The 52500-nt window shown below is 56.1% G+C and carries 64 protein-coding genes and 14 pseudogenes (1 of these 78 only partly in view); 39 read left to right on the forward strand and 39 right to left on the reverse strand.

Going from position 1 to position 52500, the window contains the following annotated elements:
• Both DEM27_RS21875 and DEM27_RS35085 read left to right on the forward strand, forming a co-directional pair.
• A partial coding sequence (locus DEM27_RS21875) for an IS66 family transposase (RefSeq protein ID WP_165823527.1) occupies positions 1–576 on the forward strand: 576 nt, incomplete at its 5' end.
• A 9-nt stretch (positions 577–585) separates the two neighbouring features.
• A pseudogene (locus tag DEM27_RS35085) lies at positions 586–769 on the forward strand (hypothetical protein); the annotation flags it as partial.
• On the opposite strand, the gene DEM27_RS34100 reads toward DEM27_RS35085, so the two are convergent.
• Positions 744–905, reverse strand: coding sequence for a hypothetical protein (locus tag DEM27_RS34100; RefSeq protein ID WP_165823526.1), 162 nt, complete (start codon positions 903–905; stop codon positions 744–746). The pseudogene DEM27_RS35085 and the gene DEM27_RS34100 overlap by 26 nt on opposite strands.
• Here DEM27_RS34100 and DEM27_RS21885 point away from each other — a divergent pair.
• Entirely contained in the window at positions 895–1194 is a 300-nt protein-coding gene (locus tag DEM27_RS21885; protein ID WP_109460394.1) for a BON domain-containing protein, read from the forward strand. The genes DEM27_RS34100 and DEM27_RS21885 overlap by 11 nt on opposite strands.
• Positions 1195–1205: 11 nt before the next feature.
• Positions 1206–1556, forward strand: a complete 351-nt coding sequence (locus tag DEM27_RS21890) for a hypothetical protein (protein ID WP_109460395.1) — start codon at positions 1206–1208, stop codon at positions 1554–1556.
• Between the two features lie 93 nt (positions 1557–1649).
• Here DEM27_RS21890 and amyA read toward each other — a convergent pair whose 3' ends face one another.
• From amyA to DEM27_RS21905, 3 genes are all read right to left on the reverse strand, one after another.
• Positions 1650–3131: an alpha-amylase gene (amyA, locus tag DEM27_RS21895; RefSeq protein WP_109460396.1), complete on the reverse strand. Its 1482-nt coding sequence runs from the start codon at positions 3129–3131 to the stop codon at positions 1650–1652.
• A gap of 126 nt (positions 3132–3257) precedes the next feature.
• Positions 3258–3491: a BA14K family protein gene (locus DEM27_RS34990; RefSeq protein WP_109460397.1), complete on the reverse strand. Its 234-nt coding sequence runs from the start codon at positions 3489–3491 to the stop codon at positions 3258–3260.
• On the reverse strand, positions 3457–3951 hold the full coding sequence (locus DEM27_RS21905) for a DUF4142 domain-containing protein (RefSeq protein WP_109460398.1): 495 nt from the start codon (positions 3949–3951) through the stop codon (positions 3457–3459). Before DEM27_RS21905 ends, DEM27_RS34990 begins: the two co-directional genes overlap by 35 nt.
• A 206-nt stretch (positions 3952–4157) precedes the next feature.
• Here DEM27_RS21905 and DEM27_RS21910 point away from each other — a divergent pair, with 206 nt between their 5' ends.
• Both DEM27_RS21910 and DEM27_RS21915 read left to right on the forward strand, forming a co-directional pair.
• Positions 4158–4532 (forward strand): response regulator, encoded by a 375-nt coding sequence (locus DEM27_RS21910; RefSeq protein WP_109460399.1) that lies wholly within the window; start codon positions 4158–4160, stop codon positions 4530–4532.
• Between the two features lie 24 nt (positions 4533–4556).
• On the forward strand, positions 4557–4751 hold the full coding sequence (locus DEM27_RS21915) for a hypothetical protein (RefSeq protein ID WP_109460400.1): 195 nt from the start codon (positions 4557–4559) through the stop codon (positions 4749–4751).
• Positions 4752–5076: 325 nt separating this feature from the next.
• Here the strand turns inward: DEM27_RS21915 and DEM27_RS21920 are convergent, their stop codons facing one another.
• Positions 5077–5700: a DUF72 domain-containing protein gene (locus DEM27_RS21920; RefSeq protein ID WP_109460401.1), complete on the reverse strand. Its 624-nt coding sequence runs from the start codon at positions 5698–5700 to the stop codon at positions 5077–5079.
• 342 nt (positions 5701–6042) lie between these two features.
• On the opposite strand from DEM27_RS21920, the gene DEM27_RS21925 reads away from it, so the two are divergent.
• From DEM27_RS21925 to DEM27_RS21960, 7 genes are all read left to right on the forward strand, one after another.
• Entirely contained in the window at positions 6043–6516 is a 474-nt protein-coding gene (locus tag DEM27_RS21925) for an Hsp20 family protein (RefSeq protein WP_109460402.1), read from the forward strand.
• A 74-nt stretch (positions 6517–6590) separates the two neighbouring features.
• A complete protein-coding gene (locus tag DEM27_RS21930) occupies positions 6591–6890 on the forward strand; it encodes a DUF982 domain-containing protein (protein WP_109460403.1) in 300 nt (99 codons plus the stop codon).
• A gap of 320 nt (positions 6891–7210) precedes the next feature.
• Positions 7211–8386, forward strand: a complete 1176-nt coding sequence (locus DEM27_RS21935) for a zinc-dependent alcohol dehydrogenase (RefSeq protein ID WP_109460404.1) — start codon at positions 7211–7213, stop codon at positions 8384–8386.
• Between the two features lie 126 nt (positions 8387–8512).
• Complete coding sequence (locus DEM27_RS21940) at positions 8513–9013, forward strand: YciE/YciF ferroxidase family protein (protein ID WP_109460405.1); 501 nt, start codon at positions 8513–8515, stop codon at positions 9011–9013.
• 68 nt (positions 9014–9081) lie between these two features.
• Positions 9082–11238: a catalase gene (gene katE, locus DEM27_RS21945; protein ID WP_109460406.1), complete on the forward strand. Its 2157-nt coding sequence runs from the start codon at positions 9082–9084 to the stop codon at positions 11236–11238.
• Between the two features lie 101 nt (positions 11239–11339).
• Positions 11340–11957, forward strand: a complete 618-nt coding sequence (locus DEM27_RS21950) for a flavodoxin family protein (RefSeq protein ID WP_109460407.1) — start codon at positions 11340–11342, stop codon at positions 11955–11957.
• A 484-nt stretch (positions 11958–12441) separates the two neighbouring features.
• Entirely contained in the window at positions 12442–12687 is a 246-nt protein-coding gene (locus DEM27_RS21960; RefSeq protein ID WP_109460409.1) for a hypothetical protein, read from the forward strand.
• Positions 12688–12787: 100 nt separating this feature from the next.
• Here DEM27_RS21960 and DEM27_RS33640 read toward each other — a convergent pair whose 3' ends face one another.
• Complete coding sequence (locus tag DEM27_RS33640; RefSeq protein WP_128755545.1) at positions 12788–13027, reverse strand: hypothetical protein; 240 nt, start codon at positions 13025–13027, stop codon at positions 12788–12790.
• A 98-nt stretch (positions 13028–13125) separates the two neighbouring features.
• Between DEM27_RS33640 and phrB the strand changes: the two are divergent.
• Positions 13126–13581: pseudogene (gene phrB, locus DEM27_RS21965) on the forward strand ((6-4)DNA photolyase); the annotation flags it as partial.
• A 1-nt stretch (position 13582) separates the two neighbouring features.
• On the opposite strand, the pseudogene DEM27_RS34710 reads toward phrB, so the two are convergent.
• The 6 genes and pseudogenes from DEM27_RS34710 to DEM27_RS35225 all read right to left on the reverse strand — a co-directional run.
• Positions 13583–13699 (reverse strand): annotated as a pseudogene (locus DEM27_RS34710) (pyridoxamine 5'-phosphate oxidase family protein); the annotation flags it as partial.
• A gap of 104 nt (positions 13700–13803) precedes the next feature.
• Positions 13804–17058 (reverse strand): DEAD/DEAH box helicase, encoded by a 3255-nt coding sequence (locus DEM27_RS21975; protein WP_245446049.1) that lies wholly within the window; start codon positions 17056–17058, stop codon positions 13804–13806.
• Positions 17059–17115: 57 nt separating this feature from the next.
• Positions 17116–17516 (reverse strand): annotated as a pseudogene (locus DEM27_RS21980) (DUF2177 family protein).
• A 77-nt stretch (positions 17517–17593) separates the two neighbouring features.
• A complete protein-coding gene (locus DEM27_RS21985; protein WP_109460410.1) occupies positions 17594–18664 on the reverse strand; it encodes a DNA topoisomerase IB in 1071 nt (356 codons plus the stop codon).
• A gap of 294 nt (positions 18665–18958) precedes the next feature.
• Positions 18959–19462: pseudogene (locus DEM27_RS34715) on the reverse strand (radical SAM protein); the annotation flags it as partial.
• Positions 19455–19826, reverse strand: a pseudogene (locus DEM27_RS35225) (ImuA family protein); the annotation flags it as partial. The pseudogenes DEM27_RS35225 and DEM27_RS34715, both read right to left, overlap by 8 nt.
• 261 nt (positions 19827–20087) lie before the next feature.
• Here DEM27_RS35225 and DEM27_RS33645 point away from each other — a divergent pair.
• Positions 20088–20306 carry a hypothetical protein gene (locus DEM27_RS33645; RefSeq protein ID WP_128755546.1) on the forward strand — a complete coding sequence of 73 codons (219 nt, stop codon included), beginning with the start codon at positions 20088–20090 and terminating at the stop codon, positions 20304–20306.
• Positions 20307–20341: 35 nt separating this feature from the next.
• Here DEM27_RS33645 and DEM27_RS22005 read toward each other — a convergent pair whose 3' ends face one another.
• The 3 genes from DEM27_RS22005 to DEM27_RS22015 form a co-directional block, all read right to left on the reverse strand.
• Entirely contained in the window at positions 20342–20785 is a 444-nt protein-coding gene (locus tag DEM27_RS22005; protein ID WP_109460412.1) for a PPC domain-containing DNA-binding protein, read from the reverse strand.
• Between the two features lie 28 nt (positions 20786–20813).
• Entirely contained in the window at positions 20814–21068 is a 255-nt protein-coding gene (locus DEM27_RS22010) for a hypothetical protein (RefSeq protein WP_109460413.1), read from the reverse strand.
• A 146-nt stretch (positions 21069–21214) separates the two neighbouring features.
• On the reverse strand, positions 21215–22636 hold the full coding sequence (locus tag DEM27_RS22015; RefSeq protein ID WP_109460414.1) for a dihydrolipoyl dehydrogenase: 1422 nt from the start codon (positions 22634–22636) through the stop codon (positions 21215–21217).
• 88 nt (positions 22637–22724) lie between these two features.
• On the opposite strand from DEM27_RS22015, the gene DEM27_RS22020 reads away from it, so the two are divergent.
• From DEM27_RS22020 to DEM27_RS35090, 5 genes and pseudogenes are all read left to right on the forward strand, one after another.
• A complete protein-coding gene (locus DEM27_RS22020; protein ID WP_109460415.1) occupies positions 22725–22937 on the forward strand; it encodes a hypothetical protein in 213 nt (70 codons plus the stop codon).
• Between the two features lie 25 nt (positions 22938–22962).
• Complete coding sequence (locus DEM27_RS22025) at positions 22963–23337, forward strand: thioredoxin domain-containing protein (protein WP_109460416.1); 375 nt, start codon at positions 22963–22965, stop codon at positions 23335–23337.
• Between the two features lie 316 nt (positions 23338–23653).
• Complete coding sequence (locus DEM27_RS22030; RefSeq protein ID WP_109460417.1) at positions 23654–23962, forward strand: hypothetical protein; 309 nt, start codon at positions 23654–23656, stop codon at positions 23960–23962.
• A gap of 60 nt (positions 23963–24022) precedes the next feature.
• Positions 24023–24632, forward strand: a pseudogene (locus DEM27_RS22035) (DNA polymerase ligase N-terminal domain-containing protein); the annotation flags it as partial.
• Positions 24633–24647: 15 nt separating this feature from the next.
• Positions 24648–24830 (forward strand): hypothetical protein, encoded by a 183-nt coding sequence (locus DEM27_RS35090; protein ID WP_337250479.1) that lies wholly within the window; start codon positions 24648–24650, stop codon positions 24828–24830.
• A gap of 2 nt (positions 24831–24832) precedes the next feature.
• Here DEM27_RS35090 and DEM27_RS22045 read toward each other — a convergent pair whose 3' ends face one another.
• Together DEM27_RS22045 and DEM27_RS22050 are read right to left on the reverse strand one after the other, a co-directional pair.
• Complete coding sequence (locus DEM27_RS22045; RefSeq protein WP_109460418.1) at positions 24833–25180, reverse strand: GFA family protein; 348 nt, start codon at positions 25178–25180, stop codon at positions 24833–24835.
• Positions 25181–25217: 37 nt separating this feature from the next.
• Entirely contained in the window at positions 25218–26171 is a 954-nt protein-coding gene (locus DEM27_RS22050) for an SDR family oxidoreductase (protein WP_109460419.1), read from the reverse strand.
• 168 nt (positions 26172–26339) lie between these two features.
• Here DEM27_RS22050 and DEM27_RS22055 point away from each other — a divergent pair.
• A pseudogene (locus DEM27_RS22055) lies at positions 26340–26513 on the forward strand (DUF2934 domain-containing protein); the annotation flags it as partial.
• 107 nt (positions 26514–26620) lie between these two features.
• On the opposite strand, the pseudogene DEM27_RS34720 reads toward DEM27_RS22055, so the two are convergent.
• The 3 genes and pseudogenes from DEM27_RS34720 to ku (DEM27_RS22065) form a co-directional block, all read right to left on the reverse strand.
• Positions 26621–26779 (reverse strand): annotated as a pseudogene (locus DEM27_RS34720) (hydrolase); the annotation flags it as partial.
• A gap of 367 nt (positions 26780–27146) precedes the next feature.
• Positions 27147–27968, reverse strand: coding sequence for a non-homologous end joining protein Ku (gene ku, locus DEM27_RS22060; RefSeq protein ID WP_109460420.1), 822 nt, complete (start codon positions 27966–27968; stop codon positions 27147–27149).
• A gap of 3 nt (positions 27969–27971) precedes the next feature.
• Entirely contained in the window at positions 27972–28859 is an 888-nt protein-coding gene (gene ku, locus DEM27_RS22065) for a non-homologous end joining protein Ku (protein ID WP_109460421.1), read from the reverse strand.
• Positions 28860–28983: 124 nt separating this feature from the next.
• On the opposite strand from ku (DEM27_RS22065), the pseudogene DEM27_RS34725 reads away from it, so the two are divergent.
• The 5 genes and pseudogenes from DEM27_RS34725 to DEM27_RS22090 all read left to right on the forward strand — a co-directional run bounded on the left by DEM27_RS34725 (position 28984) and on the right by DEM27_RS22090 (position 31893).
• Positions 28984–29293: pseudogene (locus DEM27_RS34725) on the forward strand (hypothetical protein).
• Between the two features lie 58 nt (positions 29294–29351).
• Positions 29352–29911: pseudogene (locus DEM27_RS22075) on the forward strand (DNA polymerase ligase N-terminal domain-containing protein); the annotation flags it as partial.
• Positions 29912–29967: 56 nt separating this feature from the next.
• Complete coding sequence (locus tag DEM27_RS22080; protein ID WP_109460422.1) at positions 29968–30159, forward strand: hypothetical protein; 192 nt, start codon at positions 29968–29970, stop codon at positions 30157–30159.
• Positions 30156–30977, forward strand: coding sequence for an SHOCT domain-containing protein (locus DEM27_RS22085; protein ID WP_109460423.1), 822 nt, complete (start codon positions 30156–30158; stop codon positions 30975–30977). Before DEM27_RS22080 ends, DEM27_RS22085 begins: the two co-directional genes overlap by 4 nt.
• A 55-nt stretch (positions 30978–31032) precedes the next feature.
• The gene (locus DEM27_RS22090) at positions 31033–31893 is read left to right on the forward strand and encodes a transglutaminase-like domain-containing protein (RefSeq protein WP_109460558.1); all 861 of its coding nucleotides are present in this window, start codon (positions 31033–31035) and stop codon (positions 31891–31893) included.
• 46 nt (positions 31894–31939) lie between these two features.
• Here the strand turns inward: DEM27_RS22090 and DEM27_RS22095 are convergent.
• A pseudogene (locus tag DEM27_RS22095) lies at positions 31940–32760 on the reverse strand (transglutaminase-like domain-containing protein).
• Here DEM27_RS22095 and DEM27_RS34730 point away from each other — a divergent pair.
• Positions 32687–33313 (forward strand): SLC5/6 family protein, encoded by a 627-nt coding sequence (locus DEM27_RS34730; RefSeq protein WP_245446051.1) that lies wholly within the window; start codon positions 32687–32689, stop codon positions 33311–33313. The pseudogene DEM27_RS22095 and the gene DEM27_RS34730 sit on opposite strands and share 74 nt — an antisense overlap.
• Positions 33262–33891, forward strand: a complete 630-nt coding sequence (locus DEM27_RS34735; RefSeq protein WP_245446027.1) for a sodium:solute symporter family transporter — start codon at positions 33262–33264, stop codon at positions 33889–33891. The genes DEM27_RS34730 and DEM27_RS34735 overlap by 52 nt, the downstream gene beginning before the upstream one ends.
• Positions 33892–34572: 681 nt before the next feature.
• Here the strand turns inward: DEM27_RS34735 and DEM27_RS22105 are convergent.
• The 4 genes and pseudogenes from DEM27_RS22105 to DEM27_RS22115 form a co-directional block, all read right to left on the reverse strand.
• Complete coding sequence (locus tag DEM27_RS22105) at positions 34573–35034, reverse strand: DUF421 domain-containing protein (RefSeq protein ID WP_245446029.1); 462 nt, start codon at positions 35032–35034, stop codon at positions 34573–34575.
• A gap of 198 nt (positions 35035–35232) precedes the next feature.
• Positions 35233–35405, reverse strand: a pseudogene (locus DEM27_RS35230) (KUP/HAK/KT family potassium transporter); the annotation flags it as partial.
• A gap of 288 nt (positions 35406–35693) precedes the next feature.
• A pseudogene (locus DEM27_RS22110) lies at positions 35694–35973 on the reverse strand (hypothetical protein).
• Positions 35973–36176: a hypothetical protein gene (locus DEM27_RS22115; protein WP_165823529.1), complete on the reverse strand. Its 204-nt coding sequence runs from the start codon at positions 36174–36176 to the stop codon at positions 35973–35975. The pseudogene DEM27_RS22110 and the gene DEM27_RS22115 overlap by 1 nt, the downstream one beginning before the upstream one ends.
• 478 nt (positions 36177–36654) lie before the next feature.
• Between DEM27_RS22115 and DEM27_RS22120 the strand changes: the two genes are divergently transcribed.
• From DEM27_RS22120 to DEM27_RS22135, 3 genes are all read left to right on the forward strand, one after another.
• Positions 36655–37101, forward strand: a complete 447-nt coding sequence (locus DEM27_RS22120) for a hypothetical protein (RefSeq protein WP_109460425.1) — start codon at positions 36655–36657, stop codon at positions 37099–37101.
• Positions 37102–37648: 547 nt separating this feature from the next.
• Positions 37649–37894 carry a hypothetical protein gene (locus DEM27_RS22130; protein ID WP_109460427.1) on the forward strand — a complete coding sequence of 82 codons (246 nt, stop codon included), beginning with the start codon at positions 37649–37651 and terminating at the stop codon, positions 37892–37894.
• 121 nt (positions 37895–38015) lie between these two features.
• Entirely contained in the window at positions 38016–38255 is a 240-nt protein-coding gene (locus DEM27_RS22135) for a DUF6894 family protein (RefSeq protein WP_109460428.1), read from the forward strand.
• A gap of 313 nt (positions 38256–38568) precedes the next feature.
• Here the strand turns inward: DEM27_RS22135 and DEM27_RS22140 are convergent, their stop codons facing one another.
• A complete protein-coding gene (locus DEM27_RS22140; RefSeq protein WP_128755547.1) occupies positions 38569–38790 on the reverse strand; it encodes a hypothetical protein in 222 nt (73 codons plus the stop codon).
• Positions 38791–39466: 676 nt separating this feature from the next.
• On the reverse strand, positions 39467–40234 hold the full coding sequence (locus tag DEM27_RS22145) for a bestrophin-like domain (RefSeq protein ID WP_474176025.1): 768 nt from the start codon (positions 40232–40234) through the stop codon (positions 39467–39469).
• Between the two features lie 266 nt (positions 40235–40500).
• Here DEM27_RS22145 and DEM27_RS22150 point away from each other — a divergent pair, with 266 nt between their 5' ends.
• From DEM27_RS22150 to DEM27_RS22160, 3 genes are all read left to right on the forward strand, one after another.
• Positions 40501–40920: a DUF4174 domain-containing protein gene (locus DEM27_RS22150; RefSeq protein ID WP_109460431.1), complete on the forward strand. Its 420-nt coding sequence runs from the start codon at positions 40501–40503 to the stop codon at positions 40918–40920.
• A gap of 128 nt (positions 40921–41048) precedes the next feature.
• On the forward strand, positions 41049–41402 hold the full coding sequence (locus DEM27_RS22155) for an ethanolamine utilization protein (RefSeq protein ID WP_109460432.1): 354 nt from the start codon (positions 41049–41051) through the stop codon (positions 41400–41402).
• Positions 41403–41426: 24 nt separating this feature from the next.
• Positions 41427–41687, forward strand: a complete 261-nt coding sequence (locus DEM27_RS22160) for a hypothetical protein (RefSeq protein ID WP_109460433.1) — start codon at positions 41427–41429, stop codon at positions 41685–41687.
• An 850-nt stretch (positions 41688–42537) separates the two neighbouring features.
• On the opposite strand, the gene DEM27_RS22170 is transcribed toward DEM27_RS22160, so the two are convergent.
• On the reverse strand, positions 42538–44244 hold the full coding sequence (locus DEM27_RS22170) for a hypothetical protein (protein ID WP_128755548.1): 1707 nt from the start codon (positions 44242–44244) through the stop codon (positions 42538–42540).
• A 584-nt stretch (positions 44245–44828) separates the two neighbouring features.
• Here DEM27_RS22170 and DEM27_RS22175 point away from each other — a divergent pair.
• Entirely contained in the window at positions 44829–45140 is a 312-nt protein-coding gene (locus tag DEM27_RS22175) for an excalibur calcium-binding domain-containing protein (protein WP_109460435.1), read from the forward strand.
• A gap of 175 nt (positions 45141–45315) precedes the next feature.
• A complete protein-coding gene (locus tag DEM27_RS33650) occupies positions 45316–45522 on the forward strand; it encodes a hypothetical protein (RefSeq protein ID WP_128755549.1) in 207 nt (68 codons plus the stop codon).
• A gap of 179 nt (positions 45523–45701) precedes the next feature.
• Here DEM27_RS33650 and DEM27_RS22180 read toward each other — a convergent pair whose 3' ends face one another.
• The 9 genes from DEM27_RS22180 to DEM27_RS22215 all read right to left on the reverse strand — a co-directional run bounded on the left by DEM27_RS22180 (position 45702) and on the right by DEM27_RS22215 (position 49402).
• Positions 45702–46199 (reverse strand): thermonuclease family protein, encoded by a 498-nt coding sequence (locus DEM27_RS22180; protein ID WP_109460436.1) that lies wholly within the window; start codon positions 46197–46199, stop codon positions 45702–45704.
• Between the two features lie 109 nt (positions 46200–46308).
• A complete protein-coding gene (locus DEM27_RS22185) occupies positions 46309–47067 on the reverse strand; it encodes an SOS response-associated peptidase (RefSeq protein ID WP_109460437.1) in 759 nt (252 codons plus the stop codon).
• On the reverse strand, positions 47060–47377 hold the full coding sequence (locus DEM27_RS22190; protein WP_109460438.1) for a hypothetical protein: 318 nt from the start codon (positions 47375–47377) through the stop codon (positions 47060–47062). The genes DEM27_RS22185 and DEM27_RS22190 overlap by 8 nt, the downstream gene beginning before the upstream one ends.
• A 20-nt stretch (positions 47378–47397) precedes the next feature.
• A complete protein-coding gene (locus DEM27_RS22195) occupies positions 47398–47736 on the reverse strand; it encodes a hypothetical protein (RefSeq protein WP_109460439.1) in 339 nt (112 codons plus the stop codon).
• A complete protein-coding gene (locus tag DEM27_RS22200; protein WP_109460561.1) occupies positions 47729–47938 on the reverse strand; it encodes a hypothetical protein in 210 nt (69 codons plus the stop codon). The genes DEM27_RS22195 and DEM27_RS22200 overlap by 8 nt, the downstream gene beginning before the upstream one ends.
• Positions 47938–48399: a hypothetical protein gene (locus DEM27_RS22205; RefSeq protein ID WP_109460440.1), complete on the reverse strand. Its 462-nt coding sequence runs from the start codon at positions 48397–48399 to the stop codon at positions 47938–47940. Before DEM27_RS22205 ends, DEM27_RS22200 begins: the two co-directional genes overlap by 1 nt.
• A gap of 117 nt (positions 48400–48516) precedes the next feature.
• The gene (locus DEM27_RS33655; protein ID WP_128755550.1) at positions 48517–48747 is read right to left on the reverse strand and encodes a hypothetical protein; all 231 of its coding nucleotides are present in this window, start codon (positions 48745–48747) and stop codon (positions 48517–48519) included.
• 61 nt (positions 48748–48808) lie between these two features.
• Entirely contained in the window at positions 48809–49003 is a 195-nt protein-coding gene (locus tag DEM27_RS22210) for a hypothetical protein (RefSeq protein ID WP_109460441.1), read from the reverse strand.
• A 24-nt stretch (positions 49004–49027) separates the two neighbouring features.
• Positions 49028–49402 carry a response regulator gene (locus DEM27_RS22215; protein ID WP_245446032.1) on the reverse strand — a complete coding sequence of 125 codons (375 nt, stop codon included), beginning with the start codon at positions 49400–49402 and terminating at the stop codon, positions 49028–49030.
• Positions 49403–49590: 188 nt separating this feature from the next.
• Between DEM27_RS22215 and DEM27_RS22220 the strand changes: the two genes are divergently transcribed.
• Together DEM27_RS22220 and ligD are read left to right on the forward strand one after the other, a co-directional pair.
• Complete coding sequence (locus DEM27_RS22220; protein WP_205908943.1) at positions 49591–49935, forward strand: hypothetical protein; 345 nt, start codon at positions 49591–49593, stop codon at positions 49933–49935.
• Between the two features lie 62 nt (positions 49936–49997).
• Positions 49998–51077, forward strand: a complete 1080-nt coding sequence (ligD, locus tag DEM27_RS22225; RefSeq protein ID WP_109460442.1) for a non-homologous end-joining DNA ligase — start codon at positions 49998–50000, stop codon at positions 51075–51077.
• Here ligD and DEM27_RS22230 read toward each other — a convergent pair.
• Positions 51043–51420: a DUF4112 domain-containing protein gene (locus tag DEM27_RS22230; protein WP_109460443.1), complete on the reverse strand. Its 378-nt coding sequence runs from the start codon at positions 51418–51420 to the stop codon at positions 51043–51045. The genes ligD and DEM27_RS22230 overlap by 35 nt on opposite strands.
• A gap of 278 nt (positions 51421–51698) precedes the next feature.
• On the opposite strand from DEM27_RS22230, the gene DEM27_RS22235 reads away from it, so the two are divergent.
• The gene (locus tag DEM27_RS22235; RefSeq protein ID WP_109460444.1) at positions 51699–51941 is read left to right on the forward strand and encodes a DUF6894 family protein; all 243 of its coding nucleotides are present in this window, start codon (positions 51699–51701) and stop codon (positions 51939–51941) included.
• A gap of 11 nt (positions 51942–51952) precedes the next feature.
• On the opposite strand, the gene DEM27_RS22240 is transcribed toward DEM27_RS22235, so the two are convergent.
• Positions 51953–52500, reverse strand: partial view of a Crp/Fnr family transcriptional regulator gene (locus tag DEM27_RS22240; RefSeq protein WP_109460445.1) — the 3' portion only. The gene runs 172 nt beyond the window's last position; 548 of the gene's 720 nt are visible here — the last part of the coding sequence; its start codon lies beyond the right edge, outside the window — the gene reads right to left on this strand; its stop codon occupies positions 51953–51955.

Raw genomic sequence — 52500 nt, forward strand, 5'->3', positions numbered from 1 at the left:
ACGATCCAACTCGCAGGCTGCTGGGCGCATCTGAGGCGCAAGTTTTACGACCTGCACATCACCGGGGTCTCGCAGGCCGCGACGGATACGGTCGTCGCCATGAGCGCGCTATGGAAGGTCGAGGATGAGGTCCGCGGCAGGGACGCCGATACCAGAGCGACGCTGCGACAGCAAAAGTCCGCAGTCATTGTCACCGGCCTCTTCGATCTGTGGGAAAGAGAGCTGCGCAAAATCTCCGGGAAGTCCAAGACCGCCGAAGCGATCCGCTATGCGCTCTCCCGGCGGGACGCGCTGGAGCAGTTCCTGGCGGACGGCCGTGTCGAAATCGACTCCAATATCGTCGAACGCGCGATCAGGCCTCAAACAATCACGAGAAAAAATAGTCTATTCGCCGGCAGCGAAGGTGGTGGACGCACCTGGGCGACATTGGCCACTCTCCTTCAGACCTGCAAAATGAACAGCGTCGATCCGCTCGCCTGGCTCTGCCAAACCTTGACCCGCATCGCTCAGGGCTGGCCCGCGTCTGAAATCGAAGCCCTCATGCCCTGGAATTTCAGGTCCGACGCCATCGGCTGACCGCTTACGATGATCCATGCCTATGACGGCAGCGAAGAGGGCATCACGACCTTCACCGACCGGGGCATCGAAAGTCTAAAGGAATTCCTCGCCGATATCCGCACCTGGGATGGCGGTGTCCGACAGTTCCTTGGACGAGCAATGCGATCCTGCAACGATCGAACGCATCATGGCAGACGAGCCGGAAGCATAAACCCCGCGGCCTTCGCCGGATGAATACGAAGGAGATAACCATGAATCAGATCATTTGGCTTGTCGGAGCCGTCGTTATCGTGCTCGCCATTCTGTCTTTCTTCGGACTTCGGTGAGAGCGCGACAATGGTATTCAAGCCCGCCACCTTTCACGAGCTTCCGCCAACCATTGAGGTCGAGAACCCCACGCAGGCGATGTTGGAAACGGCTGTCGCCGACGCGCTCGGCAGTGATAGCGCGCTGGACGCAACCGGCGTTTCAGTCGTCGCGAGGGGAGCCACTATCACTCTGAGTGGTTCGGTTTTGACCGACGAGGAGGTTGTAAGGGCAATTGAGGTCGCGTCCCGGATCGATGGGGTGAAGCGGGTCGATAATCGCCTCTCCGCGCAATCGCCCAACCTGGCTTGGCGCGGCGAGCTCAACTGAAGGGAACATCAATGAGAACGAACGGTTTCGATTCATATACGCAACTTCAAGACCACTTGGCGGACCTCGATGATGTTCTGACCCCAACGGAGCAAGAAAGCCGTGACGCTTCACGCGACCGCAATTATGAAAATCTTGTGCGACAGATAGCTTGGCTGAGAAAAGAGGTAGCCGACATGCGCACTGAGATATCGGCGGTGAAGCAGGACACACCTCCGGCCGATCGCACATGGTCACAGGTTGCAACGACCGTTGTGATAACCTTTATCGTATCTGAGATGGCAAGCCGTTTGCGGCTTGGGCTCGCAGGTGCTGTAGCTGCACCCATTGTTGCAGCTAAAATCGAAAAACAAATATGGTGAGAGTTGGCCCATGGGACCCCGCCCAGGCGCTAAGTTCCTAACGCGTTTAAACACTGGGGACTTGAATGCGGGTGGCCTTGAAGGGAGCGTGGCTTATGACTGGTTATGGACCCAGACGCTAACGCTTCCACCGTTCGTCGGGAAAGCGCCTTTACCATCGTTTCCGATCACTACCTGCGCTTCATGATGGCCAAGAAAATCGACAAAGACCCCGCCAGCATGAGCTTGCCCAAGATCGGCAACTTTTTCGCCGGGGTCACCATTTGACATCACCACCACGCAGCCGGGGACCTCACCCGTTCCGTGACGCACGAAACCAACACAGTGTGGATCATCAAAGAGATCGGTTTGCGGGCCGTTGGCGAAGCGCTTCCTGGCTTCTATCAGTTCCGGGAGGCATGCGATGGCTGGCACATCGACTGATCTATGCTCTCCATCCTTGCCATCGGTATACTGCGCACCATAGAGATCCGGATGAAAAACGCAGGGCACGCCCTGTTCCCTTAGCAGGACCAGCGCATAAGCCAGCGGCTTGAACCAGGGATCGACCGCGGCCTCCAGCGCCTGGAGCGGCTGTGTATCGTGGTTGTCAACAATAGTGACTGCATGGTCGGGATGTCCTGAGACGAGCGTTCCGTCGAAGATCGTCCTCATGTCAAAATCCTTGCCTGCTTTCGATGCTTCGTGAAAACGATGATGAAGCGCCACGTCGAACACGGTGAGCTGGTGATCCACCAGATCGAGATAGCTTTTAAGGGTGCTCATGTCCGGATGCCAATATTCAGCGACCACGAACAGGTCTTCCTTCACCGCCTGGCGCATATGGCCGACCCAGTCGCGAAAGAACCAAGCCGGAATGTGTTTGGCGGCGTCAAGGCGAAAGCCGTCGACACGAACCTGCTCCGACAACCACCGGCCCCAGTATTTTAGCTCCTCGCAGACGGCTTTGTTACGGAACTCGACGTCCGCTCCCATAAGATAATCAAAATTACCGAGCTCGTCATCGACCTCGTCATTCCATTCGCCTTCACCGTAGTCGTTAATCAGACGAAAGACGCCGCTTTCGTCCGGTTTTTCGATGACGTCGACGCCGCTGAAGCATTTGTGATCCCAAACAAATTTTGAATGCGCGCTAGCCCGGCCCGGAAAAGTGAAGCGTGTATAAGCAAGCGCCTCAAACGCCTCGTCTTCCATTTGGGTCCGGTCCTCGGGGTTGACCCGGCGGACGTGGACCGCTTCTTTTTCGTCGGCCCCCATTTTATGATTGAACACAACGTCATGAATCACGCCGATGCCATTTTCATTCAGCGCTTGGCACGCATGCTTGAGTGCGGACTTGTCACCGTACTTGGTCGCGATCGTTCCCTTCTGCTCGAACTCGCCGAGATCAAAGAGGTCATAAGTGTCATAACCCACAGAAAACCCGCCGGCGGCGCCTTTATAGGCCGGCGGTAGCCAGACATCCGTAATACCCATGCATGCAAGGCTCTCCGCTTTCTCTGCCACCTCCTTCCACAGTCCACCGCCGTCTTGCGTGTACCAATGAAAGAATTGCAGCAGCGTACGACCAGCCATGTTACCTCGCAGCGGATTGAATGAGCGCCGATAACGGCCGTTTGCGATTTCGGTTCCAGCGAATGGCTCCGATAAATGTTCGATCAACCGAGTGTCCAGGTTCTCTCGCCACGGCGAGTAGGCGAGCTAAGACGCGGGCCCGAGACATTCTTTCCGTTTGCCCGAAAACGGTTGATAGGTGTTGTCTTCAATTCGATAGGAGCGGTATCGCTCCATGCACCAGCTAGCGTGGGCATCGGCGTAGTATGTACCGGTGGCATCAGAAACCTGATCAGGGGTGACTACCGAGTTTCCGAAAATTTGGGCGCTTCCGAGGGTGCCTACGTCAATCCTTGGTAAGTCCGTGAATACGGACTTCATGAGTGTGAAGAGTTGGAAGAGTTTTGAAAGCGAAGGTCTTTAGCGGTCCGTCTTTTCCCTGCTTGGAATAAGCGGAAAACAAAGCAACAGCTTCCTCATGGGCGGCGACCTGGGACGACTGATAGGCTTGGTCAAATTCCGCCGGCGCCGTGGTCTTGAGAGCATCAATTTTCTCTTTGAATTCGGTGGGCATCTCCGTTGGGACGGCCACCCCTTCTTGCTTGGCCGCTTCCGCCAGCTCGCTGCCGGCTCTGCCATGGTCCTTAAGCATACTCTCAGCAAACTGTTTGGTCTCAGGGTGCAGCGCTTTTTCGTTTGCCAGCGTGGCTGCCTCGATTTCGAACTGGTTTGACGCGCTGGCTTTCGCAACGAATTCGTTCGGCGACATTTCGGCCGCGGATGCGATCGAGAGAGATCCAAGTGCTACGAACAGGGACAAAGCAGTAAGGGGACGTCTCATGTGATGCTCCAGTGCCGTTGGAAATGGTTCGTCGCTGTCAAACTAGCATAGCGCCACCAAGTTCCTGGAACGCTGAAGACTTGATGCGGAGATTTGCATTTGAGTTGGCAGAGCACCGTTTTGCGCCAAAGCCCTCACTGGCTAACAGCTTTTCCCGCACTACATGCTGAAATCTGACAGCTTATTGTTTTTGGCAGGAAGCGCATATGAGTTTAGATGAGCGACCGGCGGTCGTTATGGTCGTTGAAGATGAGGCGCTAATTCGTATGGACGCTGTATACGTTCTGGAAGCCGAGGGGCATACGGTGCTCGAAGCGGAAAGCGCAGATGCGGCTCTGGAAATTCTGCACCATCAATCCGATGTCGACTTAATCGTCACTGATGTGAGAATGCCAGGCTCAATGGACGGCCTTGGCTTAGCGAGGATTGTGACTGAGCGTTGGCCGAACGTTCGGATCGTAGTCACGTCAGGGTTTGTAAGCCCGTCTGCTTTCGAGCTTCCAGAGAAAGCAAAGTTTTTTCCCAAGCCCTACAGATTGGAACAGCTTGTGAAGTCGGTGAATGACCTTTTGGCCGCGTAATCTACAAACGATAAGGAAATTTGAATGGCAGATGAAACGACTTCCAGCGTCATTCATATTGCTGATTTAGATAAGCTTCACGAAGAGATCTGCGCGGAAAAAGGGCTGGGTTTGAATTCAGAGGCCGCCAAGGCGCTTCATGTTTTGTTGCTGCAGATGCATTCACAAGGTGTGCATGAGAAAACCAAGCTTGAGGAGGCGGGCAGACACTTCCCTTAAGGTAGCGGTTTTGCCGGAAGTCCACGAACGTTTAAATGCTTCTTTTTCGTACTTTTTTCAGTAGCCACGGTGCGTCTGCGCGAGCATTTAGCTTTGGGCCATTCATGGCTCGTCGGTCTGGATGCTGATGATTTGTCGCGATATTCTCGGTAAATACCTATTACGGCGCATAAGCCTATGGGTGAGTAAATGGCTGGGAGCTGCCCAGGTGGACTTATATTCATTCAGCAGCTGAGTTGTACACTGTGGAACATGGTCAATGCGAAGCCTGCATCGTTAGCGCGTTTTCAATCGCGGCGCCCGAGGCTGTATTGTCAAAGATGCATCAGCCGTCCGGAGCCAACAGGTCTAAGAACGCCTTGATCTCGTCTTCTGTATAGCTCGAATAGTAGATCTTCGGATTGCCATGCAGACGCACATATTTCGGAGGCGTGTCAAAATCCTCCGCTGGCCATACAGGTGAAGGATCGGCAAGAACCCGATCGATCGCATAGCGCTTCAATAGATCCAGCGCTTCGTCCGCTGCCCAGCTCCCGTGTCGCGCCTCAATGACAATTTGGTCCTTATCGGCACGTCGCATTGCCTTGAAAGTACTTTCGAGTTCATCACCATCGAAGCCCAATGACGGTGGCAGCTGAAAGAGCAGCGGGCCGCGTTTTTCCCCGAGCGGTGCGATATCTCCAAGGAAAGTGTCGAGCGGCTCGGCAATATCTTTCATCGCTCGGACGTGGGTGATCTGCTTGGGAACGTTTACCGAGAATCTAAATCCGTCAGGTACGGAATCGGCCCAGCGTGCAAACGTTGATGTCTTGTGGCGGCGGTAGAAGGTCGAATTGATCTCAACGCCGTCTAACACCGACGCGTATCGGGTCAGGCCACTTCCTTGCTGTGCAAATCGGTCGGCGACCGTTTTCGGGATTGACCAGGCGGCGGTACCAATAATCGGCATTCGTCATCTCCCAATTTATGCTCGCAAGCGAAACGAGGGGGCAATATTTGAGTTCCGCGCCCCGATTGGCATGTACTCGTACCTCATCTGCTACTCAATGCTTACAGGACGCATTCAGGCGAGCGCTACAGCTTACCGGCTTAATGTCATAAGCGGCTTAGTGAGATCCGGCCGGGACATTCGACCAGCTGCCATTACGGCCAAAAATTTTTCGCTAAGGATCTTGAACTCAAAAAACGTCAAAACCAAATCGGTTATTGCCAGCCGCTACAGCAGGGCTTGGCATTGCTAGGAGCACCGCTGGTGCTTCCGTACCCATGTTGCTTCAAGGAGGATATGGCAATGGCAACATCTTACGACTATACCCCACTGTTTCGCTCAAGCGTCGGCTTCGACCGTGTTTTCAGTCTTCTTGAAAACGCGCAAAGCGCCCGCTCTATCAGCGATTGGCCGCCTTACGATATCGTCAAAACCGGTGACGACGCTTACCGCATTTCGATTGCGGTGGCAGGTTTCGCGCAGGACGACCTCGGAGTTACCTTCCAATCCAACCTTCTCACGGTCACCGGCAAGAAGCAGGAGGTGGCGAATGAAGGTTACCTGCATCGCGGCATTGCCGGGCGCCCGTTCGAACATCGGTTCGAGCTTGCCGATCATGTCCGGGTGAGCAAAGCGGATCTCCACAACGGTATGCTGACGATCGATCTCGTGCGCGAGATCCCCGAGGCCCTGAAACCACGAAAAATTTCAATCTCAGGCTATTCTACGTTCGCCCCTTCAACTCCGGCACAGATCGAAGCTCAAAAGGCGGCGTGATAGCGGACGGTTGCAGAAAAGGGCGCCGTTGTGGACGGCGCCCGTTGGCATTCCGGGTGGGAAAGGAGCGACAAATGAAACCCGATATGTTCAAAGAACCTGTGACAATTCTTGTTGGTATCGGCTTCCCCGCTAAGGTCAGATCGGTAATGGACGCCTATCGTCACCTCTCGGAATGGCCGCCGTCGGTTAGCGATTCTGCTCATTCGATAGCACTCAATGCCTGCAGGGCGGCATTGCAGGGCGAGATTGAAGTGGAGACTGCGCGAGGGATGTTCGCCGCTTTTGCCGAAAGACACGACCTTTTGGCGCCGGACCTCGATGCGGTCGTTGCCACCCGCCATAGCCGCGACAGAGATCCGCACGTCCGTTGAGGCGCTGGAGCAACTTACCCTACCGATGGCCATCCAGCAGATGGCCATCCTCATCTCCGCGCGAAAACCAATTGCATCGCCGCACTAAAACGACAGACCGATGGGAGATTTCGCACGGGAGCCTTCATTGGCGCGGCGATCGAAGCCGCCATGCTGGATCAAGTCAGATCTCCGAGATTTGGGTTAGAAGCCTTACCGCCTTTGGAACTTTCCTCCTCCAACGAGGCATGGCCGGTGCGCTCGCTCTTTATAGCTGCAGCCACCAAGATCCTCGCCGAACGTACTGCGGCAACACTCTAATCCATTGAAGGACATATCCGATGAAAGCACTATGCTGGCATGGCAAGGGCGACATCCGTTGCGACAGCGTTCCGGATCCGCAAATTGAGGATGGCCGCGACGTTATCATCAAAATGACGGCATGTGCCATTTGTGGCTCGGATCTGCATCTGATGGACGGTTATATCCCCTTTATGGAAAAGGGCGATGTGCTCGGGCACGAGTTCATGGGAGAGGTGGTCGAAGTTGGACGCGATAATAAAAAGCTGAAAGTCGGCGACAGGGTAGTTGTACCGTTCACCATCTGCTGCGGTGAATGCCAGCAATGCCTGAAAGGCAACTGGTCCGTTTGCGAGCGTACCAACCGGAATGCAGATAATGCAATCAAAGCATTCGGTTATCAGACTGCCGGCCAGTTTGGCTATTCGCACCTGACCGGCGCCTACGCAGGCGGCCAGGCAGAGTTCGTCCGCGTCCCGTATGCGGACGTCTCGCCCATTGTAATTCCCAATGGTATGACCGACGAACAGGCGTTGTTTCTGGGCGATATCTTCCCGACAGGCTGGAAGGCGGCCGCAAATTGCGAGATCGAACCGACGGATATCGTCGCCATTTGGGGCTGCGGGCCGGTTGGTCAGTTCTGCGTCACGAGTGCCTTTATGCAAGGTGCAGCCCGCGTCATCGCTATCGACAATGTTCCTGAGCGGCTTGCCCTGGCGCAACAAGCCGGAGCGGAAATCATCAACTTTGACGATGAAGACGCCACCATTCCGGACCGGATCAAGGAAATGACCGGTGGTCATGGCGCCGACAAATGCATCGACGCGGTCGGTTCTGAATCCCACGCCACCGCCTCTTTCGACGCCATCATTGACAAGGTCAAAGCCGCTACGCTGCTTGGAACCGACCGACCGCATGCGCTGCGTGCCGCGATCATGGCGTGCCGACCTGGCGGAATCGTTTCGGTTCCGGGCGTCTACGGCGGTTTTCTGGACAAGATTCCCTTCGGCGCCGCAATGAACAAGGGCCTGACCATCCGTACAGGACAAACACATGTGAACCGGTATTCACTCGATCTTCTCCGCCGCATCGAAGAAGGCGAGATCGATCCGAGCTGTATCATCACCCATCGCGCGAAACTTGAGGATGGCCCTGCCCTCTACGAGACCTTCAGAGACAAGAAGGACAACTGCATCAAGGTCGTGCTGACGGCGTAATAGGGTCCCCTCAGACCCTGCCGCTCAGCGTCTGAGCTGACGATAACAGAAACGTTATCAGCGTGGGAACCTTCGATGGAAAAGCAAGTTGAATAGCGCGTCACTAATAACAGGGAGAATTCTCCAATGCCGACAGCCAAGACCCTCGACGACCTGTTCCTTGACACCCTCAAGGATATCTATTTTGCAGAAAAGCAGATCCTGAAGGCTCTGCCCAAGATGGCTCGAGCCGCCCAGTCTGAGGAAGGGAAAGCCGGTTTCCTCCAGCATCGGGACGAAACCCAAGGTCAGATCGAACGTATCGAACAGGTCTTCGAGATTCTGGGCAAGCCCGCCCGTGGCAAGACTTGCGAGGCCATCCAGGGCATCATCGCGGAAGGTGAAGAGATCATGGAGGAGTTCAAAGGCTCTCCCGCGCTCGACGCCGGTCTCATCTCCTCCGCGCAGGCGGTCGAACACTACGAGATCGCGCGTTACGGCACGCTGATCGAATGGGCCGGTCAACTCGGTCTTAAAGATGCAGTCCCGCTCCTCCAGGCCAACCTTGACGAGGAAAAGGCCACGGATGAAAAGCTGACCGGGCTGGCCAAGGCGTCTGCGAACGCAAAAGGCAAGAAAGCAGCTTAAAGTCTCGAGATTTTGACCAGGGCTGCCCATCGGGCGGCCCTTTCTCTATTTGTCGTGAGGAGATCTCCATGGCCCGAAAGCCATCCACCAACCCCAAAAAGACATCCGCTGCCTCCGATATGGTCACCATCCACGACCAGCAGCTTCACCGCGGTGAAGGCGGAGAGTTGCACCAGTTCGCTGAAGACGGCCATGATACATTGACAACGGCCCAAGGTGCCCCGCTCGCAGATGACCAGAATACACTACGAGTCGGAGCGCGCGGTCCTGCGCTGATCGACGACTTTCACTTCCGAGAAAAGATCTTCCATTTCGACCACGAACGCATCCCCGAACGGGTCGTTCACGCCCGCGGATACGGCGCGCATGGCTTTTTCGAGACCTATGAACCCCTGTCGGACATCACACGAGCAGATATTTTCCAGCGTGCCGGCGAGAAGACGCCGGTTTTCGTCCGCTTCTCTACGGTCGCAGGTAATAAGGGTTCCTTCGACTTGGCACGTGACGTTCGTGGTTTTGCCGTCAAGCTCTACACCAAGGAAGGGAACTGGGATCTTGTCGGCAACAACATTCCAGTGTTTTTCATCCAGGATCCCATCAAATTTCCCGATGTCGTACATGCAGCCAAACAGGAGCCGGACCGGGCATTCCCTCAGGCACAGACCGCTCACGACACTTTTTGGGACTTCATCAGCCTGACGCCGGAAAGCATGCACATGGTCATGTGGATCATGTCTGACCGCACCATCCCCCGATCCTTCCGCTTCATGGAAGGCTTTGGCGTGCATACCTTCCGGTTCGTCAACGCTGATGACAAATCCACGTTTGTCAAATTCCACTGGAAACCAAAGCTCGGCCTTCAATCCGTAGCGTGGAACGAAGCGGTGAAGATCAACGGAGCCGACCCGGATTATCATCGCCGTGATCTTTGGCAGTCCATCCAGTCGGGCAACTTTCCCGAATGGGAGCTGTGTGTTCAGCTTTTCGACCAAGACTTTGCCGACAACTTTGATTTCGACATCCTCGACCCCACCAAGATCATTCCTGAAGAGATCCTGCCCGTGCGCCCGATCGGCCGTCTGGTGCTCGACCGTATGCCGGATAACTTCTTCGCGGAAACCGAGCAGGTGGCGTTCATGACTCAAAACGTCCCGCCAGGCATCGACTTCAGTAACGATCCTTTGTTGCAGGGCCGGAATTTCTCCTATCTGGACACGCAATTGAAGCGGCTGGGCGGCCCTAACTTCACGCACCTTCCTATCAATGCGCCGAAGTGTCCTTTCCATAACTTCCAGCAGGATGGCCACATGGCCATGCGTAATCCGGTCGGGCGGGTGAACTACCAGCCGAACTCTTTTGGAGAAGGTCCCCGTGAGTCTCCTACCCGGGGTTTCCGGCATTTTCCGTCCGATGAACAGGGGCCGAAGGTGCGGCTGCGCCCCGAAAGCTTTGCCGATCACTACAGCCAGGCCCGTCAATTTTACATCAGCCAGACGCCACCCGAACAACGGCATATCGCAATGGCGTTGACGTTTGAGTTGAGCAAGGTTGAAACCCTGGTTATCCGCGAACGGATGATCTCTCACCTTCTCAACATCGACGAGACATTGGCGACAACCGTGGCTCAAAAGCTTGGGCTTCAATCAATGCCCGCCCCAGCCGACGCCGCTATGCCAACCCGTCAGGACCTGGAGCCATCGCCGGCGCTCAGCATTGTCGAACGGGGGCCCAAACGTTTTGAGGGTCGGAAGCTCGGTATCCTGGTCACCGATGGCGTGGATGCCAAACTCTTGAAAGTCCTCACGGCCGCGATCGAAAAGGAGAAGGCGGTCGTTGAGCTGATCGCACCTAAGGTTGGCGGTATCGTTGCATCAGATGGCAAGCGCATCGTCGCGCACCATATGATCGACGGTGGACCTTCTGTTCTGTTCGACGCTGTGGCGCTTCTTACATCACCAGAAGGCATCGAAGATCTTGTCAACGAAGCAGCCGCGCGTGATTTCGTGGCTGACGCGTTCCAGCACTGTAAGTTCATAGGATATGACCGGTCCGCCGCGCCTCTTCTGGCTAAGGCGGGCGTTGCCGATGCGCTTGACGAAGGCACGATTGCACTGCCAGGTGAAGAGGGCATTGCAGCGTTCGTAGCGGAATTGGGAAAACTGCGCGTCTGGGCTCGCGAGCCCTCAATCAAACTCGGCAAAGCGTCACCTCCGTCACAGAAATAACTCTGGTGGCGCGTCTTCGGACGCGCCCCAATCCGCATTGGGAACTACCGTCGCGCCGGGTGCGTTAGGCAAGCAATCTCAATAACATCGAGGAACACCCAGTGGCTCTCAAAGCTCTCGCATTCAACGGCACACTCAAAACCAGCAAGGCGCAGGAAAAGTCGTCAACCGACCGTATGCTCGGTCTCATTGCCAACGAGCTCAAAACGTTTGATGTCAGCATGGAGACTGTCCGGCTGGCTGATTACAACATCAAGCCAGGTGTGACGTCCGATGAAGGAGAAGGTGACGACTGGCCGGCCCTTCGAGAAAGGCTGCTCGCTGCCGACATTCTCATTCTTGGTACGCCCATTTGGCTTGGCCAGCCTAGCAGTGTAGCCAAGCGTGCGCTGGAACGAATGGACGCCTTTCTTGAGGAAACCGACGATCAGGGCCGGATGGTCTCTTGCGGTATTGTGGCGGCGGTCGCCGTCGTTGGGAATGAGGATGGGGCCCATCACGTTTCGGCCGAGATCTACCAGGCACTGAACGACGTCGGGTTCACCATCCCGGCAAATGCCGTCGCCTACTGGGTGGGTGAAGCCATGGGCTCGACAAATTTTGTCGATCTTGAGGAAGTACCCGATGTGGTCACGAAGGCGGTTCAAATGCTCGCGCGTAACACAGCGCACCTAGCGGGGCTGCTCAAGCAGAGTCAATATCCTGGCGAGACTACCTAGAGAAGCAGGGGCAGTTGGGTAATGTTCGATTTGCCGTTCCTGATCACGAAAAGAACCTGCTGCGCGTGAGACGCGGCGTCGAATAGGTCTCGCTCGGCCAACGCCAGATATCCGAACCTCACGATATCATGATTTCGATAGGATGGAATGCAATCATGTTTCGAGCCTGCGGCAAGCCACGCCTTTCCCATCGTCAACGCCATACAAGCTTCGCGGATGATGAACGTCGCTTAGTGCGAAAATAACGCCGCGGTCGACCCCACATCGAACCCGTGCCAACGTGACGGGGAAATTGAGGTGCAACGGGTTCGTTCATCGGAGCCCTTGGTAAATTGTCACAGGGATCGAAACTACCATGGTAACCCTTAGGCGCGCCCTATGTTCCTCAAGCAGCTGCAAGTCGAAGTCAGTCGCGACGAATGCCGTGCTTGTCCTCCTTGCGAACTGAGCTTCAATCGCGGCAAACTTGGACTAGGAACCGGGTATGCGACTGCGATTTCCAAGGCGCGATGCAGAGTTTGACCTGGGCGTAGAGGTTGTCGGAATAAGCGTCCTCATCGCGCAGGGTGCCATGATTATCGAACGCGATGTGACCAAGGAAGCGCTTGAACAATTGCTAACAATTGCAGAACGATTCCGCTACGCAGTTTCGTGGGACAATGCCGCCCACGGAATGGTAAGCGCCAGTTTTTCCCGGTTTCGCCGCAAGCTACAGCTCCGCGTGGTCTAAAAATGAGAAACCGGGTTTGGCGTGCTTCGGGCTGGAGACCCCATATCTTCCGAACGGTGTGACGTGAAACGCGTTTCTGCGGGCCGTCACCGTCGTGTCGTCAGTGTTCTGGCGAACTCCGGTAGTGCGGAACGACGATCTCTTTGGTCCGAGGTGTAAACAGTTTCGTGGCAAATTGTCTGATGCCAGGTGCCGCCGCGACACGAAGGACTGCGTGCTGCAGCGCGACGGCGATTCGTGTCTGCGGCTGGAGCATTTTCGGGGCGATTTTGGGAACGTCCTGCCCTTCCTCCACAATTGGTCGCATCGCCTCATCGTATCGTTGCAGCGCATGTGACATGTCGGTTGTGCTGGACAGCTCGCCAGATAGCACATACGGTGGTCCAGCCCGAGGGGTTCACTCCAACGCCGGGTCAGTTCTCAGTGGCAATCAACAACGAGACGATCGATAGCGAATACGCCCATTATATCCAGCGCCTCATGATCACGGGTAACTTCGCACTGCTCGCCGGCGTCAATCCAAAGGACGTGCATCAATGGTACCTTGAGGTCTATGCTGATGCCTACGAGTGGGTAGAGCTTCCAAACGTGGTCGGCATGAGCCAGTTCGCCGATGGCGGCTTTCTTGACACCAAACCCTATGCAGCGAGCGGGAACTACATCAACCGGAAGTCGGATTACTGCGTGAGCTTTCGATTTGATCCAAAGCAACGCGTCGGCGACAAGGCCTGTCCGTTCAATTCCTTGTATTGGGACTTTCTCGCCCGCAATGAGGAGAAGCTGCGATCGAACCGCCGGCTCGCGCAGCCATACGCGACTTGGGCGAGGATGGACGATGGGACGCGCCGCGGCACGAGGGCGCGTGCGGCAAAATTGTTGGCAAGCTTGACTTGAAATGGGCGGACATTGGCCTTGCCTTCAGGTCCGATCCACATTGCGTGGTAAGCATGCAAAACCCGATTTTTTCGGCGAGCTCCCAAACCTTCTCGGTATCGCCTTCAACATTTGCCATACGCGTATTCTCCATTGAGGGTCGTTGAAAACGTCAATAGTGGAGGAAGTTCCGTGCCCTGCCGCTGAACGCTATAGGCCCCGCCTCTTTTCTTAGGCTTCGCTTCAGGTTGGCGCCGTCCTTGCCAAGACCTTCTCTAGAAATGAAAGCCGCTGTGGGCCGACATTCATCGCGACTGTAAACACAAGCCGCTCATCGCGTTGCTCACTTCGACAGAATTTTGTGAGTGCTTCCCATTCTTTACGGGTCGGTTGCGATGCAAAACTGATCGCCAATCCATGAGGTCCAGCATCAATCTTGCGGATACGACATGCTGCGGCTGCGAGACGAAGCTTGGCCAGACGGATCAATAAGGAAACCTCATCGGGGAGTTCTCCGAAACGATCCTCGAACTCGTCTTCAAGCTCCTCGATGGCTTTTTGATCACTGGCACGCAGGAGGCGGGTGTAGAGATTCAGTCTGACCGTGCCGTCCGAGACGTAGTCTTCCGGTATCGTTTGGGTGATGCCGAGATTGAGCGCGACATCCTGCTGTTCGCGAGACATGCCTTTGCCGCCATCCAGCACCGCGCGCTCCAAGAGCTTTTGATAAAGACTGATGCCGAGCAGCTTCACGTGACCAGCCTGATCGTCACCAGTGACATCGCCGGCGCCGCGCATATCCAAGTCCTGTATGCTCAGCGCGAACCCTGCGCCCAAGCGGTCATGGGCCTCGATGGTCGATAGGCGGGCGCGTGTTTCTTGCGCGATATCGTCGTCTGCAAGAAGCATGGCCAAACCCTGTATCCGGCCGCGTCCCACTCTGCCACGCAACTGGTGCAACTGCGCGATACCAAATCGATCGGCCCGCCAGACGAAGATGGTACTGGCACGCGGCACATCGAGGCCGCTTTGGATGATATTGGTGGACAAGAGAACGTCCCCGTCACCATCGCCGAAGCCGACCATGATTTCGTCCATCTCAGCAGCTTTCATTTTTCCGTGGGCAATCCAAACGGACAGTTCGGGGACGATGTCTTTTAGAATTTTGTGAACGCCATCTATGTCTTCGATTTGCGGCACCACAACAAAACTCTGGCCGCCGCGTCGAAACTCGCGCAGCAGTGCAACGCGCATGGAAGCTCCATCGTACGGACCGAGTGTCGTTCTGACGGGGCGGCGTTTGGAAGGCGACGTCGCGAGGATGCTGACGTCTTGGATACCGATCATCACCGATTGCAGTGTCCGCGGGATTGGTGTCGCGGACATGGCCAGCACATGCAGCGAAGGTGAAAGCGATCGCATCGCCTGCTTGTCGCGCGCTCCGAACTTGTGCTCTTCGTCAATGACCAAAAGGCCAAGGTGAGCGAAGCGGATATCCTTGGCCAGAATGGCCTGCGTAGCGATGACGATACCGACGTCGCCGGAGGCCAAGCCGGTTTTCACCTTGGCTGCAGCTTTTCGCTTGAGAACCCTCGACAGCATCTCGACTTTGACGTCCGTGTTGGCAAATCGACGCTGGAACGTGAGAAAATGCTGGCGGGCCAGAACTGTCGTCGGGGCTATCACCACCACCTGTGCGCCACAGAAGGCGACGGCCGCCGCTGCCCTCAAGGCAATTTCTGTTTTGCCAAAACCGACATCACCGCAGACGAGGCGATTCATTGGCATCCCAGAACTCAGGTCCTGCAAAACCTCGCGGATGGCCGACGACTGATGCGCTGTCTCCGAGTAAGGGAAACGGCGCACGAATTCTGCGTAGGCCTTCTGAGGTGGAGCGAACACTTCCGCCGTGGTTTCGCGTCGAGCCTTGGCAAGGCGTCGAAGATGGCGCGCTGCTTTTCCAATGTCCTTGTCGATTGCCGCGCGGCGTTTTGCCCAGGCCTCGGTATGAAGGCGATCCAGTGATACCGTTTCGGGTGACGATCCGTAACGCCAAAGCTTACCAAACTCCGACATCGGCACGAGGATGGACGCGCCATCGCGATATTCTAACCGCGCCGCGTCCTGACCGGTACCGTCCACCTGTACTGTTTCAAGTGCCTTCAAGATCCCGACACCGTGGTCTTCGTGAACCACGACGTCGCCGAGTTGAATTTGCGGCTCCTTCAGGAAGGTCGACGTATCGACCTCTTCGATATCCTCGCCGAAGACGTCGGTCGTCGTCACAACGTGGATGTCGCCGACCGCAAAGCCTCGGTCCAAACGACAATTTAGCTTCAACACAGATCCCAACGGCGCTGTAGCGCATTCCTTCCAATCGTCAACAGGCGTCACATCCGATGTCTGCGCCACGGCGCGCACCAGATTTTCCATTGAGCGACCGCGGCCGGCAAGTACCACGGATTGGCCCGCTTTCTTCTGCTGATCGACAAAAGTGACCAGAGCATTTAGACGATTGCGTCCCTCGATCGGGCCTCTTGGACGAGCGTCGGCGTAATCGATGGCAAACTGGTCACACATTGCGATCTCTCGAAGAAACTGTTCGCGTTGAAAGTAAAACGGACTTGGCTTGCGGCGTGTGCCCGACTTGGATTGCGCACGGGCTTCTGTCGCGTCCTGAATAGTCCCAACGAGTTCGTCGAGTTTGCTTTCCCATTCCTCCTGTAAAGAGAGCAGACTGCCGTTAACGACATCAACCAGCGTTGGCATTGTGCCGTAAGCTTGCAGGAATTGCTCCTCAACAGATACGAGACGGCTATCGGCGGCGTCTGAGAAGCTGCCGAGGATCAGCTCGGAAGCCGGCCCAAATGTCATTTGCTCGACCGTTTCAGTGGTTCGCTGAGTTTCAGCGTCGTAAAACCGTAGCTCCTCGATCCTGTCATCGCCGTCGAGCACGATCCGCATCGGAACTGGGCTACCTGCTGGAAAAATGTCAACGACGTCCTCGCGGAACACGAGCTCACCAGGGTCATCCGCGAGCGCCTCCTCTAGATAACCAGTTCTAAGCGCGAATTCTCTGAATGCATCACGATCGAATGGCTGCCCAACCTCAAGAGTAACCTCGCTTTCCCGCACGACAGAAAAAGGCGGGGTTGGCTGCAGCACCGCTCCCAATGAGGTGATGAGCAGCCTTGGCTTCGTCGAGGGTTGCAGCCAGACGCGGAGCGCATCCATACGCCGACCCATCGCCTGTTTGGACGGCGCGACGCGATCATAGGGAAGACAGTCCCACGGCGGCAGTAGAATCACGTCGATATCCGAAGCCAGACATCTGGCTGCGCTCGCGATCCGCTCTGCCGTCCCCCCCGTTAAAGCGACGTAGGTACGCGGACGCCGATCGGAATGCATGATTTCGACCAGTTTTGCGGCAATCATGGCGTTTGAGATTTGGACAGGGTCCGATGACGCCTGACTTGTGAAGCCTGAATACTCGGACACGCGCAAGCCACTCTCCAGTCTTTATTAAAATTCGCAAGTTTGATCGGAACCGCAGAGCTATGCGAAATGTCGCGCGACGGCATAGCCGCTCACGCTGGCAATCGCTGTCAACACAGTGCCCCAGATCATATCAACGATGCTGAGTGAGATCGGCCAATTCTTCAGCGTCGAGAGATTGGTCATATCGTAGGTTCCGTAGGCTGCAAGACCCAAAACGGCGCCGTAACCCGCTGCTGTCCAAACCGATCCCGCCTCGAGCCCGGGCCGAACGGCCAGCGCGACGATTGCAGCAGTGAAAACAGGTAGAAAACGGCAGCGACCGCAAAGTTGGGTGACGGGAGCATCAGGTCGCCGAGCTGCTCCCGGTAAAATTTGCGAGCCACGAAGCCGAGCCAAATGGCGTCGATGGCCAGGAACGACACGAGGGTGGCAATATAGGCAATTCCGAAAGTTTTCATGGTGGTATCCCTCCCTGTTGCTGGCTTGCGTGCCTGTTGCGGAAGGCTCGCTTGACACCGGCTCTTCGACAAAAACGCTATGAAGCGGCTGCAGCCCGACCTTTAAGCCATCGCAGTACACGGATCTCTTCTGGGTCCAGCCATTGCAACAGCCGCTCACTTTTGGTCTTGAGCTTCAGCACGTCACGCAGCATGCCTGACTGGAAGTCCTCGAAGACCGCTGGATGGATATAGGAAGACCGGCAAACGGCACGGGTGTTGACGAGCTTCGCAGCGACGCTATCGATTGCTTCATTGAGTTGCCGGGTGTATTCGCGCTTGGTTGCAGCCGCCTCAAGCGCCGCTAGCGCCTCGACAGCCATGCAGGTCGCGCCCCACGTGCGAAACTGTTTGGAGCTGAAGTTGTCACCTGTTACCTCGCGGATGTAGTCGTTGACGTCATGCGAGGAGATTGCGCGAGCGGTCCCGCCCTCGCCAACGTACTGGAACAGATGCTGCCCTGGAAGTTCCTGCAACTTTCTAACGACGTTGGCGATCCGCCGATCACTGTGCGACAGATTCCATTCCTTGCCGGACTTGCCCTTGAAGCGGAACTTCACGCTGCCGCCCTCGACTTTGACGTGCCGGCTTCGCAGGGTGGTCAGGCCGTAGGACTTGTTGGCCTCCGCATAAGTGGCATTGCCCACGCGGATGTAAAGGTTGTCGAGCATCCAAACGACTGTCGCCAATGCTTTGTCCATGCCCAGACCGCGAGAGCGGAGATCGCGCTCGACACGTTCGCGCAGATCCGGCAAGCGATCGGCGAAGTCGGCCAGTTGTTCGAACTTCGCCTTGCCACGCTCGGCATGCCAATCCGGGTGATAGCGATATTGGCGTCTGCCTCGCGCGTCTTTTCCAATGCCTTGGAGATGTGAAAGGGGATTGGTCGAGATCACGACATCGGTGTAGGCGGGGGGGATTGCCAAAGAGTTTAGTCGCTTGATTTCGCCAGCGTCCTTGATACGCCGACCGTCTGGGCCATAGTAGAGGAACCCATGGGCTCCGGATTTGCGTGTAATCCCTGTATCCAGTCGCGGCACGTAAACGAGCCCGGATGCGAGTTTAGCCTCAGTTGCAATCGTGTCGGTATTTATAATCATTTCGTTCATTGCGCGATAACTCGCAAAAAGAGTGGCTGTTCCTCGACCCTCTGGAAATGGAGGAAGTTTCAGACCGGTGCTAAAACTGGGCCAGAACGTTGTCTCGGCAGTGCCATTGAATTGGGGACCAAGGCAAGTCGCTGAGACGTCTACGCTTTACCCTAGACTGCCGCACCGCGGTGGCGTTGCGTGTCTAGCGCTCCAGACGGAAAGTCTACCGATCGAGGCCAGCCGCGAGAAAGCGCCGCGCTGCATCGCGCCATTCGGACAGATCGCCTCGTCCCTCGAGTAAGCAGGTCTCGGTCATAAAAGCGACAGCTGTTCCGGCTTGGGCATAAACATCGATCGCAGGCCAGCGCGATCGATAAGGCGATGTGGGGTCCAGTCTTCCGCGACAATGAAGGTCTGCACTTTTTTCAAGGAAACGCCGAGCCGTGCGACGTCTTCCAATCTCAACCACTTAAAGCGTCGCGTGGACAGGATTGACTTGACCGTCTTGGTCCCGAAATCGGGCACGCGTAGGAGCGTCTCCTTGTCAGCCCGATTGATGTCAACGGGAAAGCGAACTCGATGACCCAGGGCCTAGGCCAGCTTTGGGTCGAGATCGAGATCGAGCATGCCATCGGGCCGTGACGAAGTGATCTCCGAAATGTCGAACCCATAAAAGCGATAGAGCCAGTCCGCTTGGTACAGGCGATGCTCGCGCATAAGCGGCGGCTTGATCAAGGGTAGGTTTTTCGATGGGTCAGGAATTGGGCTGAATGCCGAGTAATAAACGCGCTTCAGACCGTAGCTGCCGTAGGCCCTCCTCCATGTTGGCGAGCACATCCTCTTCCTTGTCGGATTCGACGAAAATCACTCGGTCTGGATGAAGACCGGCCTGGGCGAGAGCTGGAAAAAACAGATCCGGTCGCGTCAGGCACCAGACAACAGGGCCCTTGGTGCGCGCAGCAATGCCTGCGACACACAGTGCAGCCGCCGCACCATCGACAGTCCCTGCTCCGCCGCCTGCAAATTCATGCAGGGTGCCGTAGGCAAGACCGCCACCCGGCAGAACGGCATCGATCTGCGCGACGCCGAACGGCATAGTGCCAGCCGACCGAGCGCATCCTTCGAGCGCTGATATGCGCTCTCGGAGTTCACAAAGGACCTGTTTGAGGGCAGCCGGCATCGCTCACGAATCCTGTCCAGATCGCGTTGAAGACTACAACGTCATTCCGCCTAGATGTTGATGTTCATTGTTTGTTCTGATAGGAGGAAAGAGTCAATAGGCGCAGACTAAGGAATTTCGTCTTAGAGATCGGCCATGGGGATTATTTGCGAGGCGATTCAATTCGCTAGCCTCTATCGCTTCTGGTGGACAGAACCCCAATTTTCTTTGGGAGATTATTCCGAGCCCCTGAAGAAATGAGCCTCTCGATAGAGAACCAGCATGCCCGGTAAGCCAAAACGTGTGCTCGATCTATCAGCCACGCTGCGCAAGGTTCGTGATCCCATCATTCGTGTCGAATGCCTGCGTTGCGACCAAGAGGGCAAATTGATCCGGGCCGAGATCGTCAGGAAGCACGGCGTCGGAAAATTGGCGCACCCGCTGAAAATTGGCCCGTTCGTGCTCGAACAAGATCGGGAGGGATTCGCGACCGCCTGTTGATACGGCCGTCTTCTCCACAATTTGCGGTGAGGCTTTTATGGATCGATGAGCGCGATGCCGAGATCGTCCCTCTTTTTACGACGAAGACCGACCGCGCTTTCGCGGATCATGATCTCCAGCGTCGGGTGGACCGTGCCTTTGATGAAATGGCCACCCTTGGTAGATGCGTCTGAAAACCCAAGGACAACATGCATGTGCAGGCTTGCCTTGCCGTCGTCCCCGACGGCGATGTCGCCGATTGCGCTCAGCACCTCGGTCTGTTCAGGAATGGGTATTTCCTTGTAGGATTTCGAGGCAAAATCGAAAAAGCCGAGCGTTGCGGCGCGGAAAGCGCCGATCGCGGTCAGGGAGGCGCCGGTCAGCTTCTGTTCCTCCGCAAACCGTGTGATCGCCGAGAACGCCTCCTCGCCATCCTCCAGAACAAGCACGAAATTACGTTCGCGCCAGGGATTGCTCTCGCGGAGCTCTTTGCTTTTCATTAGGGTCTCCTGTCGTAGAAAATCGAGTTCAAGCCCATTCGGGCACGTCCAGAGAGCGGATCCATACCCGATCATTCTGAATCAGGCCGTCGCGAAGTTTTCTGCGCGCGATCTCTTCGAAGGCGGTCGCGGTCGACGTAAGGCTCAGATCGTCAGCGGGTGAGCGGGAGAGCTTCTCGATGGCACCGGTGGTCACGAACACGTCGCAGCGATGACCATCGTCGATCAATTGCAGGTAACCGATGCCCGCAATGTAGCAGGGTGTTGCCGTCAGGGAAACCATCGAAGTCCTATCTCCCGGTCTTGTGAAAATCGTTTCGGCCACTGGGACGATTAACCTCCTAAGCCAATTGGAGTTCCGTCGAAATCGCCCAGTTCTATTCGGGCAGGCTGACGATAGCTCACCTGCAACTGGGCGGGGGTATCGCGTCAGACGCCGGGCGACACGCCTTCGTCGCGGTCAGCGGCAAACGAGATCTCGATGCGACTGCAGATTTCACGCAGTGCGGAGCGGAGTCCTTCCTCATAGGTCGGGTGATAGATCGGCATTTCCAGTAATTGCATGGCCGTCTGTTTCATCTCGATAGCCCAGGCAATGAGATGGGCCAGATGCTCGCCCTCTGGCACCGCAAGGGACGCGCCAGTCAGGTTGCCGCTGCTGTCGGCATAGATCCGAAGCAGGCCGGCATTGCGGCCATCGACTTTGGCACGCCCCTGATCCGAAAAGTCGGAAGTACCGACGATAGCCGCATCGTCTGAACGTGTGCCGATCGATGCGCTGGGAGGATCGGTGAATGTGATCGCCAAAGGCGTGGAGCGTCGAGAGGTACCTACGTCCGGAAACCGGGCTGCGTTGTTGCCGGCGATCGCCCCCTCGGCGGATGCTTCATGCAAGACAGGAACATCCGCATCGCAGTCGCCCGCAAGGAATATATTCGAACTTCCGCACCGCATCGTCCGGCGGTCGAATTTCGGCGTGCCATGGTCGTCTACCTCCAGCCCGGTCGTCTCCAGACCCAGATTGGCGAGGTTCGGCGGCCGCCCAGCCGCGACGAGGACATGCGTGAAGGTTTTGTTGCCGGTGGAGGCACCCGACCAAGACATTTCGATCTTATCGCCCGATCGGGACGCCTTGATCTCGGTGCTGAGGTAAAGCGGAAATTCGCGTTTAAGAAGTGTCCGCAGAGAGCTGGCGACAGCGTCATCCTTCAATGCCGCGATCGTATCGCCCTCATCGATTACCGCGACGTCGACGCCGAGACGGGCGAACGCCTGGGCAAGCTCAAGACCGAGCGGACCTGCCCCAATGACGGCCAATGATGTCGGCAAGTCCTCAAGCTCGAACACAGTCTCGTTCGTAAGGATATTGGGCAAGCCCGCGAACGTCTCCGGAATGCTGGGAAAAGATCCAGTTGCGATGACGATCGCCTTGGCGCGCAATCTGCTTCCGTCGACCTCGAGCATATCGGGGCCGAGGAATTTTGCCCGTCCCTTCAGTTGGGCGTCCTGACGTAGATCTTCGATCGATTTTTTCGCGGCCGCGACAAATTCGTCGCGTAGGTTTCGAACACGCTGCATGACCACCTTGCCATCAGTAGTCACGGATTTCGGATTCACGCCGAACAACGGCGCATCAGAAACACTATGAGCCGCCTTTGCAGCAGCGATGAGGAGTTTGGAAGGCATACAGCCGACCGAAGCGCACGTCGTTCCGGCAAAATGTTCATCGATGAGAATGGTCTTGGCACCGGCACGCCGCGCACTTCGTTCCGCGGACAGACCTGCGGTCCCCGCACCGATGATCGCTACATCACAGGTCCGATCAGGCTTTTGCGTATTGGTCGGGTTCATTCCGGCGGGTCCTCGATCTCACGGCGGAGGTGGAACAGTCCCACCCGCAACTTCGTTCCGTCATCGCATCAACAAACTTGAGAGAACCATGACGGACCTGAAACGAAACGAAGCACGTCGGCGCGAAAGCCATGTCGAGAATGATAACTGGACCCGAAAGGCCGGGCATCTCCACACCGACGCTGAGCTCGGGAACGAGACTGTGCCGGCCGACGAGGAGACCGAAGGCGCCACCAACGCACTCGAAGCTCCGCCGCTTCCGCCTGAGATGGCGAAAGACGGCAAAACTGATAGAATTTAACGGCCTCAGCATGCGGAGATAGATCATGACGCAAGATTTCAGACCGGTCGTTTATCTGAAGAATGGCTGCCCCTTTTGCTTCAAGCTGCGGGTTGCACTGCTCGAAATGGGTTCGATCGATGAAGTCGAGATCCGCACATTCAGCTCCGGTACGCCGGAAGAGGCAGCGATCCGTGAACGTCTTTCCGGCAGGGTCGAGAAGGTCAGCTTTCCGGTCGTCGAGATTTCGCCGGATGAATTCAGGACGGAGTCCGACGAGCTCATCGCGCATTTCGCCGGCCAAAAGCAGATTGACCCGAGCACACTTCCAACATTGCAAGCTTATATCGATGGTCCCTTTGCCAAGCTGCAGCAGCTTTTTAGAGAGAACCGGGATTTGAAGAAGGAAGTTTCAGCCTGATATGATGCCTCCGCTTCAACCATGGCCTGCCAGATGTGACCCGGACGCCTCCACAGCTTCCGCTGCTTTAAGGCCCTTGGGCAACCTGTCTTGTATGTTCTGTCCCGTCTATAGCGCTTTCGCCACAGCCTTCCTCGCATCATAAAACATCCCCTCCACACGTTTAAGAGAGCGATGGGATTGCTGATTCAAAAGCGAAGAGGAATGAACATTGCGAACCGGCGTGAATTTGCTTTGATCCGCCGAGTTTCCATCACGACCGAAACAAGAAGACCTGAGCGGCGTTTGGTAGCGACTGAACCGTAAGGAGAAAATCATGTCTGATGACAGCATCACGACGATCCGCGCGACCTTTGAAACCCGCGAGGCAGCGGACCTCGCGGTTGAACATCTGGTTCAGAGCCATGGAATTTCCAGGCCAGACATCTTTGTGCAGCCGGCCGCTTCCAAAAACTCGGCAGGATCCGCACCTTCAGGAGGCGACGTTCGGCGCGACGGCGATGTGCGGACCGATGCGCATCTCGGTGGCGAGATAGAAGTATCGGCCGATATTGCAGCCTCAAAGATTGCTGCCGTGCAGCGTAGCTTCGGTGATCTTGACGCGATCCGGGTTTCCGGACGTTGACTCATAAGGAGCCGGCTCTGGCTGACTTCTATTCGTATCGTGTTGCGGAGTTGCGAAATCATGGCTGACAATCTTTCGACAGATCGGTCGAAACGGGATTTCAAGAAGACAAAGGAACCGAGCGGTGAGGCGGGCATAAAACCGTCCAGCCGGCTGCGCTTCGTCATCCAGAAGCATGACGCGACCCGTCTGCATTACGACCTGCGCCTTGAACTCGACGGCGTATTCAAATCCTGGGCCGTGACGCGAGGACCCTCGTTGGATCCGCATGACAAGCGGCTCGCCGTCGAGGTCGAGGATCATCCACTCGATTACGGCGAGTTCGAAGGCACGATTCCTAAAGGTGAATATGGAGGTGGCACCGTTATGCTCTGGGACCGCGGCTACTGGGAGCCGGAAGGCAACAGCTCGCCGCAAGAGGCCCTGAAGAAGGGCGACTTAAAGTTCACACTGGAAGGCGACCGTTTGCAAGGGAGTTTTGTCCTGGTGCGGATGCGGCATGATCGCGACGGCGGCAAGCGAACCAATTGGCTGCTGATCAAGCACCATAATGATTTCTCCGTTGAGGAGAATGGTGCAGCAATCCTCGAAAAAAACCTGAAATCCGTCGCTTCGGGTCGAACGATGGATACTATCGCAGCCGGCAAGGGGCGGAAGCCGAAGCCGTTCAACCGGCGGCAAGGGATTGCATGTTGTCACGCCTCTTACGGTACCGAAAGGCAAGAAGCCGAGCTGGGACGAGGCAAAGGGCTTCGCCCATGACGTTTGCGAAAGCGAGGCGCGGGACAATCCGGATCTCTACCTGATCAAGATGGCCGGCGGCCATCAAGCGGCTTGCAAAATCTCGAAAGGCCGCGGCGTGACGTGATGTCACGTTCGGTCCTCGTCGAACTGTTCAGCACCGTCGATAGGCGCGAGCCAAGGCTCGCGACGTTTTACCCAAAGTTCGTAGACCGGGACCAGATCGGTTGGCGCGTCACTCAGGCTTCCAAGTTTGATCTCGGCTTCCGTATCGTCATATGCAAACAGGCGCGAGCCGCAAGAAGGGCAAAACCGGCGGCCTTCAAAAACCGTTGTCTCACCCGCGGTGGTGAACTGGTCTGCGGGCCAGATGCCGAAATAGGTGAAAGCCGATCCGCTCTCGACGCGACAGTCGGTACAATGGCAGATGCCGATCCGCGTCGGATCTCCGGTTACGACGAAGGAACCTGCCCGCATTTGCGTGAACCTCTCCGTTCGTTCCTCGTGGCCATTCTCAATATCCTCCGACGATCGGCAGTATCTCGCCAGTGATGTAGCTCGAGCACTGCGGTGACGCGAGGAACACATAGGCCGGCGCAATTTCCTCCGGTTGGGCCGGACGCTTCATCGGCGTGCCGGAGCCGAATTCGGCAACCTTTTCCGGCTCCTTGTCGCTTGGATTGAGCGGCGACCAGACAGGGCCGGGCGCGACGCAATTGACGCGGATGCCTTTAGGAATGAGTTGCGAGGCGAGAGACTTTGTGAAGGCGTGGATGCCGCCCTTGGTCATGGAGTCGAGCAGCGTCTTTTCGCCGTCGAAGCCAGTAACAGAACCGGTGTTGATGATCGCCGAGCCGTTCTTGAGGTGCGGAACGGCCGCGCGCGCCATGTGAAAATAGCCGTAGAGATTTGTCTTCAACGTCTCGTCGAAATGATTCTCGGTCAGATCTACGATGTCGTAGGTGTGGACCTGAAACGCGGAATTGTTCACCAGAACATCGAGCTGTCCGAATTCGGAGACAGTCTTCTCGACAGCGTCTCGGCAGAAGGAAGACTCCTTCACATCGCCTTTGATCACAAGGCAGCGGCGCCCTTCCTTCTCGACAGCGGCGGCGGTCTGCGCAGCGTCTTCATCCTCATCGAGGTGAACGATCGCGATATCGACACCCTCTCGGGCAAACAAAACCGCCACCGATCGCCCGATACCGCTATCGCCACCGGTGATGGGCGCAATCTTGTCCTTCAGCTTGGCCGACCCGATGTAGAACGGCGCATCATACATGGTCGCCGGCACAAGTGCTGCCTCGTCGCCGGGTTTGTCCTGATGTTGCTCTGAGAAGGGTGGCTCGGGATATCGACGGGCGCCGGCCTGCATGGCCCGCGGCTCAGGCGACACCTCCTGCTCATCCGCCTCGGCGACCTGTTCCTGGATTTCGCATTGCTTTGCTGCGGTGAATGCTGCGGTCATTGTCTGTCTCCATCCATTCGTGTGATCCAAACGATTACCGAGCGGATTGGTTCGCGAGGCGGACATGGCCAAACGCGGCAGGGGTGGTCGCGAGGAACTTGTTGGCGTTTGCGCACTTATGCTTGCACGCGAATGCCATGGTTTCCGGGTGCTTTAGGAGGTTGGACGATGGCGAGGGATCAATACGAGCGCATCCAGCAAAGAGCCTGTCAGATCTGGGAGAATGAAGGACGCCCCTAGGGCTCGGCTGCCCGTCATTGGGATCATGCTATGGATGAACTTGCCGGCGAAGACGAACACGAAACCCTTCAGGACCTGATCGATGAAGATGACCAGGCAGATGACGAGCGTGAAGAAGAGGCTTGAATCGGCCATTCCTTCACAAGGCCTGAGCATCCTTCATCACGACATTTCTCCCTGTTGACCGATCATGGTAGATCCTCCGGGAATTAGCTGTCGTTAGGGCGGGCTCTCGTTTTCTTCCTGCAATCGAGAATTTCCGACAAACTTGCTGGCTTCAGTCCTTCCGCATCGACACCCACATCGAACTGGCGCGGAGCGGGCTTCAATCGGCCATGCGAATGGCCGTGTAGATTGATCGAAGCCGGCATTCCGTCATATTCCCGGAACGCCGGAGCCGGTTTCCATCGATGAAATCCAATCCGTCCTTGGAGAGCTCGACCGGCGCTATGGCTTCTGATGATCGTTGGTCAAGCCGCCTGTTTCGTTGCTTGTAACCATGTTAATGGTGTCAGCGCGAGCCCCGGACGCTAGGCAGACCAGATCAGCTGCCACACATCCGCTGAGACTGGTTGTGGGAACGCTATCTCACTAGCCTTGATGGAGTAACAGCGCTCGACGGCGTATTACGTGCACCCGACGGCAGACGTTCTCGGACCGCCAAGGCACACGAAATAAACGGACGTGCGCAGTAGTCTCGCGCCTAGGCGTCGGTGATCGAATGGCAACATGAGATCATCCGGCCTTGCGGGATTTCAGCTCCTTCGTAACCGACTTCTTCAACGCGTCCATAATATTCACGACGTTGCTCTTTTCCTCGTCGTCATCCTTTGCGGATTTCGAACCCTTGGCCTTTGTCGGCTTCTTCGCTTTTTTCTTATCCGCTATCAGCTTCAGCAAGCTTTTCTGGATCGGGTCGGACACCATCTCCGGCGACCAATCTTTCAGTCGCTTTTTGATGACCGTCTGAAGTGCGGAAACGCCTTTAGCGTCCGACTTTTTCTCTATTCCTGAGAAATATTCGCTCTCCGGCCGCACTTCATCCCCGAAGCGTAGCGTCCAGACGACGATGCCTTCGCCGCGCGCCTCCAGCATTACCGCCCGTTCACGGCGACCAAGGACGACGCGAGAGACGCCGACAACATCCTCCGCCTCCATCGCTTGCCGGATAACAGCGAACGCCTCGTCGCCAATCTTGTCGTTTGCAGTAAGGTAGAAGGGAGAATCGAAATAGACCCATTCGATACTTCCGCGCGGCACGAATGTCTCAATATCGATGGTGTGGACGGTTTCCAATTCGACGGACTCAAGGTCCTCATCCGTCAGTAGCACGTAATCGGTTTCGCCTCGCTCAAAGCCCTTTGCCTCTTGTTCGTCCTTCACCGGCTTGCCGGTGACGCTGTCGACGTACTGTGAGACAACGCGGTTGCCGGTATCTTTGTTGAGCGTGTGGAAGCGGACTTTCTCGGATTCGGATGTGGCAGGCGTCATCGCGACGGGGCACGTGACGAGCGACAGTTTGAGATAGCCTCTCCAATATGGGCGTCGGGGTGCCATCGATCAGCTCGCTTTCTTCTGCGCCGGTTTCGCCCGACTTTTGGTAGACTTGGAAGCAGTCCCTTTCTTTCCCGCATTGGCGTTGGCAGCTTTCGGCTTTTTCTCCGACGACTTTTTCAACCCTGCGCTCTCGCGCAGTGCCTTGAGCAGGTCGTTGGGCTTGGAGACCTTAATGGGCTTCGGTTTGGGAAGGCTTTTGCCTTCCGCCTTCGCCTTCACCAGCGCCGCAAGGGCATCCTCATACCGGTCGTCGAATTTCGTCGGGTCGAACTCGCCCTTCTTCGTGCCGATGATGTGCTTGGCCAGATCGAGCATTTCATCCTCGACCTTGATTTTCGCAACATCGCTGAATGCCTCCTTCGACGACCGGACTTCGTAGTCAAAGTTGAGGGTGGTCGCGATGATGCCCTTCCCGTGCGCTCTGATCAGCACAGTTCTCATCCGGCGGAAGAGCACGGTGCGAGCAACCGCTGTGGCGCTCGTCTTGCTCAGGGCATCGCGCATGCTAGTGAAGGCGTCAAGGTCCGCATCTTCCACCGGCGCAACGTAATACGGTTTGTCGAAATAGACATCGTCGATCTCGCCGCAGGGGATGAAGGCTTCGGCTTCGAGCATTTTATCTGAGTCAGGCACAACCGCTGCGAGTTCTTCCGGATCGATCATGATGTAGTCGCCGTTGCCCGTCTCAAAACCCTTCACCTGTTGGTCGCGCTCCACGACCTCCTCGGTTTCACTGTCGATGAACTCGCGTTTCAGGCGGTTGCCGGTACTTTCGTTGATCATATGGAAGCTGATCCGCTCGGACGTCGAGGTTGCCGTGTAAAGGCCAACGGCACAACTGAGTTCACCGATCTTCAGGTGACCTTTCCACTGAGCCCGATGTGCTGTCATTTCGTCCCTCCCTAGTTCACACGCAGGAAACTGACACGCCACCTACTTAGTTCCGGTGCTGACGAAACCACTAGGACGCTTGCGGCGTTTGTGCATGTGAAGGAAGAACAAAGGAGGGGTTCAAATGGCAGATGATAGCACCACTACAATTCGGGCTACATTCGAAACGAGGGCAGCGGCTGACCTTGCGGTCGAGCACCTCGTTCAGCACCACGGAGTTTCCAGGCCCGACATCTTCATCCAGTTTGCGAGCGATCGCAATACCGCCGGCTCCAGGCCGTCCGGGGCGACGCCTCGCACGAAGACGGCGCTCGCCGTGATGGAGCACTTGAAGGTGAGATCGAGGTATCCGCAGATAAATAGCTACCAGCCAGATCGCCGCCGTCCAGCGCAGCCTGGGAGACGCTAGGGCAATCCGGTTGTCAGGACGCTGATCAGGTACCGAGCTGGCACGAAGCCGGCCCGCTTTCTTGTAGAAGGATCACCGAACTAATGGCCGACAATCTCTCCAAATATCGTGCCAAGCGCGATTTCAAAAAGACGGCTGAACCCAGCGGCGAAACGAAGGTCAAGGCTTCCAATCGCCGGCGGTTCGTGATCGAGAAGCATGACGCAACGCGGCTGCATTACGATCTCCTCCTGGAGCTCGACGGGGTGTTCAAGTCCTGGGCGGTGACCAAGGGCCGTCTCTCGATCCCGGCGACAAGCGTCTCGCGGTCGAAGTCGAGGACCATCCACTCGATTACGGCGATTTCGAAGGTACCGTACCCAAGGGCGAATATGGCGGCGGCACGGTGATGCTGTGGGATCGCGGCTACTGGGAGCCGGAAGGAAAAAAGACGCCGGAAGAAGCGCTCACAAAGGGCGATTTCAAGTTCACGCTGGAAGGCGAACGGCTGCATGGCAGCTTTGTGCTTGTCCGCATGCGCCATGACCGCGATGGTGGCAAGCGAACCAACTGGCTGCTGATCAAGCACCATGACGACTTCTCGGTCGAGGAAAATGGCGCGGCGGTAGTCAGGCACAGGATTGAAGATGGAGTGGCGAGCGGCGACGTAATCAGGGCGCTCGGCAGTAAAACCTTAGTGGATCATGAAGGAGATGACCTATGCCGGACGAACAAGCGATCGTAGAAATTGTCGCCACAGAAGGCGAAGGCAAGGTGCCGATGGGTATTGTCAGCGTGAAGCAGGCCCTCGACATGCCGGTCGCCGACGGTATCGAGTATTCCCATCCGGATCATGAAGCCGGTGCAACGGACGACTTTGTCACTCAGGAAGAGCTGGCGAAACTGCCATGACCGACACGGAAGATAAAAACATCCGGGAGCAGCTTCGCGACATCGTCGAGCGGCATCATGTGAGTTACTTGGCGGCCGAGCACTTGCTGTCGGCACTTGTTGCCGGAGGCGGCACCCAGGCGCCGTTCAATCACCCCGAACTTGGTGGCCTGGGACAGTGGTCCTCAGGTGGGATGCTGATGATCGGTGACATGTTCAATCATGGGCTGAAGGCAAAGGTCGCCGACTTGTGCACCGATCTCGCAAGCCTCGCCAGCCGATCCGGCAGAGCCCGACCATCGACCGGTCAGCACCAATCGCAGTCAGAGGGCAGTGGCCCCCACCATTTCGGTGTCCAGCCGACGATGGCGCGAGACTGGTGGCCGGACGGCCTCGGCTCTCCCTCAGCAACCGGGTCGCAAAACGACATGCGATATGCTTTCTTCCCGTCCAGCCGACGCTGGGCGCTTTCCATCGGTGGGAAGATCACCGTCTCCGACACGAAAGATTATCTCATCTCGGGCTTTTCACAGCAGCAGTCCGCGGATCAGAGCGTGACGTTCAATTCGCAGCATGGACGCATCGACCTCTCGAGACTGGAGAAAGTCGCGCCCTCCGGTGAGGAACGTCATCGAGACCACTCAACAGCTTCGGTCGATGGCGAGCGACGCTCCGACATCGGCATCTCTGACAAGCCGGCGGAAAAAGACACCAGCTCCCACACCCGCGAGAACGAGGTCTTCGACAAGATCGAACGACTGGCCACGCTCCATGCCAAAGGCATACTCACCGATCAGGAGTTCGAGACGAAGAAGGGCGAACTTCTCGCCCGGCTCTAGCCGCAAATGGCGCGATAACAGATGTCCAACGGGCACTTAAGGGGAAGATGAAATGGTGCGCTACAGACTGGGCTGCGAACTCTCCTACGAAGTAAAGAGCCCAACAACCTTCATCTTCAATCTTGAGGTTGCGAGGCTTGAACGTCACCTCGATCTCGAGGAGAGGCTCGTCGTATCTCCCGATCTGCCGAAGCGAACCTACAGTGTTCCTGACGTCCATAACCGCTACTTCGCGGTGAACGCCGAAGCCGGGCCGCTTGAGATCCGATACGAGGCTGAGGTAACGCTCAAGGTCTTCCGCACCGACCCGGCGGCGATATCGGAGACGCCGCTCACGGACCTGCCGCTCGACATCATGCCCTTCCTGCTGCCGTCGCGTTACGTATCGTCCGACCGCCTCGCGGCGTTCGCCAATCGAGAGTTCGGCGATTTGCCGAAAGGTCATCGTCGCGTCACCTCTATCTGCAATTGGATCTACGACAACATCGACTATCAGCGCGGATTCTCCGACGAGCAGACGACGGCTGACGAAAGTCTCCTGAAGCGGGCGGGTGTCTGCCGCGACTTTGCTCACATCGGCATCGCTTTCTGCCGTGCCCTCGATATCCCGGCACGGTTTGTCAGCTGTTATGCCTACGGGCTGCAGCCATCTGATTTCCATGCGGTCTTCGAAGCCTATCTGGATGGCCGGTGGTGGCTGTTCGATGCAACCCGGCAGGCCAACCTCGACGGACTTGTCAGGATCGGCGTCGGCCGCGATGCGGCTGAGATCGCTTTCGCTTCGCCGTTTGGAGAAATGGAGGCCGGTCCCGTCAAGATTACCATCGAACATGCTGACGGATCACCAGAAGCGCCTGGCCGAACGACCGACGCTATTTCGACGGAAGAGCCTGCGCCGAATGCCGGCGCGGCGTGACGGCGTGTAAGCCTCAACGCTTTGAGCATCGAGGTGTGAGCAGTTCCTACATCGGATCGGCAGCCGGCATTTCTTCGGCTACCACCTCGAAGCGCGTCAGCTTTGCCGGGCCGAATGCGGTTGTGAGGGCCACGTCGGTAGCGTCCCGCCCTGTTGCCATCAGGATGCGGCCGATGCGTGGCTCATTGTGCCGGGCATCGACGGTATGCCAGTGCCCTCCGAGATAAACTTCGAACCAGGCACTGAAGCCCATCGGGTTCGGATCCTTCGGAACACCGATGTCGCCGAGATAGCCGGTGCAATAGCGGGCCGGAATGTTCATGCAGCGGCAGAGCGTGATGGCGAGATGTGCGAAATCACGGCAGACGCCGACGCGATCATTGTAACCACCGAACGCAGTTCTGGAGGGATCCGCTTTCTTATAGTCGAAGGTGATATGGTTGTGGGTGAAATCAAGGATCGCCTTCACCCTCGGCCATCCGAGAGGCGTGGCGGAAAACTGCTTCCAGGCGCAATCGGCCAGATGATCGGTATCGCAGTAGCGGCTGCCGAGCAGATAGACCAGCACCTCGTCGGGTAGATCCTTGATGTCGTGTTGCATGGCGTCCCCGGGGACCGGATCGGGCAGGCCGCCGTCAAAGATCTCGAATTCGGTCGAAATCGTCGTCATACCCGCCGGCGCGACGATGCGGCTGCAGGCATTGCCGAAGCCGTCGATGTAACCCATCCTTCGATCGGCCGATCGAAGCAGATGACCTGCTCCGTCAAAAGATCCGCGCGGCGAGACGGGTGAATGTTGAGGACCATCAGCATCGGGGTAGGCTTTTGGCACTCATATCCAAGGTGGAAACCCGCGCGTATTTTCATTGGCAACCCTTTGAGAGTGCCGCTGCTGCAAAAACTCGATCAGGTCGTGACCGATCTCGGCTTTACGGCTTACACCGGCCAGGGCTTCATGCTGAATATGACCTTGTTCACCTTGTCCCTGATGATTGGTACCGCAGGCCCGCCGCATGTCATCATTCGCTTCTTCACTGTTCCAAAAGTGGCTGATGCACGATGGTCGGCAGGCTGGGCTTTGATATTCATCGCTCTCCCATACCTTACAGCACCTGCTGTCGGCGCCATGGCTCGCCTTAATATCATTGACACGATTTTTCCGCAGGGTCCCCATTCACAGGCCGTTCTTTACGAGGAGAGGCCGGACTGGATGCGCAATTGGGAAGTCACTGGATTGCTGAAGTTACAGGACAAGAATGGAGATGGGCGGATCCAATATTACAACGACAAGTCCCAGGCGTTTTCTGCAGAGGCGTCGCAAAACGCGGCTGGACCGGTGACGAGCTCGAAATCAATAATGATATTCTGGTGCTTGCCAACCCGGAGATCGCCAAACTTCCGGGTTGGGTCATCGCTCTGATCGCGGCCGGCGGGCTTGCAGCGGCATTGTCAAAGGCTGCAGGTCTCCTCTTGGCGATCTCGTCTGCTATCAGCCACGATCTCATCAAGGATTGGCTCAAACCGGCCAATTCCGAGAAGTCCGAGCTTTTGGCGGCGCGCATTTCAATGGCGGGCGCAATTCTTGTCGCAACGCTGCTCGGTCTCAACCCGCCGGGGTTCGCAGCTCAAACCGTGGCTCTCGCGTTCGGCTTGGCGGCCGCGACGATATTCCCAGCTCTGATGATGGGGATCTTTTCGAAGCGGATCAACTCGATTGGCGCGACACTTGGAATGCTTGTCGGTCTGGTGGTCACTTCCATCTACCTGTTCACCTACCTCGGTTGGTTCTTCATCCCTGGTACGAATATGCTGGAAAATGTCGCATCGAATTATCTTTTCAGCATTCCGCCAACCGCTTTCGGCCCGATCGGCGCATTGCTCAACTTCGGTACAGCATATGCCGTCTCCGCGATGACCGCGTCGCCGCCTCAGCATGTCCAGGATCTGGTCGAATCGATCAGGGTCCCCCGCGGGGCGGGAGCTGCAACCGGACATTGATCACGGCGGGTGCGGGCGGAAATCTTTGCCCGCACCTCGTCCTGAAGACCAGTATCCCCGAACCACCCGAGTCGATTAAAGAGAAGCGCGTGGAAATATGGCCTTTGAGTTGATTGCCGCGATCGTGGCAAGCTTGGCCGCAGCCGGCATGATGATGGCGCTGCGAAAAATAGCCGGCAAACGTCTGCCGAGATGGATTGTGCCTGTCACAGCAGGCCTGGCATTATTTGGCTACGCTTCGGATGTTACCCTCGCATCGCGTTGGACGCCGAATGCGCGATTAGTGAGTGCCTTCGACTGTATTAGTGGGCGCCGTGCGGAGGTAGCGCGCGGAAAGGCATCTGTGACCGAAGCGGGAGAACTTCTCGATCTTGATTGGACTTCGCTCCCGCATGACGACGTTGCGATTCGTGCTCTATGTCGCACTCCATGACTTTCTCGTCAGGGATCACGAAACAGGCGCGGCGTAGAAAGCCGAGATAACGTCATAATAACGTATCAAAACGAGTGATATATCAACCAATTCGTCAACGCTCTAACGCGCGGACGGAGGGAGATACATTTTCAGGCTTGAGAGATCCGGACCACTCTCGACAGCGTTGCATTCTGTCCCGGTCTGGAACACCTCGGTTTCAGGCCTTGCATACTCGCCCATGTTCTAAAACTATTTTCGAATTACGCTCAGTGTACCATCGCTTTCCAGCACCACGGCTGAGACCGCTTCACCTTGTCCGTCCCGCTCGCGCGGACGGCCGACTTTACCTCGTCTTTCGTGATGCGCTGGCGCTTCATCGCTTCACAGCAGTATGATCCGTTTCGAACAAGAAGCGTCGGCTCCGAGCGAAACATTTTGGCGGCGGTTTTTGAGCGAACGGAGGCGTATGTGACAAGGTACTGAAGTAGGATGAGCACTGCCAATGCGGTAGCGCCCTCCGCAAGGGCAATAGATTCCTGAAGAAGAATAGCTGAAAGCGTTGAGCCCAGCGCTACGGTAACGACGAGATCGAATGCATTCAGCTTGGCCAGCGTCCTTTTGCCCGCGATACGGAGAAAAATGACCAGTGTAATGTACGCCAAAGCCCCGATGATCGCCGTTCTCAGCACGCCTTGCCAGTTCTGAAAGAACAAGTGAGACCATTCCATCAATCATCTCCCCGGTCGACGGCATCAATCTTTTACTGCGTGGGCGGCGCCCCGCCACTCTCGCGGTAAGATGGAAGATTAGGAGCGTCTTTCAAGCGGATGGGCTTTGGGATCGGCGATGAGTGTCTTCTGCCGATACGATCGGAGAGGTGAGCAATTGACAGTACGACTGGAGTCACGCGGTCTATCACGGCGGCTTCAGATCGTGTTTTGAATTCCCAGTTCTACCACGCGACCGGTCGGGAGTTTAAAGTATTCGGTCGCGTTTCTGGCATTGTCAGCCAAGGCGATAAACACGCGGTGCTGCCAGAACGGCATCCCGCCTTTGCGGAGGGAATCAGTGCCCGCTTCGAGAGGAAAAACGATGTGGACGGTCGGCTGGAATACGATCTGGAAGAGGACGATGCGGAACTATACCTTCTGATCCGGATCTTGGGACGAGCATGAGACAGCGTGTTCGCATCTGGTTCGCGTTCCAGCTGCTTCGCATTGCCGGGTGGCTGATCGAGTTGAGCGAGCGGCGAGCCCGATAGGGTCGCCGCGGTTAATATGGCGGAAGGGGCTCGGGTTCATCCTTGCCGAAATAGACGGTGCCTTTGGAGCGGGGCGTTCTTTTTGCAGGCAACTACATTGAGACCAATTTCTCCGCTAGCGTGGGTTCACACACTAATGGAGTGTTTCACGCGAACATGTCGGCTACCGCGATGGCGACCTTCATTCATTATCCTTCGGATCGTAGTTCACCGACCATTCTTTTTCCGTTCCTTTCTGGCCCGGCGGTATCTTGGTGGCAGTGGCATCATCCGAGCCGGTGATAACAGTAGGCTTTGCGCTTGCGACGCCGTCATGGGTTTTGCCCTTGAGCGGTTTTGCAAACTGCCCTTTCGTATCACCGTGGATTTGCTGCTTGGTGTTTTCGGTGTCTGAGCGAGCGACCATTACCCGTCACCTTTTGTCTTGAGGCCGTCGGAAAGATTTCGTTTCCGCGGATCTTTCAGATTTTCGCCTGCTGCATCGCGGTCACGATCCGGATCATCTTTTGCGGGAAGGTAGCCGCGTGGCGTGTTTTCCTGCGGACCTTCCCAGCGTGGTGACTGATCCGTCGTGCCGGGTGCTCCGTCTCTCGGGCTGGTGATACTCATCGGTTTTCTCCTTCTTGGATTGATCCGCACCCAACAAGGATAAAGGCCTATGGTTCCAGCCGCCCGTCTGCCCTCCTTCCAAGCCCTGAACAACGGCAGCCATTTTCAGCAGATTAAATTAGTTGAATGACATGTGGGGTGGGAGGGGCAGGATACCTAAAACGGAGGTATCGCGTGACTGAACCAATCAAGCGCCCAAGGGTATCAACGACGATAGAGGGTCGCAGAGAAGCCGCTGAAGTTACCACGGTAGTAGCCCTGGAAAGCATAGATATCGAGAAAAAGGCTCGCGAGGAAAAGACCGCTCGCCTCCGTGCCCTGCGTGAACAGGCGCTTGCAGAGCCGAAACAGACTTAGTCTGCTATTCAGGCATAAGTCTCGTAGACTGCTGATCTTGCATCGGCGCTTGGCTCCGGAAGCGGAACTATCCGGCGCTCCTATCGTTTTGCGACGAAGTTCAACTTGAAGGGAGAGAGCGATGGCAAACAATGTCACGAATGAAGGGAGCACCTCCGGCGAAACGCTTGGCACGCGCTTCGGGCATTCGGTTGAGAGCCAGGCGCAACAGCAGGACTCAATGAAACTCGCAGCGCCGGGGGAGACTGGAGAAACGTTGAATGTATACCGTTTGGTGCCGGTCGCTGCATCAACCGACCCTCGTTGGGATAATTCCCCAGGCTCAGGTGAGCTTCTTGTCGCCGCTCGAACATCTGGCGATGCTCGAATAGTTGCCGCCGGCCGTGAACTCGATTTTATGGATATTGACGCCGCTCCGGCTGAGGATGTTACGACCGTCAATGCCAGTGCCTTTCGGGACGAAAAGCTTTACACAGTTATCGAGATTGAAAGAGACCGCACCGACTTACAGCGGGGTGTGATCGAAGGCGTTGTTCGCGTTGACAACATCACCCCCGCTACGATTTGAGCTCAAAAGCACAGAATTCATTTTCGGGCGGCCGCCAGCCCATTCCGGGCTACGGGAGGTTTATTCCGTGGAAGCAGACCGGTCGTTTACGCTTTGCAGTCGAACGTTTGGAGACCCGTCCGCAGACGACTGACCGGGAACTCACAATGATGCAGTAAGTCAGCCCTCTCGCAAAGGAGCCGGACGGCTGACTTACTTGAAAGGCATCGAGGCCACCCTATGTCTAAAATGCTGGCATGACGTAAGCGGCCAACTTGCCAGTGGAGAAAACTCCCGCCAAAAAGGGAGTGCTTCGATGCCCATATTCAACCTACTTTCCTATTCCGATACCGAAATCGACGTTATCCTCGATGCTGTTGCCCTTCACTGCACGCAACTAGGCTCGTCCACGAACAATGAAGCGAGAAGAATAGTGCTGTTGAGGGCGATCGAAATTTATTCCGTCTCTCCGCTAACGTCCTATGAGCTGGCTCAAAAACTTTGTCAGCTTGATAGGCGGAACTAATTCACAAACTTGATGTTTTCCCCTTCCAAAAGGGAATTACATATGGGCGATAGCGGCGAACTTCGGCGCATTAGTGCCGAATTGTTCGGCGTCTACAGCAGCGGGCGGCTTGCCAGGCAAGAGCTATCTGTGTGGATCTTATCGTTAGACGATTATCCGCCCGCGGCTATGCGTGTAATCCTTAATGCCCAGCAATGGTTCTCCCGCGACACCTCTCGTCGGAAACCTGAGGAAGTGATGCTTCACGACTTGGCCTTGTTGTTGCAGTTGTCGGAATTTGATGAGTAACTGACGAGGACAGCCGACTCGAAATCACATTTGCAGTTCTCGTTCCTGGCAGATTTCGAGCTTGCTCTTCGCGGAACGGAAACAAAGCAGGCGCGTTCCACGAACACAACGGAGCGCTCCCATGGCCATCTACTACTTCGACCTCAACGACAACGGCGTTACGATCGACGATGCAGACGGCCTAGAGTTTGAAAGCAATGAGAGGGCATTCAAGGAAGCGGTTATCGCTCTTTCTGAGATGTCGCGAGATTTAAAGCCAGAAGACGGCCGAAAAATTCTGAGGCTGTCCGTTTACGATGCGGAGCGCAAATGCATCGCAGAATCAGAAATCAAGTACGATCCGCGAGGAATTTATCCATAGCGCAGAGCGGCTGCGTTAGACATGGACATCGACCAGTCAAGCTACGCGCAGAGGGTAACGTCAGAAGATCATCGCCTCTCATTGGCGTCAATCCACGCGCCGAAAAATCTTCAAATTTCTTTTCAGAGGTCTAGCGACGCCAATCAAGAACTGCCGATTTGTACCGGCTATTCATCAAAGAAAAAGCCCGCGGAAGCGGGCAAATTTACTGGAGAAAGCGGCATACGATTTACATGTTCGGCCGCTGTCTGGACAATCTCCTACAAACGCTAATTTTCGATCACAACTGCTGGCACGGTCACTTGGTTCGGCGTCACCCGCGTTCGACAAGAGCTTCAAGCTGAATACCGGAAATAATCGAGTCGGCTGTGCACTCGCCGTGAACGAAAACTTCAATTGAGGACAGATCGGCGATATGATGTCGGCAGTAACCCAGGGCAAGTTCTAAGGTCTTAAACTTCCGGTTTCTCACGCCGTTTGACCAGCTATGGACCGTCACCTGCTGTCCTCGATACGCTTCTAACTCGTTTCGCATGGCATCCTCCTCCATCGGCCTATGCATTCGAAATCTCCTTCTCTTAACAAATATCAAGTGAGAAGACGGGTTGCTTTCGTTTTCGAAGTTAGCGGACCGTGCCCACAACCGGTTCAATTTGAACCAATGATACAGATGGAGGGTGTGTGGCTTTAACGAAGCCAGGTGTTGGGCCTTGGCCGTCTGTCTCTGGAACGACCGAAACTTGCGTTCGCCTCAGGCCGGGCGCTTTTTTTGCGAAGATGTTCTGTCCAGTTTAGACATCCTTGGTCAAGGCTTCAGGTCACCGACAGTCGGAGCTCGGCCGGCGATAAACCGGTCAAGAGCGTTGCGCAGTTCCTCGGCAGTCGCCTTGTTGATCGCCATATCGATCAAGCCGTCATCCGTATTCAGCACCAATATGCCGAGCAAAGGGACCGGAGCGAGTTGTGCTACGGAGGCCTCCCTCAGTCTATTAAAGTCTGTCGAGCTTTTTCTTGCCATTGAGCACCACACATAGAAACTGAAGTCGCCGTACAACTGTCTTGGCAGTTCGGCGTTCCCTGATAATACACACGATTTACAATTCGATCCGCCGATCAGCTATGCAAGAAGCTAAACGCTGCAACCGGCGCTTCGTCGGCGGTATTCTACTCGCACTTCAATGGCATATCGACGCAGCGGCTACGCGGGCCTATTATTGTGTGAACAGGCGGTTAGGCGTGGTGAGCACGGGAATGCCCAAATCACCTTTGAGTAAATGCTGGAAAGGTCTCGGTTCGAGTTTGCCTGGATTGGCATAGGGGTTGCCGAACGCAAAGATGAAAAAAAGGATTACGCCGGAGTATGCGCCAAAGAGACCGAGGAGGACTAAATGCGTCCGTGAGGGGCGGTAGACGTAAAAGGCCGAAGATACGATAATCAGGCCGATGATTGCTGGAGCCCAGAACAGACCAGAGAACCGGCTCGTTGTTGGAGCCTCGCGAAGCTGGCGGTATTTGGCTATGGCTGTCACCCGGTCCTTCAATCTCGTGCTGAGATAGCGCTGCCGATCTGTGGTGGGTGCAAGGTCGAGGACATGGTCATACACCCTCTCCCATTCCTGCCAAGCCCTGGGCGATAGTCCCTTCCCGTCGGCAAGGCCTTCCCATTCCTCGTTCACCACGACAGAGACGTATCTGGAGAGACCCTCCTGAACCGGCGTGACGATTGCGCCGCCGTATCGCCTGGCGTCGTTGAAAACGTCGGATATCGCGACTGTTTCCTCGATCAGGGTGGATCGAACACCTTTATAGTCGTCAAGTTCCTGGGCGTAAACGAGACCAAGGATGAGGCTGTGAAGGGTGGCGACGCGGACCGCGACATTGCCTGCGACCTCAAGCGTGCGGTCACCTTCGTTTCCCGGATGCAAGAGGCGGCGTGCAAGGAAATAGCTTGCCAGCACGATAGCTATTGTCGCCAGCACAAATGCCAGGCCGATTATGGATGAACTCGCGATGTCGATTGTGTTTTCTATGATATCAACCTCTTGGAATTCGTTCGATCACAAGCTTACAATGGCCCTTGATTCCAAGGTAGTCCGCGTAGTTCCACCTCGATGCGGAAAAACTCGCAGGTCCGCCCAACCAGGAAAGCTAAAACTAATATTCCGACGAGTCCCGGCAACTCGGCGGCTCTTGTTCGGAACATCGCTGTAGCATCCTAGTTTTGACGTTAAAAAGGAGCGATGCGATGTTGAAATCACTGGCGACTGAAATCTTGGGCACCTCCGTTGAGCCACAACTCGCGGCAGAAGCGCTAAGTCCTCTACGCGGCGTCAATCGTGTTTTCCTGATTTTTGCGGATGTCAGCAATGCTACAGCGGCGAGGCAGGAAAATTCGGTCCTCGCTGAACGCAACGGGCTAACGGAACGCGATATGATTGTCATTCGTGTAAAAGGCAGTGTCGCGCAGCCGTTGTTTGGATCGGCGCCGCCCCTTGATGCGGAGCACTTACGCCAGGCGTTTAACGTGTTGGATGGCGAGTTTCGTGCCGTTTTAATTGGAAAAGATGGCACAACAAAAATGGAGGTACGCGAGCCGATCAGCGCCGGCGAGTTATTCGTGCTGATAGATGCCATGCCAATCAGGCGGCAAGAGAGCAGGTCTTGAGTGCTTCGCCAGCCCGATTTAGCAAGGCGATGCGGTCAGCGGTTCGGAGTGATTGGATGGGCTATTTGCTCTGTTCGCTTGGCGACGCCCGGCGGTTCTACCTCCCATCACGAGAACGGGAGAAAATAATGAAAGTCAAGAAATTCAGCATCGCCGACGCGAACCTCGTTCGGTCGCCGGGACAGGACGCCGATATCTTTGTCGGAGATCTCATCGATGAAAACGACGGTGGACCAATCACCATCGGCTACGGTCGGTATGCACCCAATCAAAGTCTTACCGAAAAGATGGCGGTACATGACGTCATGGTGGTTCTTGAGGGAAGGCTGGCGGTGTCGACGGGCGCGGGAACTGTTACTGCCGGTCCCGGAGAGATTGTCTACATGCCGAAGGGGGAAGCAGTCACAATTACAACGGAAGGCGAAGGCGCGTTAACCGCTTTCGTCACCTATCCGCATTGGGCGGAAGTTCATCAAAACTGAATTCCGAGGCTAAGGTTTGTAGAAATGACAGAGTTGAAGGACATCCCCGGCCCGCGACAACATGGCGCCTATCCAGAACGTGCCGCTGATTGCCGGAGCGCTATAGAGCCGGCTTACATGGACCACACCAGCGCCGGGACAGAAGATGAGCAAAAGCTGGAAGCCGGAGAGCTATCCGATGTTATGATTGCGCTGAGCAACCGGGCGCGTCATGCAGGTTGGTCCGCAGAAGAGTCCGACGCTGCCATCGCAGCTATTGCCGCTCAGCGCGTTGCTGGCGGTTGATCGATCCAGACGGCGATCCAGCACACAGGGAAGCGCATTGATTTAATCGACGCCTTAGATCTTTCCAAATCGGCCGTCCTTTCATCTGGTATTACAGATGATTTACAGTTCGGATCGCCGACCAGCGACGCAATCCCGGTGGTCCATAGAAAACAGCCATTCACTCGCATTTGACGAATTCATTTAATCCGCCCTTACTCCCTAATGCGCGAACATAATTCTCGAATAATCGTCATGCGAGAGGATGAGGTATGGAAAGAGGGAAGCGGATTATGGTCGCGGTTGCGGCATCGATGTTTTTCGCGAACTCGGCGATGGCCGCATGCAATCCGAACTACAATGGGGCATGCGTGCCTGTAGCCAGCGATGTCGATTGTGCAGGCGGATCGGGTAACGGTCCCGAGTATGTCCAAGGCCCGGTTACTGTCGTTGGCAGTGACGTTTACGATCTGGACCGGGACGGAGATGGCATCGGCTGCGAATGATGTAAAATGTTCAGGAGCCCTGCACCCCCATTTTGGTGGGTGCAGACCGGCGCGGTCGAGAGCCTGGGAGGTTGCGACAACCGCGCAAATATCCGCTTCTCCTCTGGCATCTGAATTGCTGTAACAGCAACGCGGGAAGAGCTAGAGCAATGCCAGTGTCGTTTCTGGAAACGTGACCCCGCACCCCCTCAAGGTAGGGTCAGAGCGGCGCTGCCTAGGACTAGGGACGGCCTGACAATGGTGCAGATCATAAGCCGTTCGCATCCGATGACGTGTCGACAATACAGGGGCGCGATGTTGGCGCGAGATGTCTTTGCACTGATGGATCAAAGAGCCTTCAATAACAGCATCGAAGAGGCAAGACTTCACTGGAGACTCTCTGTCATACGTGCTGTAGAATTGTCGACGGTGATGACACCCGGCGTCCATTCGCAGGAAGCCGCATCGTAGGAATAATCAAACGTTGCCTGTAATTCGGCGTTCTTGCCGAAGCAGTCCAGTGAAGCCCGCGACGGGTCTGCTGCAGCGCAAATCATTCGCAGCGCGCCAATGCACTGAGCGTTTCCCATTCCAGTATTCGAGCACGAACTGGGTGTAAATCGAAAGCCCAACTGCGCTAGCGGCAAGCCGAACATCGACATTGAGCAATCGGATCCGTTAACATCGAAAGTGGCGCCGACGGCTGCCGCATCTACGACAAATTTGAATCTGTCCGGAGAACAAAATTCCGCCGCCGCAACGCGTGCCGACGGCTTGGCGACTTCTGCGAACAATGGTGGTAGCCCAGCGCGACGTGGGCTGCAAAGATCGACAGCGTCACCGTCCGACAGTGCAAGCAGCGGCGCCGCCTTGGCCTCGCTTATCATCCCGACCTTAGACAAAAGAGCTGCGGCGTCACTACATGTGATTGAACGGTGAGGCGCATTGTCGATCTGCCCTGCGATTGCGGCATTGAAGACCTTCTCGAGGGTATTGTCGCGTCTGGGAGCTTCCCCCTCGAAACAGGGGCGCAGGGCGTCGGTCCAGAAATAGCTTCTGTCTTCCTTGTGGCCGCTTTCGATTTCAGACCATAGCCTGATCAGAGCAATGTCCTGGCCATGTGTAGCTTGATCGAAACCAAAGGCAGCGTTGGTCAGCCTATCCCAAACCTTTCTGTAAGCTTGTTTGTGATCGACGGAGAAAATTGGGGTCATACACGCTGAGAATTCGTCAGTGTTACCAGTTTGGAGACCGACTTCACACAGTTTGTATTCGGGCTGAAAACCGGTGAAATCTACAAATACTGATGCAGCTTCGTCACATGATTTTGGGGAAAAAGCAGCCGCAATGCCATAGAGTTTCATATCGGTCGTAAACGCAGTCAGCGAGTCAATATCTGAGCTACAGCTAACGGCGGTGACGGATGTAACGCGGTTAACCAAGTCCTCCAGATATCGTGTCTGTGCGAGATGGAAGCTATCGTCTTTTGTGCTAATTTGGCGGACCGTTACCATGCAATCATTCAGGGTCTTGGCATCAACGATTGCGTTACAGCGTGCTTCGACAAGGCCTTTCCATTTTACCGGCAGGGTCTTGATAACAACGTCACTTGACGACGGTCGGGTGCCTTCTACCTCATCGAGTTCGAAACTTGTGCTGCAAATTGTATCAGGGATATAATATCCAACGATCAACCTCACCTTTCCTTCATAATCAACTTTTGAGGAAACTGTAAAATTCGGAACTTGGTAAGAAAAAGGGTTATGCAGATATTCGATGTTCGACACTGAGAAAGTAGCTGCCTCACCCCCTGCAAAAATACTCTCAAACGCCAGGTTAGCCCTAAATTCAGTCATTACACCAAAGTCTTTGCTGGTGGTCACCCGATCACGCAATTCGCCGAAGGAGAACATGGCGACCCAACCGCCTTCAGTGGGCTCGACGTGCATGTTCAATTGGCGTGCCATCTTCCTCGTGCATGTGTCCCTGCCGATCCACTCGCCTGATGGGTCGTCAACAACTGCGCCGAAGGTTCGACCTGCGACAAGAACCACCGCCAACATCGAAAACAAAAATGCAATGAGAGATTTCACCCGGCGACCTCGTGTAACTTCAGCGGAATGTCGCCAACGCTAACTCAGCCATACCAAAGCGTAAACCGCGAACGGCGATGTTGCGACGTTGGAAACCGTAAAATCAAAAGGCCAGCCACATGGGCCGGCCTTCATTACGTGGGCGCCAGTACATCCGTGGTCGCCAACGTGGGGTATCGAAAAGATAGCGCCCAATCGGCAAGTCTTCAACCCACTGAGGCAATAGGCATCGAACCACTTGACCGGCCGGTCAAGTCGCTCACGGCGATTCAGCCAACTCGTCAGCAGCCAGCGTAATTGCGCTTTCCGCCCGAAGTCATTGTGTATGTCCCTCCCCGTGGTCCAATGAAACATTGCCCGTTTGATGGCCTATAGAGCGACATACCATAGTCGCTCGGTGGTGATCTGAGATGGCTAGAAGTGCATCCGGCCAGTGCAATCAACGACAACAGCATTACCATCCGCATACGGCGAGTCCTTCTGGAGTTTCGAATTGAACAAAGCGGGCTGATTGATTTGGAGATGGATCGCATTTTATGGACTGATATCGGGATCGGTTAAACCTCATCGTCGAATATGCGACCATGAGCTACACCATACACAATTTCCCGAAACCGGGTCACCGACGCTATCGACGCCAAGCCTATGGCATCAAGACATGGCTGATGATCCTGGCGTTGGTGTTCGCCGGATCTGCTATGTTCTACGAGCGGATGTTCCCTGGGAGAGGTCTGGCGACCAGTTCACCTACATCATTCACGAGCCGCACGGGGAAGCTCACCGGCTGCCAGGCCGCTCGGGCGCTGGGCGTCGCCCCGATGCGCCGCGGTGACGCGAATTATCGGCCGGAACTCGATGCCGACGGCGATGGCGTGGCGTGCGAACCTTATCCTTGATGGGGGTAACCGCTCGAAATGCCTTCACCGGCAAGGTGAAAGAGGCCGCGGTTCAAACACTCTTCGCTGCCACATTCTCATAAGAATTTGCGAATACACCCTAAAATTGAATGGTTTCCCAAATATTTCTAATATGAGATTATTGCTTGCGGTCTTTTGCAAGTTGAGGGGTTACATGTCGTTCGTCGAAACCGCGAGTTATATTCGCGACCAGCTGCGTGTCATGGCTGTTATGGCCCATAAAGATGGCGCCGAACGTCTTGTTTATTTCTTGGAAATGGCATGCATGGAGGCGGATGACTTAGTAAAATTATCTGCGGCACGCGACAGAGATTGGTTGATATTGACCTCGCCCAATCCCCCTGAGTCAGCTGCAAGTTGACGATCAAAGAAACGCCTGGCGATGTGAAGCGATTGACGAACGGGCGTTCCTCTCGCTTGCTCGACACGAATGCGTGACAAAACAAGTCTCAAGTAAAGTGACATCGGCAAGTTTCCCCTCAAGTCGTTGAGACGATATCATCCGTCGAAGGCATGGCAAGCAATAGTTGTCTTGATCCGCTAACAGGCTGGCTTATTGCCGGTGCGCTCCGCCCGGGCCATGCAGGGCAACTGGAACTGGCCGCGCCAAATCCCAAGCTTCTTGGTCTGGGCTGACGACTGTTCTGATGCAAACCTATCGTGAGAATACCGTACCCAGTCCACGGCCCAGCCATTGGCAACAAGCCAGCCGTTGACGCTACTCCCATCGGCTCGCACGCAATCAGCTACGGCTCGCCGGTACCGGTCGTGATCTACAACGATGCATGATGTTGGCCTCGACGCAGCCAGGAACGCGTCTAGGGCCGCGGCTGCGTCCTTCCCGCATCGGTACTCGCCACCGGCACCGTCTTCGCAGCGCTGCCAGCTCTCCGGAGCATCGATGCCATTGAGGCGGATACGCTCGCCACGGATTTCGATCGTGTCAGCGTCGATGACAGACGCCCGACCCACGATTGTTTCTGCTGCACCCGCGGGCGCCGCGCACAACGCGAACAGGATGAACTGCCAAGCTTTCATAGAAACCCGAGAAGGTTCGCGATTTGGATGATGACGCCCGCCAAGGAAAACAGCACCAGCAGGCCGAGAAAGAGAAACGTCCATGCCGGCCGCCGGCTTCGGTTGCACATCACAGATCTAGCTGCAGCGTTTCCGATCGATCAGACGCCACCGGTTCCGGCGGGAGTAAGACCAGCTTTTCATCTACCAACGGGCGCTGCAGCGCCTTCGCTTCAGCCCAAGGCGCCGACATCCACATTTCCACCTCATCCGGCTCGGTCAGGAGGACCGGCATTGCCTTGGGGTGGATTGGGGCAACGATGCTGTTCGGTTCCGTTGTCAGGAAGGCGAAGAGGTCTGCCTTGATCAGCCCTTCCTTGACCTTTCGCACGCTTTCCCACTGCGGTATCCAGAGGCCCGCGAAAAACATCAACGGCTGCTCTTCGGATCTTGCGAACCACGCATTTGGTGTGCGGCCGCCCTCCGGCTTGTTGGCAGGATCTGGCTCTGCAAACCGCGTCACCGGCACCAGGCAGCGGTTCTCAACGCCAAGCCAGCGTTGCCAATGCTTGCTGCTGGTGTTGCGGATGTTCGTGGTCCCTCCGTCCGGTTCCATTTTCAGCAGCGCATCGAAATCGACGTCCTTGCCCTTTGCTCGCAGCTTATTGGCTCGCGTGGTCGCAGCATCGAATAGCGCCTTTGACGACGATGGCATGCCCCAACGCACCATAGCCAGTTCCCGCCGGCCGTCATTGTTGCGAACAATCGGCGCCACCCGATCCGGGTAGACGTCCAGTTCCGGCTCCAGGTTGCCGGTGATATCGAGCATGGCGCGGCTGAGCGCTCGGATTGCCTCCTGGTTGGTCGAGACGTTGTGGAGGTTACACATCGCTCTCTCCCGCCAGTAGGTCTTCGCGTTCGGCCTCCATTCTCGCGATTTCCACCGTGAGCAGGAGTTCATAGTTCTCCAGCACGCTTCCGAGATGAACCATAGCTCCCTCCGGGGCTTGGCTGCCGTCGTGCATCGTAACTGATATCGTTCCGCCAAAGCTGAGTTCTATATACTCGCGGACGGTTTTAAGCTCCTTTTCCGCGAATTCGATCCGTGAATTCACAGCCGCCAATGTGTTTGCCTCCTCGATTTCGCCGAAGGCGGGAGCCGCGGTACGGCCTAAGCTCTCATCATCGCTTTCTTGCACGGTGGCCCTCCCAGGCGCTCTCAGATTATCTCGTCTATCCAGATAGGGCGCCTTATCGTCTTGATCTCGACGAGGCGCCTGATTTTCGTCTTCCCCACATCTGGACCGTAGACCGTGTCGTACTGGGCGTCGAGATGGTCCTTGCGCCGGCATTTCTCACAGCGCATTTGGGGAGGTACCTCGTCGATTAGGACATCGCCGCAAAGCCGGAGAATGTCCTTCGCGTAGTAGAGGCGGGATATCCTGCACCATTTGCAGTGCACGCGCACATACAGATTGCTCTCATGCGCGTGCGCCAATGTGAACGCTTTGGCTCGCACGGCAGGATGCATCGCAAGCTTGCGATAGCCTTCAGGCATCGCCAGACTCGCATGGCCCATATGCCGGGCGCCAGCCGCGGACCATTCCTCGGCTCATGACGCCTTCGGCGAGCGCAAGCTGCAGCCGCAGATGCCGGACATCATCCAGCAGAGTGGCAACCGCCGCACGTGCATCCCCGTCATGCCATGCGATTGCCGCGTCCACTTCGGTGGGTTCGGGATTGATCGTCACCGGCTGCATCATGCCGCCTCCGGGTCGGCTTCACCGCCATACATCCACTCCAGCAATCCGTCGGCTTCCCATTGCTCGTAGGCAAGGTCAATCGCTTCGTCGGGTGTATCAGCCGTGACGATGGTCGGCACTGCAGGGCCATAGCAGTAGGTTACCGGCTTACCGTCTTCCAAGCTGGTGGATACCAACATCGAGACGAACGTCTTGTCCCGACCTTCGACTTCCGCCACAAACGCGGCCCCACAGGGGGCGCCGGAAACAATCTCGAACATCTGTCGTTCATAGATCGACCCGATTTTCACCTCACTCAGCATTTCAGCAATCGCCGGAGGCTGGCGCTCGAGGCTGGTTTGCGCATCGGACAACGGCGAGAAGCCGAATTCGAAAGGTATCCAATAGACACCCCGCGGGCATTCAGCTTCATAGGCCTCAATTTGACGCAGTTGTTCGTCGGTTAAATGCTCTTGCATAGCCGTTCTCCGAGCTCAATTGTCAGATTGGCGCCGCATTCGCCGGGTGGAATGTTCCTAGAATGTTCTCATCGACCTAATGAGTCAAGCAACCGGTGATGAGTCCATTGCTGGGCCTCAGTTGTGGCGCGGCCGCCCGCCCATGCTGGCTTGGATCTGCGCGAGCTTTGCCCGCACCAACTCGTTTTCAATGCCGGCAAGAACCCGGTGCTCGGCAATGGCGATGATGGCTTCTGCCGCCTGCATTTCGCTCCAACCGGCGGCGGCCGCCATGTCGACAAGACGATGAACGTGTTCTTCAACCCATTCCTGGCAGTTTAAGGCAGCATCGTCTTTGGGTGCTGGCATTGGCGATTTCCTCTGAATTCAGGTCAGATCCCTACGCCGACTTCCGGCCAAGTCGCTGCTGTTAAGGGAAGTGTCTGCCCGCTTCCTCAAGCTTGGCTTTCTCATGCACGCCTTGCGAATGCAGCTGGAGCAACAAAACATGAAGCGCCTTAGCGGCCTCTGAATTCAAACTTAGGCCTTTTCCCGCACAGATCTCTTCATAGAGCTTATCTAAATCAGCAATATGAATGATGCTGGAGGTCGTTTCATCTGCCATTCAAATTTCCTTATCGGTTGAAAGTCAGGCTGCCAAAAGCTCGTTCACCGACTTTACGAGCTGTTCCAATCTGTAGGGTTTGGGAAAGAATTTTGCTTTGCCTGGAAGCTCGAAAGCGGACGGGCTTACGAACCCTGACGTGACTACGAGCCGAACGTTCGGCCAACGCTCAGTCACAATCCTCGCTAAGCTAAGGCCGTCCATAGAGCCCGGCATTCTCACATCAGTCACGATCAAGTCGATATCGGATTGATGGTGCAGAATTTCCAGAGCTGCATCTGCGCTTTCCGCTTCGAGCACCGTATGCCCCTCGGCTTCTAAAACGTACACAGCGTCCATACGAATTAGCGCCTCATCTTCAACGACCATAACGACCGCCGGTCGCTCATCTAAACTCATATGCGCTCCCTGCCCAAAACGATAAGCTGTTAGATTTCAGCATGTAGTGCGGGAAAAGCTGTTAGCCAGTGAGGTCCTTGACTCGAAACGCCCTTCGCCAATTCAAAGTCAATATTTCAGCAGCAATCGTAACGGCCCTTTAAGCATATGCTGATGCCATCTACGCATGGAATACGGAGCAGCAGTCTTTGAGTAACGTGACTTCATTCGTGAACGAGCTTGTTCGCGCCGCCAATGAGGTTGGCACTCTAACGGATAGCGAAGCAGAAAGGCTTTTGGATCGAGCCGTGCGGTCCATTCTGGAAATGCGTGAAGAGGTTGGCATCCCGCCAAGCAATTCGAGTGCCGATGCCGTTCTCATTGTTCAAGCTGTCGCCAGGTCGGTTAACGGAGGTAATCGGTCAAACGAAAAAGTTCGCGCCGCTCTTCTCGACGCGGCCGGCATGATCCGTGACCTTCGTATTGTCATCGCTGAGAGCGTTCAATTGGTTCTCCGCGCTCCCCGAAGCGCTGACAATGACCAACAACGCTAATGCCCCTATCGACCCGCGCCAAATCTCACGGCCTATTAAGGTTTTGCTGATGCAATGCCGTCATGGCAAAGCCTCCGAAGACACCCCGCTCTAAACCGCTCCTGCGAGAAACAGACGCGCCGCTTCGTGGCCGTGCTCGTCGACCACGCGACCCGCGACAGCCTCAGCTTCCCCTCGACCCTATGCCGGAGCGGATAGAGCCGGCGCTTGCCCTTCTTGTCGATCGGCCGCCGGTCGGCCCGGAATGGGCTTTCGAAATCAAATGGGATGGCTATCGCCTGGCGGTGCACGTCGAGCTTGACGGCGTCCGCATCATCACCCGCGGTGGCCATGACTGGACGCCCCGGTTTCCGGCGATTGCTGAGGCGGCCAAGGCGTTCGGCACCACCATCATTCTGGATGGGGAAGCCGTTGTTCTGGACGAGCAAGGCCGGTCAGATTTCGGCGCCCTGCAGAAAGCGTTGGGTGGCCGGGGCGGCAAGCGCAGCGCAAGCGAAGCAATCTTCTATGCCTTCGACATTCTATATTTCGACGGGCACGACCTGACACGCATGGACCTCGAAGAACGAAGGCAGATCCTTGAGGGGCTGATCGATGCCGAGGGCACGATCCGGCTTTCTGAGGAGATTGACGGCGACGGTGTAGACCTTCTTGCCGGCGCCTGCGAGCTTGGCCTTGAGGGCATTGTCGCCAAGCGCCGCGGGGCACCGTATACCCCTGGCCGCAATGGCGACTGGCGCAAGATAAAATGCGTCCAGAGTGAAAGCTTCATGGTCGTGGGCTACGAGCCGTCGGCGACTGCCCGCGGCGGTATCGGCAGCCTCCTGCTTGCTGCACGCCGCGGTCACGATTGGGTTTATGTCGGCAACGTCGGGACCGGCTTCAAAGAGCAGGACACGCTCTATCTCCGCAAGACCCTCGACAAGCTGAAGACTAAGCGCCCGCCGGTCGTAGCAGAGGGCAAGGGCATCGTCTTCGCCCAGCCGACGCTCATAGCCGAGATTGAGTTTCGAGGTTGGACGAGCGACCAGAAGCTAAGGCATGCTTCCTACAAAGGCCTGCGGGAGGTGCAGGACAACGCGGCGGTGTTCGACCTGAATTCCGATGCTATCTTCGCGAACGGTCAAGGTCGGCGTGCGTGAGGTCAAAGTGGTCCAAAACCAGATCGACGTTTCGGCGATTGGATTTGAAATAGACATCGAAGACATCGCCGATCAATGGCACACTTCCAACAGCAGCATCAAAACCGATATTCACCAGCATTTGCAAAAGCTTTTGTTTGGGCAACCCAAGCTTTTTCGCTTCCATCACAATAAACAGGCTGACGGCTGCGCCTGCTAGATCGCCGAAGCCTGGCAGGAGGCCGACAATTGAATCTGCTCCAAAGGAAATGCGGGTGCCAGGAATTCGAAAAGCCGTATCCATCAACCGCGCCAAACCGCGCATTCGTCGAAGGCGTGTAATCTGCTCATGGCTTCTGTTCATGATGCTCCATTGGCACTGAAAGGTTGAGGCGGGCTGGACAGGTCGGGCGCTCGACTGCCTATTCGTTGGCCATGGCGTGAAACCGGAAAAACCGTCATGTTCACCATCCTTGTCGCGTCCGGTTGACACGGCCCGCGCTCAGCAAGCCAAATGTGAATTCGCCAGGAAAGTTCCCAAGTTCGCCACTCCCGCTTCCATTCTCACTTTTGTGTGCTGGCTAGAACGAACATTTCTTCGAATGCGCCGTTCTTAGTTTGGCGGCAAAAAAGGATTGTGACATGGGCAGGTTTTTCTTCGATATTTCAAATGGCGATGGAGACTCAACGGACAACGATGGTGTGGAATTCCCAAGCCAGGCAGCAGCAGAAGATGAACTTGCAAAGGTGCTCGGCGACGTCGTGCGTGAAGCCGTTGTCCGGGAGCGAACGGGGCGCGTGATTGTCAACGTGAGAGACGAAAGCGGTCACGTCCGGATGAAGGGTACGCTGGATTTCGCGATCGAAAATCTTCCACCACTGTAGCCTCGCGGTAATCAGCGAGGCTCGCGATTGAAATGCAGATAGGTTGGATCAAACTGCGCCAACTGCTCAAGCTCCTCAAGATTTGAAATCTGGATGACACCGTCTCTCCAGATGACGAAGTTATCTGCCCGCAAAGCCTGAAGGGTTTTGTTTACGTGAACCGTTGAGACGCCGAGCACGTCTGCCAGGGTCGCCTGCGTTATCGGAAAACGAAATGTCGTACCTTGTGCCAATCCGACCGCCCGGTAGCGATAAAACATCTCGCAGATCAGATGCGCCATGTGAGCTTTAACTTCACGTCGGCCCATCGCCGTGATCCATTCTCGGTGGATCGACCCGTCAATCAGCGTCAGCAGCCAAAACATTCGTGTCAAATGAGGCTGGCTTTCGGTGACTGTCTGGAGGCTACGATGGGGCGCGACCATAACCTCACAGTCGGTCAGCGCCAAAACACCATGATCCATGTGCTTCAGCAGAAAGGCGTGCAGGTCGACAAAATCGCCGCCGATATGCAGACCCGTTATCTGCCTCTTGCCGTCTTCCAGCAGCTTGTATCTCG

It is taken from the genome of Rhizobium album (assembly GCF_003122325.1).
GTDB classification, from domain to species: Bacteria; Pseudomonadota; Alphaproteobacteria; order Rhizobiales; family Rhizobiaceae; genus Metarhizobium; species Metarhizobium album.

Bases quoted from the DNA above. Each gene is read 5' to 3' on its own strand.
- DEM27_RS22050 (WP_109460419.1), bottom strand. From the start codon at position 26,171: ATGACCGCAGCATTCACCGCAGCAAAGCAATGCGAAATCCAGGAACAG.
- DEM27_RS21925 (WP_109460402.1), top strand. From the start codon at position 6,043: ATGGCAACATCTTACGACTATACCCCACTGTTTCGCTCAAGCGTCGGC.
- DEM27_RS33650 (WP_128755549.1), top strand. From the start codon at position 45,316: ATGTCGTTCGTCGAAACCGCGAGTTATATTCGCGACCAGCTGCGTGTC.
- ku (WP_109460421.1), bottom strand. From the start codon at position 28,859: ATGACAGCACATCGGGCTCAGTGGAAAGGTCACCTGAAGATCGGTGAA.
- DEM27_RS22010 (WP_109460413.1), bottom strand. From the start codon at position 21,068: ATGGTTTCCCTGACGGCAACACCCTGCTACATTGCGGGCATCGGTTAC.
- DEM27_RS21885 (WP_109460394.1), top strand. From the start codon at position 895: ATGGTATTCAAGCCCGCCACCTTTCACGAGCTTCCGCCAACCATTGAG.
- DEM27_RS33640 (WP_128755545.1), bottom strand. From the start codon at position 13,027: ATGTCACATGCGCTGCAACGATACGATGAGGCGATGCGACCAATTGTG.
- DEM27_RS22210 (WP_109460441.1), bottom strand. From the start codon at position 49,003: ATGGCAGATGAAACGACCTCCAGCATCATTCATATTGCTGATTTAGAT.
- DEM27_RS22155 (WP_109460432.1), top strand. From the start codon at position 41,049: ATGAAAGTCAAGAAATTCAGCATCGCCGACGCGAACCTCGTTCGGTCG.
- DEM27_RS22230 (WP_109460443.1), bottom strand. From the start codon at position 51,420: ATGAACAGAAGCCATGAGCAGATTACACGCCTTCGACGAATGCGCGGT.
- DEM27_RS22015 (WP_109460414.1), bottom strand. From the start codon at position 22,636: ATGAACCCGACCAATACGCAAAAGCCTGATCGGACCTGTGATGTAGCG.
- DEM27_RS22115 (WP_165823529.1), bottom strand. From the start codon at position 36,176: ATGAGTATCACCAGCCCGAGAGACGGAGCACCCGGCACGACGGATCAG.
- DEM27_RS22085 (WP_109460423.1), top strand. From the start codon at position 30,156: ATGACCGACACGGAAGATAAAAACATCCGGGAGCAGCTTCGCGACATC.
- katE (WP_109460406.1), top strand. From the start codon at position 9,082: ATGGCCCGAAAGCCATCCACCAACCCCAAAAAGACATCCGCTGCCTCC.
- DEM27_RS21905 (WP_109460398.1), bottom strand. From the start codon at position 3,951: ATGAGACGTCCCCTTACTGCTTTGTCCCTGTTCGTAGCACTTGGATCT.
- DEM27_RS33645 (WP_128755546.1), top strand. From the start codon at position 20,088: ATGCCCGGTAAGCCAAAACGTGTGCTCGATCTATCAGCCACGCTGCGC.
- DEM27_RS21940 (WP_109460405.1), top strand. From the start codon at position 8,513: ATGCCGACAGCCAAGACCCTCGACGACCTGTTCCTTGACACCCTCAAG.
- ligD (WP_109460442.1), top strand. From the start codon at position 49,998: ATGGCAAAGCCTCCGAAGACACCCCGCTCTAAACCGCTCCTGCGAGAA.
- DEM27_RS21930 (WP_109460403.1), top strand. From the start codon at position 6,591: ATGAAACCCGATATGTTCAAAGAACCTGTGACAATTCTTGTTGGTATC.
- DEM27_RS22140 (WP_128755547.1), bottom strand. From the start codon at position 38,790: ATGCGAAACGAGTTAGAAGCGTATCGAGGACAGCAGGTGACGGTCCAT.
- DEM27_RS22005 (WP_109460412.1), bottom strand. From the start codon at position 20,785: ATGAAAAGCAAAGAGCTCCGCGAGAGCAATCCCTGGCGCGAACGTAAT.
- DEM27_RS21915 (WP_109460400.1), top strand. From the start codon at position 4,557: ATGGCAGATGAAACGACTTCCAGCGTCATTCATATTGCTGATTTAGAT.
- ku (WP_109460420.1), bottom strand. From the start codon at position 27,968: ATGGCACCCCGACGCCCATATTGGAGAGGCTATCTCAAACTGTCGCTC.
- DEM27_RS22185 (WP_109460437.1), bottom strand. From the start codon at position 47,067: ATGTGTAACCTCCACAACGTCTCGACCAACCAGGAGGCAATCCGAGCG.
- DEM27_RS22160 (WP_109460433.1), top strand. From the start codon at position 41,427: ATGACAGAGTTGAAGGACATCCCCGGCCCGCGACAACATGGCGCCTAT.
- DEM27_RS22130 (WP_109460427.1), top strand. From the start codon at position 37,649: ATGGGCGATAGCGGCGAACTTCGGCGCATTAGTGCCGAATTGTTCGGC.
- DEM27_RS22030 (WP_109460417.1), top strand. From the start codon at position 23,654: ATGTCTGATGACAGCATCACGACGATCCGCGCGACCTTTGAAACCCGC.
- DEM27_RS21920 (WP_109460401.1), bottom strand. From the start codon at position 5,700: ATGCCGATTATTGGTACCGCCGCCTGGTCAATCCCGAAAACGGTCGCC.
- DEM27_RS22120 (WP_109460425.1), top strand. From the start codon at position 36,655: ATGGCAAACAATGTCACGAATGAAGGGAGCACCTCCGGCGAAACGCTT.
- DEM27_RS22235 (WP_109460444.1), top strand. From the start codon at position 51,699: ATGGGCAGGTTTTTCTTCGATATTTCAAATGGCGATGGAGACTCAACG.
- DEM27_RS22205 (WP_109460440.1), bottom strand. From the start codon at position 48,399: ATGCAAGAGCATTTAACCGACGAACAACTGCGTCAAATTGAGGCCTAT.
- DEM27_RS22135 (WP_109460428.1), top strand. From the start codon at position 38,016: ATGGCCATCTACTACTTCGACCTCAACGACAACGGCGTTACGATCGAC.
- DEM27_RS22045 (WP_109460418.1), bottom strand. From the start codon at position 25,180: ATGCGGGCAGGTTCCTTCGTCGTAACCGGAGATCCGACGCGGATCGGC.
- DEM27_RS22175 (WP_109460435.1), top strand. From the start codon at position 44,829: ATGAGCTACACCATACACAATTTCCCGAAACCGGGTCACCGACGCTAT.
- DEM27_RS22200 (WP_109460561.1), bottom strand. From the start codon at position 47,938: ATGCAGCCGGTGACGATCAATCCCGAACCCACCGAAGTGGACGCGGCA.
- DEM27_RS22150 (WP_109460431.1), top strand. From the start codon at position 40,501: ATGTTGAAATCACTGGCGACTGAAATCTTGGGCACCTCCGTTGAGCCA.
- amyA (WP_109460396.1), bottom strand. From the start codon at position 3,131: ATGGCTGGTCGTACGCTGCTGCAATTCTTTCATTGGTACACGCAAGAC.
- DEM27_RS21890 (WP_109460395.1), top strand. From the start codon at position 1,206: ATGAGAACGAACGGTTTCGATTCATATACGCAACTTCAAGACCACTTG.
- DEM27_RS22215 (WP_245446032.1), bottom strand. From the start codon at position 49,402: ATGAGTTTAGATGAGCGACCGGCGGTCGTTATGGTCGTTGAAGATGAG.
- DEM27_RS21960 (WP_109460409.1), top strand. From the start codon at position 12,442: ATGCGACTGCGATTTCCAAGGCGCGATGCAGAGTTTGACCTGGGCGTA.
- DEM27_RS21985 (WP_109460410.1), bottom strand. From the start codon at position 18,664: ATGAACGAAATGATTATAAATACCGACACGATTGCAACTGAGGCTAAA.
- DEM27_RS21910 (WP_109460399.1), top strand. From the start codon at position 4,158: ATGAGTTTAGATGAGCGACCGGCGGTCGTTATGGTCGTTGAAGATGAG.
- DEM27_RS22025 (WP_109460416.1), top strand. From the start codon at position 22,963: ATGACGCAAGATTTCAGACCGGTCGTTTATCTGAAGAATGGCTGCCCC.
- DEM27_RS22180 (WP_109460436.1), bottom strand. From the start codon at position 46,199: ATGAAAGCTTGGCAGTTCATCCTGTTCGCGTTGTGCGCGGCGCCCGCG.
- DEM27_RS34730 (WP_245446051.1), top strand. From the start codon at position 32,687: ATGTTGAGGACCATCAGCATCGGGGTAGGCTTTTGGCACTCATATCCA.
- DEM27_RS21935 (WP_109460404.1), top strand. From the start codon at position 7,211: ATGAAAGCACTATGCTGGCATGGCAAGGGCGACATCCGTTGCGACAGC.
- DEM27_RS22105 (WP_245446029.1), bottom strand. From the start codon at position 35,034: ATGGAATGGTCTCACTTGTTCTTTCAGAACTGGCAAGGCGTGCTGAGA.
- DEM27_RS22195 (WP_109460439.1), bottom strand. From the start codon at position 47,736: ATGCCTGAAGGCTATCGCAAGCTTGCGATGCATCCTGCCGTGCGAGCC.
- DEM27_RS33655 (WP_128755550.1), bottom strand. From the start codon at position 48,747: ATGCCAGCACCCAAAGACGATGCTGCCTTAAACTGCCAGGAATGGGTT.
- DEM27_RS22080 (WP_109460422.1), top strand. From the start codon at position 29,968: ATGCCGGACGAACAAGCGATCGTAGAAATTGTCGCCACAGAAGGCGAA.
- DEM27_RS34990 (WP_109460397.1), bottom strand. From the start codon at position 3,491: ATGAAGTCCGTATTCACGGACTTACCAAGGATTGACGTAGGCACCCTC.
- DEM27_RS22020 (WP_109460415.1), top strand. From the start codon at position 22,725: ATGACGGACCTGAAACGAAACGAAGCACGTCGGCGCGAAAGCCATGTC.